Raw genomic sequence first — 56,908 nt, forward strand, 5'->3', positions numbered from 1 at the left:
AGGCCAATCAAACTCGGAGATAGCTGGTTCTCCCCGAAAGCTATTTAGGTAGCGCCTCGGACGAATACTACTGGGGGTAGAGCACTGTTTGGGCTAGGGGGTCATCCCGACTTACCAACCCCATGCAAACTCCGAATACCAGTAAGTACTATCCGGGAGACACACGGCGGGTGCTAACGTCCGTCGTGAAGAGGGAAACAACCCAGACCGCCGGCTAAGGTCCCAAAGTTCTGGTTAAGTGGGAAACGATGTGGGAAGGCTCAGACAGCTAGGATGTTGGCTTAGAAGCAGCCATCATTTAAAGAAAGCGTAATAGCTCACTAGTCGAGTCGGCCTGCGCGGAAGATGTAACGGGGCTCAAACCAGGCACCGAAGCCGCGGATTCACGCTAAGCGTGAGTGGTAGGGGAGCGTTCTGTAAGTCTGCGAAGGTGTGTCGAGAGGCATGCTGGAGATATCAGAAGTGCGAATGCTGACGTAAGTAACGATAAAGGGGGTGAAAAGCCTCCTCGCCGGAAGACCAAGGGTTCCTGTCCAACGTTAATCGGGGCAGGGTGAGTCGACCCCTAAGGCGAGGCCGAAAGGCGTAGTCGATGGGAAGCAGGTTAATATTCCTGCACGACTTGTAATTGCGATGGGGGGACGGAGAAGGCTAGGTGGGCCAGGCGACGGTTGTCCTGGTGAAAGTGCGTAGGTGGTGTTTCCAGGCAAATCCGGAGACACAACACTGAGACACGAGACGAACGCACTACGGTGCGGAAGCCATTGATGCCCTGCTTCCAGGAAAAGCCTCTAAGCTTCAGATTACAAGTCATCGTACCCCAAACCGACACAGGTGGTCGGGTAGAGAATACCAAGGCGCTTGAGAGAACTCGGGTGAAGGAACTAGGCAAAATAGAACCGTAACTTCGGGAGAAGGTTCGCTCTTGATGGTGAAGTCCCTTGCGGATGGAGCTGTCGGGAGTCGCAGTGACCAGATGGCTGGGACTGTTTATCAAAAACACAGCACTCTGCAAACACGAAAGTGGACGTATAGGGTGTGACACCTGCCCGGTGCCGGAAGGTTAATTGATGGGGTTAGCGCAAGCGAAGCTCTTGATCGAAGCCCCGGTAAACGGCGGCCGTAACTATAACGGTCCTAAGGTAGCGAAATTCCTTGTCGGGTAAGTTCCGACCTGCACGAATGGTGTAACCATGGCCATGCTGTCTCCACCCGAGACTCAGTGAAATCGAATTCGCCGTGAAGATGCGGTGTACCCGCGGCTAGACGGAAAGACCCCGTGAACCTTTACTACAGCTTGGCACTGAACATTGAACCTACATGTGTAGGATAGGTGGGAGGCTTTGAAGGCGTGACGCCAGTTGCGCTGGAGCCGTCCTTGAAATACCACCCTTGTATGTTTGATGTTCTAACGCAGGGCCCTGAATCGGGCTCGCGGACAGTGCCTGGTGGGTAGTTTGACTGGGGCGGTCTCCTCCCAAAGAGTAACGGAGGAGCACGAAGGTTGGCTAATCCTGGTCGGACATCAGGAGGTTAGTGCAATGGCATAAGCCAGCTTAACTGCGAGACGGACAGGTCGAGCAGGTACGAAAGTAGGTCATAGTGATCCGGTGGTTCTGAATGGAAGGGCCATCGCTCAACGGATAAAAGGTACTCCGGGGATAACAGGCTGATACCGCCCAAGAGTTCATATCGACGGCGGTGTTTGGCACCTCGATGTCGGCTCATCACATCCTGGGGCTGAAGTCGGTCCCAAGGGTATGGCTGTTCGCCATTTAAAGTGGTACGCGAGCTGGGTTCAGAACGTCGTGAGACAGTTCGGTCCCTATCTGCCGTGGGCGTTGGATGATTGAAGGGAGTTGCTCCTAGTACGAGAGGACCGGAGTGAACGAACCTCTGGTGTTCGGGTTGTCACGCCAGTGGCACTGCCCGGTAGCTAAGTTCGGAATCGATAACCGCTGAAAGCATCTAAGCGGGAAGCGAGCCCTGAGATGAGTCATCCCTGACCCCTTGAGGGTCCTAAAGGGCCGTTGGAGACCACAACGTTGATAGGTGGGGTGTGTAAGCGTAGCGATACGTTGAGCTAACCCATACTAATTACCCGTGAGGCTTAACCATACAACACCCAAGAAGTGTTTCTGGCCTTGTAGCAAGTGCGAGACTACTTACCTAATTCAGTGATAGTGACAAGCCAAGTGCAACATCACTACTCACGTCAGCTTTCTGGATTAAGATTTTGCCTGGCGGCAATAGCGCAGTGGAACCACCTGACCCCATGCCGAACTCAGAAGTGAAACGCTGTAGCGCCGATGGTAGTGTGGCATTCGCCATGCGAGAGTAGGACACTGCCAGGCACCCAATTAAATGGTGATGTGAAGAATCACATAACCGGCTGCGAGGATGACACCTCACAAACAAGCAGCAAAAGATTTAGCGAAAGCTAACCGAATGCGGAGCGGTAGTTCAGTCGGTTAGAATACCGGCCTGTCACGCCGGGGGTCGCGGGTTCGAGTCCCGTCCGCTCCGCCACTAAATTGAAAGGCCTTCCCTGACGGGAAGGCCTTTTTGCTTTCTGGCGTCGGGATAAGAGCTCAGAGCACAAGAAGCAGCCACTAGGGTTGTGACTTGCCACTGGCAACTTTGTCCCGGTCTGTTGTTCCTTGTGCTTGAGCCGGACTTTGTCCGTCTCTGCGTCTGCTCCGCCACTACTTAAGAAGCCCAGTCGAAAGACTGGGCTTTTTTTCGTCTCCACGGTCTCCTCTTCGATCTTAGCAGCAGAAGCATTGCCTTCTTGAGCCGTGAGCTTGCTAGTAATAGACGCAGAGCCAGACGGTTGTCTCGGTCGGATGGGTCCACTCCACCCTGTGCTGAAGGTGCGCCGGGATGTTGATGTAATCCCCCGGCCCCAGATGGACGCGTTCCTGTACCCCGGTATCCGGTGTGATGAAGACCAGGATGGCCTCTCCCTGCACCAGCAATACCCATTCGTGTTCATCCTGATCGAACCACTCTCCGGTAGGGGTCTGCTGCCCCTGGGAGAGAATGCGCTCGATACGAACATTGTTGGTACTGACCAGATCCGCGAACACTTCACTGGGCAGGGGGGAGGGGATCTGGCCAAGCAGGTTGCCTGTGTGCATGGGCTTCTCTCCGGTAGATGGGAACGTGGCTAGCTAAGAGTGTAGAAGCTTGGGATGGGCCTCTCTCATGGAAAATGAGGCCTCCAACGAGCCCTTTTATGAAAAACTTCGGGGAAATGGGGGCTTATCCGCTGCAATCTCGTCAAATTCTTGCTATTTTGCGCGCCAGCAAGCAAACGATTTCCTTCACACTTTCAGGATGAACTATGGCAACGCAACAAACGACGGTCCGCGCCGGCAATGGCGGGTTTCTGGATTCCTATTTCTCCATCAGCCAGCGTGGCAGCACGGTGCGACAGGAGCTGCTGGCCGGGTTGACCACCTTCCTGGCGATGGTCTACAGCATCATCGTCGTGCCGAACATGCTGGGCGCAGCCGGTTTTGAGCAGGGCCCGGTGTTTGTGGCGACCTGTCTGATCGCCGCCTTCGGCTCCCTGCTGATGGGGCTCTGGGCCAAGCTGCCGATGGCCATCGGTTGTGCCATCTCTCTCACCGCCTTTACCGCCTTCAGCCTGGTGCTGGGTCAGGGGCTGAGCATTCCGGTCGCGCTGGGCGCCATCTTCCTGATGGGGGTGCTGTTCACCCTGATCAGCGTCACCGGCGTGCGCCAGTGGATCCTGGACAACCTCCCCTCCGGCATCGCCCACGGTACCGGCATCGGTATCGGCCTGTTCCTGCTGCTGATCGCCACCAACGGGGTCGGCATGGTGATCAAGAATGAAGGGGCTGGCCTGCCGGTGCAGCTCGGCGAGATCACCGCCTTCCCGGTCATCATGACGGTGCTGGGTCTGGCTGCCATCTTCGGCCTGGAGCGCCGCAAGGTGCCGGGCGGCATCCTGATGGTGATCATCGCCATCTCCATCCTCGGCCTTATCTTCGATCCGAAAGTGACCTGGCAGGGCTTCTTCGCCATGCCGAGCCTGAGTGGCGAGAATGGCTCCCTGGTGGGCAGCATGGATCTGCTGGGCGCCCTCAATCCGGTGGTGATTCCGACCGTGTTGGCGCTGGTGATGACCGCCGTGTTTGACGCCACCGGCACCATCCGTGCCGTGGCCGGTCAGGCTGGCCTCATCAACGAGCGTGGTCACATCATCAGCGGTGGCAAGGCCCTGACTGCGGACTCCGTCAGCAGTATGGTGGCGGGCGTGGTAGGTGGTGCTCCGGCAGCCGTCTACATCGAATCTGCCGCAGGGACCGCTGCCGGCGGCAAGACAGGTCTGACCGCCACCCTGGTCGGCGTGCTCTTCCTGCTGATGATCTTCCTCTCCCCGCTGAGCTATCTGGTGCCGGCCTACGCCACCGCACCGGCCCTGATGTATGTGGGCCTGCTGATGCTGGGCAACGTCACCAAGCTGGACTTCAACGACTCGGTCGATGCCCTCTCCGGCATGCTGTGCGCCGTCTTCATCGTGCTCACCTGCAACATCGTCACCGGCATCATGTTAGGCTTCGTGGCCCTGGTGGTCGGCCGCCTGTTTGCCGCCGAGTGGAAGAAGCTCAACATCGGCACCGTCATCATCGCCGTGGCCCTGGTGATCTTCTACGCCGGTGGCTGGGCCATCTAATCCTCACGCTATCGAGAAGGGCCCTGCGGGGCCCTTTTTCATGGCTGTGAGGCGGCTAACACTTTCCCGGATCTTCCCCATCCGCTCGTTTCAGATTGAAACGTCAGGCTTTGTTTGTTGTTTCAGATCCGAACCGAAACCCCTGTCATTTTTATCCCCCTATGGCTCGCTAGACTGGCTGCATCAACCATCTGTCCACCCGTGTGGTGGCAAGCCAAGGAGTGAGCCATGAAGAAGCTGATCAACGCTGTCGATGCCGTGGTCCGTGAACAACTGATGGGGATGGCCGCTGCCCACCCCGAGCTCAAGGTGAGAATCGAACCCCACTACATCACCCGCGCCGACGCCCCCGTGACGGGCAAGGTGGCGCTGGTCTCCGGTGGCGGCAGCGGCCACGAGCCCATGCACGGTGGCCTGGTGGGCAAAGGAATGCTGGATGGTGCCTGCCCCGGCGAGATCTTCACGTCCCCGACCCCGGATCAGATGTACGAGTGCGGTCAGGCCGTCGACGGCGGCGCCGGCGTGCTGTTTCTGGTGAAGAACTACACCGGCGACGTGCTCAACTTCGAGACCGCGGTCGAGCTGCTGCACGGTGACGGGGTCAAGGTGGGCTTCGCCCTCATCGATGACGACGTGGCGGTGAAGGACAGCCTCTACACCGCTGGCCGCCGTGGTGTTGCCACGACAGTGCTGTGCGAGAAGCTGGTCGGTGCCGCCGCCGAGGCGGGCTACGATCTGGCGCGCTGCGAGGCGTTGGCCCGTCGCATCAACAACCAGAGCCGCACCATAGGCGTGGCCATGCACGCCTGCACCGTCCCTGCTGCCGGCAAACCCTCCTTCACCCTGGCTGACAACGAGGTGGAGTTCGGCGTGGGCATTCACGGCGAACCCGGTATCGAGCGCCGTCCCTTCACCGACCTCAACGCCCTGGTGGACGACATGTTCAGCGAGCTTGCTGACAATACCCCCTATGGCCGCACCCTGCGCCACTGGGATCGCACCAGCGGCAGCTGGCAGGAGGAGCACACCTTTATCGAACCGCTCAACAAAGGCGATCGAGTCATCGCGCTGGTCAACAGCTTGGGCGGCACCCCCATCTCCGAGCTCTATGGCGTCTATGGCCGTCTCGCTACCCTGTGCGAAGAGGCGGGCATCCATCTGGTGCGCAACCTCATTGGCCCCTACTGCACCTCCCTCGACATGACCGGCATCTCCATCACATTGCTCAAGGTGGATGATGAGTTGATGACCCTGTGGGATGCCCCCGTTCACACCCCCGCCCTGCGTCGCGGCTGCTAAGGAGTGCCGATAGCCATGCTAAGCAAACACCAAATCGTCAACTGGCTGCTCGACTGCGAACACATCTTTACCGAGCAGCGTGACTACCTCACCGCGCTGGATACCGATATCGGCGACGGCGACCACGGCCTCAACATGCAGCGCGGCTTCGCCAAGGTGGCCGAGAAGCTGCCGGCAGTGGCGGACAAAGACATCGGCCAGGTGCTGAAAACCACCGGCATGACATTGCTCTCCTCGGTCGGCGGCGCCAGCGGCCCGCTCTACGGCACCTTCTTTATCCGGGCCGCGGCCAGCAGCGATGCCTGCCAGAGCCTCAGCCTCAGCCAGCTGTGCAAAATGCTGAGCGACGGGGTCGAGGGGATCGTCTCCCGCGGCCGTGCCGAGCCGGGCGACAAGACCATGTGCGACGCCTGGTGGCCGGCACTGGCCGCCCTGCAACAGGCGCAGCAGCAAGAGTTGCCCCTCAACGAAGCGCTGGACAAGGCGGTGGCGGCTGCTGCGGCAGGTACCGAGGCGACCATCCAGATGCAGGCCCGCAAGGGGCGCGCCAGCTATCTTGGCGAGCGCAGCATCGGCCATCAGGATGCCGGGGCCACCTCGACCCTGTTGCTGTTGACCGCCCTGCGTGACAGAGCGAGGTTATGACATGATCGGAATCGTAGTTGTCTCTCACAGCGCCCTGCTGGCAGCCGGCTTGAAAGCGCTAGCCGACCAGCTCGGCAGCCCGGCCCGATTGCTGCTGGCGGCCGGGGTCGATGACCCCGATCACCCCATCGGCACCGACGCCATCGCCGTGATGAGTGCGATTGAAGAAGCGGACGACGGCAGCGGCGTGCTGGTGCTGATGGATCTCGGCAGCGCCCTGCTGAGCGCCGAGACCGCCCTCGAGTTGCTGCCCCCCGAGCTGAGTGCCCGGGTGCGGCTCTGCCCCGCCCCGCTGGTCGAGGGCACTCTGGCCGCCGTGGTGGCCGCTGGCGCAGGCCTGACGCTGGACGAGGTAGCCGCCGAGGCGCTTGGCGCCCTGGGCCCGAAACAGGGAATGCTGCCTGCCAGTGCGGCGCAGGCCACCACGGAGGCAGCCCCCGTTGCCGACGACGGCTGGTTGCGCTGCGAGGTGGTAGTCGATAACCCCCACGGCCTGCATGTGCGCCCCGCCGCCCGGCTGGTCGCGGCACTCAAGCCCTTTGCCGCTGAACTCAGGCTGCAAAAGGGGGAGAAAGAGGCGAATCCCCGCAGCCTGAGCCGGCTCGCCATGCTCGATGTGCGCCAGGGGGACAGGCTCATCCTGCTGGCGCGAGGTGAGGATGCCGGGGCGGCGCTGAGCTGCTTCCAGCAACTGGCGCAGGATCGCTTCGGCGACTGAAACATTTCCCCATCCGGGCCCCGTCAAGACGGGGCCCGCTTTTTTTGAGGGGCGTTCTGGTCAGTGGTGGTAGTCGGCGGGATCGATGTCGAGCAGTTTGAGTCGCCGCCAGAGGGTGGTGCGGCTGATCCCGAGCTGGCGCGCCATCTGGCTGACCTGGCCCTTGCTGGCACGGGCGGCCCGCAGGATCGCCTGATGCTCCAGCTCCGCCAGGGTGAGCAGCGGCTGTCCCACCACCTCGTCCGCCAGCAGACAATGACCCTGGCGGATGGTGGCCGGGAGCGCCCGGGGCGGGATCTGTGCCTCACTGCAATGCAGCAGGGCGTACTCGATGGCGCTGCGCAGCTCCCCCAGGTTGCCGGGCCAGGGGTAGGCTAGCAGGCAGTCGAGGGCGTCAGGGGTGAACTGGCGCCCCGGCTCGCCCCCCTGCACCGTCAGGTGCTGGCGGATGAGGCCAGGCAGATCGGCGCTGCGCTCCCGCAGGCTCGGCAGCCAGAGTTCGCACCCTTGCAGCGCATAGAGCAGCTGGCGCCCGAATTCCCCCTCCTGCACCCGCTGCTCCAGCGGGGCGCTGCTGGTCGCGATGATCCTCACCCTGAGGGGCAGGATGCGGGCGGAGTCGAAGCGCTGGATGCGCCCCGTCTTGAGCAGTTGCAGCAGGGCGGCCTGCATGGGGGCGGGCAGGCACTCCACCTGCTCCAGCACTAGCGTGCCACCGTGAGCCAGCTCGAACTTGCCGGCCCGCTCCTGCCCCGCCTCGTCGGACCCCATGAGTTCCAGCGCCATCCGCTCCCTCGGCCATGCCTGGCAGTTGAAGATGACCAGGGGGCCGGCGGCTCGCTCGCTGCCAAAGTGGATGGCCTCCGCCAGTTGGGCCTTGCCCACCTCCTCTTCCCCTCGCAGCAGGACGGGGCCATGTCCCCTGGCCGCCTGGCGGGCGTGGCGAAGCAGTTTGCGCATGGCGCTCGACTCCCCCACCAGGGCGGAGAGCTCGGGCACCGTCTGGCGCAGTTGATGAATGGCGCGCAGCCGATCGGTGGGATGGAGCAGGACGATGAAGCTGACCCCGTCCGGCCCCGGCAGGGGCTTGAGGCTCACCAGGGCGTCGATGAAGGCCTCGCTCCGGGTCTCTCGCCGCTCCAGCGTCACCTCCACATGGCTCAGGGGGGTCATCTCCGCGATGGCCAGACGCAGGCGCTGGGGCATCAGCAGATGGTGATCGAGGGGCTGACCCAGGCAGACAGCCGGGTCGAGTTGCAGCCGACTGGCCGCCAGGGCGTTGAGGTAGCGCAGCCGCCCCTGGGGATCCCAGGCCAGCACGCCGTCTTCCATGCCATCCAACAGGGTATAGAGCTCGCTCAAGTGGTGCTGGGACTCCTGCATCAGGCGCTCCATCTGCAGCAGATTGGCCAGCTCGCGGCCGGCGCTGACGGTGAGCGCGAGATCCCCCGGTGCGGCCTCTTCCACCCGGCAGATCAGGGCCACGATCGCCACCTGGCGACCGGTGCTGTTGTAGACGGGGCTGGCACAGCAGTGCCAGGGGTGGAGACGCTGGTTGAAGTGCTGGGGGCCGCTGACGCAGAGCGGCACCCCCTCCAGGGCCGCCAGGTTGACGGCATTGGTGCCGATGCGTCCCTCGCTGAAAAACGCGCCTGGGCCAAAACCGAGTGCCGCCAGCGCCTGCAGGGTATCGGGGTGGCCGGTCCGGGCCAGCAGGCAACCGCTCTCGTCGGTGAGCAGCAGGGCGCAGGGGCGCCCCTCCATGAACTCGTAGAGATCCTCCAGTGCCATCTCGCCGGTGGTGAGCAGGTCCCGCTTGCGCTGGCGCAGGCTCTCCAGGGTCTGCCCTCTGGCGCAGTGGGGAGGATGCCAGAGGGACGCGCTGGTCTGGTGGGCACAGCGCAGCCAGGAGGCCTGCAGGTGCTCGGGCCAGGACGAGGGGGGCTGGGGGACGGATGGCATGGTCACGGCGATATCCGGCAAAAGGGAAGGGGCCATTTAATCACCCTTGCCGCCCCGATTCAGTGACCGCTCTCAGAGTGTGGCAACCCCTCCCCCCTCCCGGTCGGGTTCGCCGTCAGCAAATTGCTGGCCGAGCCAGTGGAAGAAGGCGCGGCACTCCTTCGATTTTTTGATATATAGTCCCCGATCACACTACTGACTTGTTTATGAAAAGGAGGTTGGATGGCGCTGTACAGATCTAGTTATCACCTGACACCGGCCTCAAACCGGTGTCTTGTTTACGCTACTTTAGTGCGCACTTCCTTCGGTATCAATTTCAGACCCTTCTTGAACATGCTGTAGGGGGTCTGACCCTCCATCATCCTGCCCTGATGTGGCCGCTGGGTGTTGTAGTGTCCCAGGTAGCTATCCAGGTCTGTCTGCATCTGTTCTACCGACTCATACCAGGTCGTTCTCCCCTTGATACGGAAGTGTTCATCCAGCAGTGTGCGATGCAGTCGCTCGATAAAACCGTTGCTCTGCGGCCTGCGTACCGTGGTTGTCCGGTGTTCAATTCCCTCCAGTTGCAGAAACAAACCGCGGTCACCGGCAGCTTGCTGGTGTAGAGCCGTCCCCAGGCATGGCGACTGTAGCAGTCCAGCACGGTTTGCAGATACACCTTGCCAACCCCCTTGAGCGCGCCGACGAAGAAGGTGTCAACCGCCACCAGTTCTCCGGTGTAGTGGACCTCAATCTGGCGTTCGCGAAACTCGGGGCTGAAGCGTTCTAACAGGCGGATCTGCTCGTCATTGAGCTCAATGGTCTGCTCCCGGTGGGTTTTCTCGAGGCGCAACAAGCGGTCATGCTTGGAGAGCAAGTCGTGACGTTGCCACACGCCACGCACACCGCCTGCACTGACGTTGATGCCTTGCAGAGCCAGTTCTTGCGCGACCCGCAGCGGGCCATGGGTTGGTCTGGTGAGAGAGTAATCGAGGATGGCTTGCTCAATCTCGGGAGCGACTCGGTTGGGATGAGCGCCTTTACAGCCGGGGAGTTTGTCGAGCAAGCCCTCGGCGCCATAGGTCTGGTAGTTACGGCGAATTTCGTAGAACTGCTGACGGCTGTAGCCGATGAGCTTGCAGGCTTTGCTGACATTATTGAGCTCTTTGGCGAGCTCTAGCAGGCTGAGTTTACGACGTGCTACTTTCTCGTTGGTGGTCATACGGTGACTCCGGATAACACGGTAGGGGTACCGTTTTGTTATCCGGTTTGAAGCCGTATGACCACTCCCTTTTGTGGGCAACTGTCAGGTGAATACCATCTCCATACAGACAGCGGCATCTCGATCGTCCGATTACGCTTCGCTAATCGAACCTGCATGGGACGGTAATAAACAAAAGAGCCGCCCTGGGGCGGCTCTTTGCATCGGGGATGAATGAATCATCACGGCGCCTTGGGCGGCTCCACCAGAGCGCTCGCCGGTTGGTCATCTTCCTTGATCCAGGCATCCAGCAGGGTGTAACCCACCGCCAGCACCACGGGGCCGATGAAGAGACCGATGATCCCCATGGCCAGCAGGCCGCCAATGACCCCCACCAGAATGAGGATCAGCGGCAGGTCGGCCCCGCGCTTGATGAGGAAGGGGCGCAAGAAGTTGTCCATGGTGCCGTTCCATGGTACCTCGCTCAGATCCCCGTCATGCCGATCTCGTCGAGCTGGACGTGAAGGGGTTGGCGCAGGGTGTAGAGCACGGCCTCGGCCAGATCCTCCACCTGCAGCCAGCCGGGCTTGCGATCGCCCGGACAGGCCGGGGGCGGCACCTGCACCAGTCCGGGACAGAGGGTGTGGACCCGGACGCCCTGGTGTTGCACCTCTTCCCGCAGTGCCCGGGCGAACCCCAGCACCGCAAACTTGGCGGCGCAGTAGACGCTGGCCCTGGCATAGCCGTGCCTGGCGGCCTGGGAGGCGATGTTGATGACGGTGCCGTGGCGGCTCGCCAGCATGTCCGGCAGGCAGGCCCGGGTCAGCAGGAAGGTGCCCTTGGCACAGGTATCCATCACCCTGTCCCACTCCGATTCCGGCAGATCCTGCACCAGGTGGTCGCTGCCGACCCCGCTGTTGTTGATAAGCAGATCGACGGGGCCGAGCCGCTCCCGGATCCGGGCATGGCCGTCCCGCACCTGATCGCCGTCGCACACATCCAGCGCCAGAGCCATGACTCGCACTCCGTATCGCGCCTCCAGTCTGGCCGCTTCCTGCTCCAGCAGCCCCAGACGGCGGGAAGCCAGGATCAGCTCCACCCCCTGGCTGGCCAGGGCCTCAGCGATGGCCAGTCCGATGCCGCTGGCGCCGCCGCTGATGAGGGCCCGTGTTGCTCTCAGTTCGTTCATCTTGTGTTCTCCTCCAATGGTGCAGGCATTGTGGCGGGCACCTTCGGCAGGGAACAGGGGAGGGGAATGAGTGATTCGAACCCTGGTTCGTGTTTTGGCGTTCCGGTTCGAACTTTGGTTCTAAACGCCGCGACCAGCCGTCGGTTCGATTAGCCGTAAGGGGTAATCGGACGTTCGCGTAAATCAATTCTCCCGCTATAACAGCCATCAATATTTCCCTGCTGACAGATGCCGCTGATTCATGGACACACCGGACAGCGGCATCTCGATCGTCCGATTATGCTTCGCTAATCGAACCTGCATGGGACGGTAATAAACAGAAGAGCCGCCCTGGGGCGGCTCTTTGCATCGGGGATGAATGAATCGTCACGGCGCCTTGGGCGGTTCCACCAGAGCGCTCGCCGGCTGGTCATCTTCCTTGATCCAGGCATCCAGCAGGGTGTAGCCCACCGCCAGCACCACGGGGCCGATGAAGAGACCGATGATCCCCATGGCCAGCAAGCCGCCGATGACCCCCACCAGAATGAGGATCAGCGGCAGGTCGGCCCCGCGCTTGATGAGGAAGGGGCGAAGGAAGTTGTCCATGGTGCCCGCCAGCAGGGACCAGACCAGCAGGAAGGTGCCCCAGGTGGTGTCCCCGCTCCAGTAGAGGTAGCCGACGCTGGCCAGCAGCACCGGGAAGGGGCCTATCTGGGCGACGATCAGCAGGAACATCAGCACCACCAGCACCATGACATAGGGAATGCCGGCGATGAGCAGGCCCAGGCCCGCCACCGAGGATTGCACCAGGGCGGTCACCACCACCCCCATGGCGACGGCACGGATGGCCTGGGAGGCGAGCACCACCGCATTGTCACCGCGCTGGCCCGCCAGACGGTGGGCGAAGCGGCGAATGCCTTCTGCCGCCTTCTCCCCCGAGTGGTAGAGCAGGCCGCAGATGGCCACGGTCAGCAGGAAGTGGACGAACAGCAGGCCGAGGTTGCCCGCCTGGGCCGCCAGCCAGCGGGCGGTCTGGCCGAAGTAGGGGGCCAGCTTGGTGAACAGCACCTGGCCGCCGCTCGCGAGGATCTGCTGCCAGAACTCATAGAGTTTGTCGCCCACCAGGGGTACTTGCTGCAACCAGAGCAGCTCGGGGGGCGGGGATTGGCTGAGCTCGGTGCCCAGCTCGATGAGCATGGGGGCCTTCTCCGCCACGTTGGCCAGCGTCATGAAGAGGGGAATGACGAAGATGAGCAGCAAGATGCTGGTCATCAGCAACGCCGCCAAGGTGCGCTTGCCCCACAGCAGGCGCTGGGCCATCTGCATCAGGGGCCAGGTGGCGATGGTGATCATGGTCGACCACACCAGGGCGGGCAGGAAGGGGCGCAAGACCATGAAGCACGAGATGATGAGCAGGCTGAGGAACAGCAAGCCCAGGGTGATCTTGGCCAAATCCACTTTTTTCATATTCATGGCATTCCCTTAACGAGGGGTTGAGCGCCCGGTTCGGGCACCGTGACGGATAGCGGACAACGACCACCAGAGCCCGGCGCTGAGCCAGAACCCCAGGCAGCCAAAGAGCCACCCTTGTCCCGCGAGGATCAGCAGAGAGCTGCTGGTGAGCGCGGGCACCAGGAACAGGAGCCCTGCCACGACCAGTCCCCCTGCCAGGGTCAGCAGTGCGGCGGGCAGGGCGGGGGTGGGGCTCCGTTCGAGTGATAGCAGATTACCCGATACCAGCCCCAGGGTGAACATGGCAAGCCCGGCCAGGGCGGTGGACTGGGTGAGCCAGGCCGAGAGGGCGCTGGCGATGAGCACCCCGGCCCAGGGGAGCGGGCGTGCCGCCAGCTTCGCCAGCGGGGCGCGCAGTGCCAGCAGCAGGGCCCCCAGGGCAAGACCGGCCACCACATCCGAGAGGAAGTGGACCCCCAGCCAGACCCGGGCCAGCCCGGCCACGCCGGCCAGCAACAGGGCCAGCAGGGCCCCCTGCCAGGCCCGCAGCGCCGGCAGCCAGCCAAGCAGCAGGCCCCAGTAGAGCAGGGTCGAGGCGGCGTGGCCGCTCGGCATGCCGAAGCCCTGGGCACTCTGGCGGGCCAGCTCGGGCTGCAGGTGGAAGGGCCTGGGCCAGCCGATGCCCGCCTTGAGCAGGTTCACCACCAGGGTGAGCAGCACCATGGCAAACAGCAGGTGGCGCAGCCTGGACCAGCCGAGCAGGGGCAACAGCAAGGGCAGCAGCGCCAGCTGGAAGGGGGCCGAGCCCAGCAGATTGCCCGCCCTTGGCCAGAGCGCATCCGGCCCTAGCCACCGTTGCAGGCGCTGGATCAGCGGCAACTCGGCGCGGTGCAGCGCACTGGCCGCGTCGCTGAAATCCGTCACCCACAGCACCTGGCTCTCGGGCACCTCGGCCAGCCTCGGGGCTATCCAGTCGATCTGCGCCGGGAAGCGACGCTGGTCAGGGGGCAGGTCGGCGGCCGCGATCAGCCTGGCGTTCAGGATCTCGCCACCGAGATCCGGGGCCTGGAGCAGGGAGACAAACCCCGTCCCTCTCTGGACCCGCAGGGGCTCCAGGGTCTGGCAGGCGAACACCCTGGCCCGTTGCCAGCGTCCCAGCTCGCCGGTGACGCGACCCTGGAGGCCGGTCTCCTCGAACAGCTCGCGCAGGGCCGCCTGCTCCGGGGTCTCCCCCCTGTCGATGTAACCGCCGCTCAGGCTGTAGCGCGAGGAGAGCCTGTCCTGCACCAGCAGGATCCCTTGCTGGTGGCGGATCACGCAGGCGGCCGCAGAGGGAGGGGATTCGGCGCGGGAGGCGGGCAGGGCACCGCCCAGCAACAGCAGCAGGCAGAAGACGACTCGAAACATGATGACACCCAGGGGCAAGGAGTGGGGACAAGGGTCACAGAAATCAGACGGCCGGGCAATGGCTTGCAGGGGGCACCGACCCTGTCGGGGACGCAAGGATTGCCGTCTGCGCGGGCAGTCCCTAGTATTGGCGGCTATTGTTCTTCTCATTCACTACATTGTGGGGCTCTTCATGCGACAGTTCGGTTTCTTTCTGGGGATTGCCATCGGCGTCATCCTGATACTGTTTGGCAGCATCGTCATCTTCCAGGCCCTGCCTGCGGCGCTGGACGTGTTGGAGATGCCGAGCCGGATCCCCTTCGTGCGCGAGGTGTATACCTGGCTGATGAGCAGCGCCAACGGGCTCACTGCCCAGCTGGAGCAGAACTTCCTGGAGGCATTCCAGACGGTGCTCAAGCTGATCCTGCTCATCACCTTCATGTGGGTCTGCGTCAAGCTGGTCAACATGGGGGTGCTGATCATCCGGGCTGGCGTCGACCTTATCCGCACCGCCATCGAGCACAGCGAAGAGCAGGGTGCCAAGCCCACCGAGCAGGACCGCCATTTCTGATCTTCCCCTGCTACGGGTCAGATAAACAACAGGCCATCATGTGATGGCCTGTTTTTATGGTGGCATGACGCTTAAAAAAGTCAGTTCAGCAGTTTTTCCAGCTCCGCTTCGGCATCCGCCCTGGCCTGATCGCTCAGGGTGCCGGAGGTCGCTTCCCGCTTCTCGCCCTGTTGCTGCACCGCCTTGGCCGCTTGCTGCTGTGCACTGGTCGCGGCACTGCTGGTCGCTGCGCTGCTGGCGGCTTGCTGCTGCGCCGTGGTGGCGGCACTGATGGCGGCGGCACTGCTGGCAGCCTGCTTGGCGCTGTCGCTCACCGCCTTGGCGGCTTGTTGCTGCGCTGTGGTTGCGGCACTGATGGCGGCGGCGCTGCTGACGGCCTGCTTGGCGCTGTCGCTCACCGCCTTTTCGGCTTGCTGCTGCGCCGTGGTGGCGGCACTGCCGATCACCTGTCTGGTGGAGTCGGACAGGGCCTTGCTGGCGCTCTGTTGCAGGCCCCCCATCATGGTGCCCAGCAGAGAACTGCCCGCGCCCGTGAGCCCCTGACCGGCACCGGTCAGGGCCGTGGCGGCCGGGGTGGCCTGGGACTGCCAGCCCTGCATGGCGCTGGGCCAGGTCGGGGTGGCGGCCGTCAGGTTTTCCCCGAAGACCTGGGTCGCCCCGTCACCTTTTTGCACCATGACGGCGAGCTGGTTGGTGTCGGCGTTCCAGACCATGCCGGCCTGCTTGGCTACGTCCGGCACGGGGGCGTAGCGGGAGACCACGTAAAAGAGCGGTCCCTCCTGTTGCAGCTCGTCGGCGGTCTTGAGCAGTTGCATGGTGCTCTCGTAGTTGGGCCCCAGCATGGCGGTCATTCTGTCCTTGATCAGCGGCTGCTCGAACAGGTTGGCCTCGTTCGGATCGAAACCGACCAGCGGCTTGAGCAGGGCCCACATCAGCTGGCTGGTGGGGCTCATCATCAGCAGGGGGGCGACACAGGCGGACAACATCAGGCTCAGGCAGGCAGCCTTGAGCAACGGCATGATACGCATTGACAACATATCCAGTTAATTATCTGATTATTAAGGGTTATTCATTACCGCATCCCGGCGATGCCGGTGGGGGCCCACGGCAGCGCCCTGACAGGCCTTGGCGGGCGCAGGCAGGCTATCATATTGCTTCCGGAATGCCAGATGAGCCGACATTTATTGGTCAAGTCGAGGGCTCTGCTGGTCGCTTTACACTTTCACTCCCCCGTGACAGGAATTCCCATGATCCGTTGTGCAGGTTGTCTGCTGGCCCTTGGCTGGCTCTTCCCCGCGTTGGCCGCCCCGGCGTCCAACACCCTCAGCCACTCGGTGGGCACCGAGCTGGTGCTGCCCCTTGGTTCGCTGCCCGAGCGGGTGTGCTGGTATCAGGATCAGAAATACTCCCAGGGGGCCCGTATCCAGCAGGGGGGGCTCTGGCTGGAGTGCGCGCCGCAACAGGCGATGGAGACCAATGGTCCCCTGATCTGGCGAGAGGTGACGACGCCGTCACAGAGTGGTGAACTGGAGGGCAACCAGCGGACGATCCGGGTGGGCCAGTGAGCCTTTTCTTGATCCAGCTACAGACACGGGCGTGATCTCTATCGCATAATGCGGCTCTTTCTTCTCTTGACTGGGATCTAAGCAATGGCTCGTCGCTCTTCCAATGCACAACGTCGTCGCAGTAGCTGGTGGTACAAACGCTTGTTGGCAAGGGAGCGGGAAGAGCGCGAAGCGCGTTCCGTCCGGGATTGATACCGCATTGAACAACGGAGCCTCGGGCTCCGTTTTTATTGGTGACTAAACGTGCATTACCGCAGGCAGGTTTATTACCACAGGTGGATAATGGTGCCGCTCTGCCAATGCACAACGTCGTTGCCGCCGTGAGCTGGCGGTACCAACCCTTGTTGGCAAGGGAGCGGGAAGCACGCGAGGGCGCTGCGTCCGGGATGGATACGGCATTGAAAAACGGAGCCTCGGGCTCCGTTTTTATGGGTGACTAAAAGTGCATTACCGCAGACAGGTTTATTACCACAGGTGGATAATGATGCCGTTCTGCCAGTGCACAACGTCGTTGCCGTCGTGAGCTGGCGGTACCAACCCTTGTTGGCAAGGGAGGGAAGCGCGCGAGGGCGCTGCGTCCGGGATGGATACCGCATTGAAAAACGGAGCCTCGGGCTGCGTTTTTATTGGTGAATATAAGTGCATTACCGCAGGCAGATTTATTACCACAGGTGGATAATGGTGCCGTTCTGCCAGTGCACAACGTCGTTGCCGTCGTGAGCTGGCGGTACAACCCCTTCATTCAGCAAAGACCGTCATGCGAGAACGGGGGCCATCGGGCCCCCGTTTTGCATTTGCAGAGGTTGGCTGCCTGCGACTCAGCGTTGCAGGGCGGCCAGGGCCAGCTCGACCCGCTTGGCGTACTCGGGGTCGGCCTGCTCGAAGTGCCTGAGCTGGGCCGCGACGATGGCGTCATCCTCCACATTGATGATGGAGCGGGCCAGGTTGGCGGCGAGGCGGGCACGCTGCCCCTCGTCCATCAGGCGGAAGAGATCCCCCGGCTGGCTGTAGTAGTCGCTGTCGTAGTCACGAAAATCGTAGTGCAGGGCAGCCCCTTCCAGACTCAGGGCCGGTTCGTGCTGCTCGCTCGGCTGCTGGGTGCCGAAGCGGTTCGGTTGGTAGTTGGGGCTGGCGCCACCGTTGCTGTCCGCCCGCATGGCGCCGTCGCGGTGGGCACCGTGGTGGAACGGGCAGCGCGGGGCGTTGACCGGCAGCAGGCCGTGGTTGACGCCGAGGCGGTAGCGCTGGGTGTCACCGTAGGAGAACAGGCGACCCTGCAACATGCGATCCGGCGAGAAGCCGATGCCGGGCACCACGTTGGCCGGGGTGAAGGCGGCCTGCTCCACGTGGGCGAAGTAGTTGTCCGGGTTCTGGTTGAGCTCCAGCACGCCCACCGGGATGAGCGGGTAGTCCTTGTGGGGCCACACCTTGGTGAGATCGAACGGGTGGATCTTGTAGGTCTGGGCTTCGGCCTCCGGCATCACCTGCACATAGACCTTCCAGCGCGGGAAGTCGCCCCGCTCGATGGCGTTGAACAGATCGGCCTGACTGGTCTCTCTGTCCTGACCGACGGCGGTGGCGGCCTCTTCATCGGTGTAGAAGCGGTGGCCTTGCTCGGTCTTGAAGTGGAACTTGACCCAGAAGCGCTCGTTGGCCGAGTTGATGAAGCTGAAGGTGTGGCTGCCGTAGCCGTTCATCTCCCGCAGGCTCCTGGGAATGCCGCGATCGCTGAAGAGGATGGTGACCTGATGCAGGGATTCCGGGTGGCGTGACCAGAAGTCCCAGGCGGCGGTGGCGCTGCGCAGGTTGGTGCGGGGATCCCGCTTCTGGGTGTGGATGAAGTCGGGGAATTTCAGGGGATCGCGAATGAAGAACACCGGGGTGTTGTTGCCCACCAGATCCCAGTTGCCCTGCTCGGTGTAGAACTTGAGGGCGAAGCCGCGCACGTCGCGCTCGGCGTCGGCGGCCCCCTTCTCGCCGGCCACGGTGGAGAAGCGCAGGAACACCGGGGTCTGCTTGCCGACGGCGTTGAACAGGTCGGCCTTGCTGAAGGCGCTGATATCGTGGGTCACGGTGAAGGTGCCGTAGGCGCCCGAGCCTTTGGCGTGCACCACCCGCTCGGGAATGCGCTCGCGGTCGAAGTGGGCGAGTTTCTCCATCAACCAGATGTCTTGCATCAGGACGGGGCCGCGGGGGCCGGCGGTGAGGCTGTTGTTGTTGTCGACGACGGGGGCGCCGTTGGCGCTGCGCAGGGTCTTGTCGGTCATGGCGGGTCTCCTTGTGATGAGTCGCCAGACTAGGGGAAGTGGGGGAGCGGCTCCAATGGAGTGTGCCTAACCCTTTGATTGGTTTCGCTGATGGGGGTGGAAACAGACGCCAGCCTTGCGGCAAGATGGGATTCAGCCAATCAGGAGGTCTCATGTCCATCACCATTCGCCGCGCCGGGCCGGAAGATGCCGCCGCCCTGCGGGATCTTCACGCCATGCCCCATGCTCAGGCGGGCACCCTGCAACTTCCCTTCCCCTCCCTGCAGCAGTGGGAGCAGAAGCTGACCCCGCGGGATGGCATCTACAGCCTGCTGGCGGAGTGGGAGGGGGAGGTGGCGGGTGCGCTGGTTCTGATGGTGGAGCCGGCCCCCCGTCGCCGCCACGTGGCGAGCATCGGCATGGCGGTACACGATGACTGGGCCGGTCGCGGGGTGGGCACTGCCCTGATGCAGGCTGCGCTGGATCTGGCGGACAACTGGCTCGGCTTGACGCGGGTGGAGCTGACGGTCTGGGCCGACAATCAGGCGGCCCTGGCCCTCTATCGCAAGGCGGGCTTCGTGGAGGAGGGCGTAGCCCGGGATTACGGCCTGCGTCATGGGGTGCTGGTGGATGCCCTCTACATGGCCAGGGTGCGCCGATGATCGACTATCGCGAGCGCCTGACGCCGGTGCTGCGGGCACTGGAGCAGGATCCGGATCTCTCCATCGAGGCGCTGGCGAGTCGCGCCTGCCTCTCCCTCTACCACTTCCACCGAGTGTTCACCGCAGTGGCGGGCGAAGCCCCCGGCGAGATGTGCCGCCGCCTGCGGATGCAGCGGGCGGCCTGGCAGCTCTGCTACACCGATGCCAGCGTCACCGCCATCGCTCTGGGGGCGGGGCTTGGCAGCTCCCAGGCTTTCGCCAAGGCGTTTCGCCGTCACTATGGTTGCACCCCGGGGGCGTTTCGCCGCGACAAGGGCAAGAACGGACACCTGGATCGCAAGGAAGGACACGCATGGCAAGGGGCACTCCCTTATGCTGAAGGCCACTCATCAGCAAGGAGCAACACCATGAACACCGTCGAGATGGACGCCCGCACCCTGGCCTATATCCGCGTGACCGGCCCCTATGGCGAAGGGTATGACGCCGTCTGCCATCGCCTTCACCAGTGGGCCGCGCCCCGTGGCCTGGAAGGGGGAGAGTGGATCTTCATCTACCACGACAACCCCGAGGTGACGCCGCCGGCCCAGTGCCGCACCGACATCGGCATCAGCGTACCGGTGGGCACCCTGGGGGCGGGGGAGGTGGAAATTCAGCTCATCCCCGCCGGGCGCTACGCCCAGTCCCGCTATCTCATCACGGATCGCAGCCAGTACGGGGAGCGCTGGCAGGAGCACATCGGCGATATCGTCGCGGCTGGGCTCGCCTTTGGGGACGGCCCCTGCTTCGAGCTCTATCACAGCGTGAGCAATGACCCGCTGCGGGATGACGTGAGCTTCTGCTCCAGCGTGCGCTAGGCAGGCGGCAATAAAACGAGGCGCCCAAGGGCGCCTCGTTTTATTTGGGGTCAATGACCACCGCAGATATCAGGGCTGGCTGGGCACCTTGTTGCGGCGGGACTTCCACCACCAGCGCAGGCGGATCTGGGAGATGAGCATCCCCGCCAGCATCAGGGCGCAGCCGACCACGGCCCGTTCGTCCAGATGTTCCCCCAGCAGCAGGACACCGCCGATGGCGGCGAACACCGTCTCCAGGCTGAGGATGATGGCGGCGTGGGCCGGATGGGCACCGCGCTGCCCCACCACCTGCAGGGTATAGCCGATGCCGACCGAGACCAGACCGGCGTAGAGCAGCGCCTGCCAGCCCGCCACGGCACCACTCGCCGTCGGGGTCTCGATGACGAAGGCCGTGGCCAGGCTGAGCAGGCCGCACACCACGAACTGCACCCCGGCAAGGCGAATGGGGGCGACCCGGTTCGAGTAGTGATCCAGCACCAGCAGATGCACGGCCCAGAACAGGGCCCCGATCACTTGCAGCAGATCGCCGTAGCCAATGGTGAACTCCTCGGTGATGCTGAGGTAGTAGAGCCCGGCCATGGCGATGAGGGCGCCAATCCAGGTGTTGGCCCCGGTCTTGTGGCGCAGGGCCAGACCGATGACGGGGACCAGGATGATGTAGAGACCGGTGATGAAGCCCGCCTTGGCGGCCGTGGTGTAGAGCAGTCCCACCTGTTGCAGGGAGGCGGCGGAGAAGAGCACGGTGCCGGCGATGAGACCCCCGGTCAGCAGCAGGCGGTGATCACCGGCAGGCTGGGGCGGCTGGCGTGACTTGAGCCACCACAAGAGCGGCAGCAGGGAGAGGGCGCCCAGCAGGAAGCGCAGGCCGTTGAAGGTGAAGGGCCCCATGTGATCCATCCCCAGACGCTGGGCGACGAAGCCCAGCCCCCAGATGGCGGCGGCCATCAATAACATCATGTTTGAACGCATACGGAATCATCCCTGAGAAAGAGTCTCGGCGGCACTCGGGCCCCGCCATTACGATACCTGCGAGAAGGGGCGTTTGTCGTCAGCCATTTGTTGCCGGGCGAGGGCAGGATCAGCGGCTGGCCAGCTTGGCGAGCAGGGGCAGCAGGGCGAGCAGCAGCAGGTTGCCCCTAAGGATCCAGATCACCCAGAACTGCTGCTGGGTGGAGACAAGGGGAGCCCGTCCCTGGCGCAAGGATCGGCGCCAGTGGTGGAACAGCCGGCTGGGATAGCCAAAGCTGATGGCCATGGCGAAGAACATCAGCAGCTTGGTGCGGTAACCCGGATTGGCAAGCAGGATGGCCGGTGGCTGGGGATGGGCGACCACCAGCAGCACGCCCGTGATGAAGATGAGCAGCAGGGCCAGGGCGGCCAGGCTGTCAGCCAGCAGCAGCTTGCGCACCTGCTCGATGGACATGCCGCGCCGGAACAGGAAATACTCCGAGGTGATGGCACCGGTCAGGGTGATCACGGCGCAGTAATGGAGGGCAGTCAGCAGTTCCGGTTTCAACATCCAGGCCAGTTCCTTCTCGTTGGCCACCCGATGCGCTTCCCTTTGGACGCCATCAGGTGGGGCTGATATTCTGACACTACACGATGTCAGGGGATAGCATGGAGTCAGGGTTGGATAAGCGAGCAGTCTCCAAAAAGACCTGGTCCCTGGTGGCACGGATGCGCCTGGGCCTGCTTCTGCTCTTCATTCCCGTCCTGATGCTGGGCGCCATCTACTACCTGCACATGGAGCGCAGCCTGCAGCGAGAGCTGCAACAGCGCCTGCTCGCCACCAATCACCAGTTGCGCCACGTCTTCATCGAGCCCTACCTGAACGAGATGGAGCGTCAGTTCTCCCTCATCTACGACCAGATCAAGGTGGAGGACATCAGCGGCCCCCGTCTGCGCAACACCGACTCCTATCTCAGGGAGTGGCGTCTCTACAAGGGGGTGATGGCGGATCTCATCTACATCTATGTGGGCACCGCCGAGCGCCAGATGCTGATCTACCCCGAATGGCAGGCGGATGCGGACTTCGATCCCAGGGTGCGCCCCTGGTATCAGCTGGCCAGCCAGCATGTGGGCAAGATGGTCTGGACCGAACCCTACTACGACTACACCAACGGCACGCTGGTGATCGCCCTGGCGCGGGCCATCACTGACAAGGAGGGCAAGGTGCGGGGGGTCTTCGCGGTGGATGCCATCCTGGCCCCCTTCTCCGCCCAGCTGAACCGGCAGTGGAACAGCGGTTACCAGATGATCGTCAACCAGTCGGGCAAGGTGCTGGCCCACCCCGATCCCTCACAACTGCTCAAGCCCATGATGCACCCGACCTGGCTCTCCCGCTTCAGCGGAGAGGACGGCATCTTCCTGGATCAGGCGTCTCGCCAGTTCGTGGCCTACAGCCGCCTGCCGGACCACAACTGGGTGCTGATCAGCGTGTTGCCCGCCTCCAGCATCCAGGCGGTGGTGGCGAGTGCCTCCCTCAACGTGCTCGGGATCATCGTGCTGGCCAGCGTGCTCTACATGGTGCTGGCACTGATCTGGTCCCGTTATTTCAGGCGGATGCTGGACGAGATCGCCACCGTGATCCGGGCCAGCCGGACCCAGCCTGACGAGGTGCACCAGGGGGGGATGCGCGAGCTCAGGCACGTCTATGCCGAGCTGGCGGAGGTGAGCAAGGATTATCACGAGGTGCGCCAGCAGGCGAACCTCGACAAGCTGACCGGCCTTTACAACCGGCGCTTCTTCGACGAGCGGTTGAATCGGCTGCTGCTCGATCAGGAGAGCTTCTGCCTGGCCATGATCGATCTGGACGGTTTCAAGCGGATCAATGACACCTATGGCCACCAGACCGGGGACGTGGTGCTAAAGCGGGTGGCCAGCTTTGGCGCCAAGCTGCTGGGGGATCATGGCTGGGTATGCCGCTATGGCGGGGAAGAGCTGGTGGTGCTGTTTGCCAATCCCGATATCCACTTCTGCCAGATGCTGCTGGAGCAGTACAGGATTGGGGTGGCCTCCCTGCACTGGCGTGAACCCGGTCTTGGGATCACCTTCAGCGGCGGCCTGGTGGCGAGTGCCTCCGGGCTTGGGGCCAGGAGCCTGCTGACCATGGTCGATGCCGAGGTCTATCGCGCCAAGGGTGACGGCAAGAATCGCATCTACATGGTGGATCCCCTGGCTCCCCGGGACGACTCGCCATCAGGGGATGGCATGTTGAGCAAAGAAGAGGCCTGAGGGCCTCTTCTTCATTGCGCGGATCAAGGGTGCAACTGCCAGGTCCAGAGGGGCCAGCCCAGCTCCTCGGCGCACTGGCGCAGGGCGGGGGCCGGATTGACCGCATGGGGATGGCTCACCGCCTGCAGCATGGGCAGATCGTTGTGGGAATCGCTGTAGCCGAAGCTCCCCTGCCAGAGGTGTTCCTTTCCGGCAAAGAGCTGGTTGATGCGGGCCACCTTGCCTTCGCGAAAACTCAGGGTGCCGCGGGTCTGGCCGGTCAGCATGCCGGCTTCCTCGTCGAGCAGGATGGCCACGCAGTGATCCATCCCCAGCATCTGCGCCATGGGGGCCACCAGATGCTCGCCGGAGGCGGAGATGAGCACCAGCTCGTCGCCACGCTGGCGGTGCCACTCGATGCGGGCCAGCCCCTCGGGGTAGAGGCGCTCCCGCAGCACCTGTTCGGCAAAGCGGGTGCAGAGGGAGTCGAGCCACTGGCGCGTCCTGCCTGCCAGCGGTTGCAGGGTGAAGGCCATGTACTGGTGCATGTCCATCTTGCCCTGGTGGTAGAGGGACATCATGGCCTGCTCCTCGGCCACCATGCCCGCCGGGGCCAGCTCCTGGGCCACCATGTACTCCAGCCAGAGGCTGGCGGAATCCCCCGCTATCAGGGTCTCGTCCAGATCAAACAGTGCCAGGGCCATGGCTGCTCCTCGGGTTGGCTGCCAGCATCGGGGAACTGGCTGAAAAATGAATGGGATTCATGGCGTTATGCTACCTCACAGAGTTGATCCCGGGCCACCACCAGGGTCACGGCGCTGCCTACCGGCAGCAGATCACCGGCACGGCGGTTGAGGCAATCCACCGTCAACAGCCCTGCCTCGCACTCCACCTGATAGCGGATGACGTTGCCGAGCAGCTGCTGCTGGCGAACGATGCCGGGCAGGCTGGGCTCGTGGCTGGTCGCCCCGGCGGGCAGCAGGGTGATGGACTCCGGTCGCAGCGCCAGCTTGCCGCGAAAGCGCGGGCCGAACAGGGATTTGGCCTGCTCGCCATCCAGCAGGTTGTAGTTGCCGATAAAGCCCGCCACGAACTCGCTGGCGGGGCGGGTGTAGATCTGCTCCGGTGTGCCGCTCTGGACGATGGAGCCCTTGTTCATCAGGAAGATCCGATCCGACAGGGTCAGCGCCTCCTCCTGATCGTGGGTCACGAAGATGGTGGTGAGCTCGAGGCGCTGCTGGATCGCGCGGATCTGCTGGCGCAGGCTGCGGCGGATGCGGGCATCCAGCGCCGAGAGCGGCTCGTCCAGCAGCAGGATCCGCGGTTGCACCACCAGCGCCCGGGCCAGCGCCACTCGCTGGCGCTGGCCGCCGGAGAGTTCGCTCGGATAGCGGCGCTCGAAGCCGGTCAGCTCCACCAGCTCAAGCGCCTCTTGCACGCTGGCGGCGAGATCCCGCCCCGGCTGGGGCTTCATCTTGAGGCCGAAGGCGACGTTGTCCCACACCGTCATGTTGGGGAAGAGCGCATAGCTCTGGAACACCATGCCGATGCCCCGCTTCTGGGGTTCCTGCCAGGTGATGTCCTCACCGGCCACCCGCACCTGACCACCATCCACCGGGGTGAGCCCGGCCAGCGCCCGCAGCAGGGTGGATTTGCCGCAGCCGGAGGGGCCGAGCAGGGTCACCAGCTCCCCCTTGCGGATGCCGAATTCGATCCCCTCGAACACCTTGGTGTCGCCGTAGGATTTGTGCAGTTGATTCACTTCTAGATGGAACATGTTGATTCACCGATGAAATCTGTTGGCCGCCCAGGTGAGCAGCAGGGTCAGCAGGAAGTAGCTCATCACCAGGGCGCTGGTGAAGTGGCCCGAGGTGGCGCGCATGTTGTAGAGGTAGACCTGCAGGGTCTCGTAACGGGTGCCCACCAGCATGTTGGCAAACACGAACTCCCCGAGCAGGAAGGAGAGGGAGAGAAACAGCGCCGCCAGCAGCCCCTTGCGCAGGCAGGGGATCACCACCAGCAGGAAGGCGCGGGCGCTGCTGGCCCCCAGCAGATGGGCGGCATCCATCAGATCCTTGAGCGGCACCCCTTGCAGGCTGTTGGCCAGCGCCCGGTACATGAAGGGGAGCACCACGGTGAACCAGGTGCCGATCAGGATCCACGGCGTGCCGATAATGGGCAGGACGCCGTCGGCGTAGATCTGCAGCAGCCCCACCGAAGAGACCACGGGCGGCACCGCGAAGGGGAGCAGGATCAAGAGGTTCATCCAGGGATCCAGCCTGGGGAAGTAGTAGGCCACCACCAGTACGGTGGGCACCAGCACCAGGGTGCCCAGCAACAGGGTGGCGAAGCAGACCAGGAGGCTGCGGCCAAAGGCCGCCAGAAAGCGCGGGTCGCCCCAGAGCTTGAGATACCAGTCGAGGGTGAAGCCATCCGGCAGCAGGGTCGCCCCCCAGCGAGTGGAGATGGAGTAGAGAAAGGTGGCCAGCAGCGGCAGCAACAGGGTGGCGACCAGCGCCCCCAGCACCCATCTGGGCCAGCGCGGCGTCAAATCATGCATGGGATTGCCCCTTGTTCACATAGCTCTTTTTCAGCAACCACTGGTTGGCGGCTGTCACCACCCCCAGCAGCACCATCAGGATCACCGCCAGCGCCGCCGCGAGATTCGGCTCGAGGAAGATGTCGCCGGAGACCAGACTGGCCACCCGGATGGTCACCAGGTTGAAGTTGCCGGTGGTGAGGGCGTAGGCGGAGGCATAAGCCCCCACTGCGTTGGCAAACAGGATGATCAGGGTGCCGAGCAAGGCGGGCGTCAGCACCGGCAGCGCCACGTGCCACACATACTGGCCCTTGCTGGCGCCAAGCAGGGCGGCGGCCTGGGGCCACTCATCCTGCAGGGCGTCGAACGCCGGGTAGAGCAGCAGCAGGGCAAGCGGGATCTGGAAGTAGGTGTAAATCAGGATAAGACCGCTGCCCGAATAGAGGTTGAAGCCGTCGATGAGGCCCCAGGATTTGAGCAGCAGGGTCACCGCGCCATTGATGCCGAGCACGATGATGAAGGCGAACGCCAGCGGCACGCCGCTGAAGTTGCCGGTCATGGTGACGAAGGCCAGCAGCACCCGCTTGACCCGCTCGCCGCTGTGGCGCAGCGCCGCCGCCCCGAGGGTGCCGATGGCGAGCCCCGCCAGGCTGGCGATGCCGGCAATGCGCAACGAGTTGCCGAAGGATTGCAGGTAGAAGGGGGAGCTCAAAATCTCCCGGTAGTGGTCGAGACCCCAGCCATCAGGGGTCTGGACGCTGCCCACCAGCACCCACACCATGGGGGCGAGCTGGAACAGGATCATCAAGAGGACAAAGGGCAGCAGCACCAGCACGGGCAGCCAGTGGCGGCGCACCCGGCGTGGCTTCACCTGTTGATCCGCGAGGATCTCGGTGGTGGCAGGCATCATCAGTGCACCTCGCGCATAAAGGCCGCCTTGAGCAGCGGGGGGGCTGCCGGCTTGTCGTGGGGAACCCCCAGCAGATCTGCCATCAGGGCGCAGAGCTGGGTCTGGGCGATCACTACCCCATCCGGCCAGCGCTCGACGAACGCATCGCCAAAGAGCCAGAGCGGCACGGTGCGCTCCTCGGCCAGGGTGCCGCCATGGCTGAGATCGTTGTTCATGCCGTGATCCGAGGTGATCATCACCTGATACCCCTCTGCCAGCCACTGGGGCAGCAGCTCGGCCAGCAGGCTGTCCATGCGGCGCGCCTGATTGCGGTACTGGCGGGAATCGAGACCGAACTGGTGGCCCGCATCGTCCACCCCCATGGGGTGGATCAGCAGAAAATCGGGGTCGTACTGGCTGCGCAGCCACTCGCCGTCCATCAGCAGGTGGCTGTCGGGGTAGGCGTCATCCCAGTAGAAGCAGCCGTGCTGGATGGGCAGTTGCTCGTCATGGGTGAAGCGATCGCGGGCCGCCAGCCAGGGGCTCTGGTTGTAGAGCTCGCTCACCCAGTGGTAGGCCGCCGCTGCGGTGCGTTTACCCGCGGCGCGGGCCAGATGGAAGATGGAGTCATGCAGACTGAGACGACTCACCCCGTTGTGGGTGATCCCGCTCGCCACCGGCGGCACGCCGGTCAGGATGCACTCGTAGAGAGGGCGGGAGAGGGAGGGCAGGGCGGCACTCAGGGTCGTATGCAGGCCGCGTTCTGCCTCCACCATGCCACAGAGGTAGCCCATGCAATGGGCTACCTCTGCTGCCAGGCCATCCACAAGTACCACTATCACCTTGTGTTGCACTGGCCACTCCTTACTGCATGTTGATCATGACGGTTTCCTGCCACTGGCGCGGCAGGGCCTTGGAGCTCTGCTCCCAGGCGGCGTGATCCTGCACCGGCTTGGCATTGGCATACTGCTCGGCCGGCAGCAGCTTGGCTTTCACGTCATCCGGCAGGGTCACGTTGCTGCGGATGGGGCGGGCGTAGCCACGGGCCAGGTTGATTTGACCGGCATCGGAGAGGATGTATTCCCGGGCCAGCTTGGCGGCGTTGGGGTTCTTGGCCCACTTGTTGATGATGGTGGTGTAGCCGGCGATGACGGAGCCGTCGCTCGGGATCACCACATCAAACTTCTTGGGGTCGATCTGGTCGCGGTAGTTGAGGGCGTTGAAGTCCCACAGCACCCCCACTTCCACTTCGCCTTTCTCGATGTTGGCGATGGTCGGGTCGTTCAGCGACAGACGGCCCTGCTTGGCCAGCTTGCCGAACAGATCCAGGGCGGGTTTCAGATTCTTCTCGCTGCCGCCGGTGGCATAGGCCGCCGCCAGCACGCCGTTGTTGGCCTGGGAGGCGACGCCCACGTCACCCAGGGTCACCTTGTAGTCGCCACCCAGCAGGGATTGCCAGCTGGTGGGGGCGGCCTTGACCAGATCCTTGTTGATCAGGAAGGCGATGGTGCCGGTATAGGCCAGCATCCAGTGGCCGTCCGCATCCTTGGCCCAGTTCGGAATGTCGGCCCAGGTGGAGGGCTTGTAGGGCTGGGTGACCCCCTGCTTGACCGCGACCGGGCCGAAGGCACCGCCCACGTCGCCGATGTCGGCGGTGGCATTGGCCTTCTCGGCGGCGAACTTGGCGATCTCCTGGGCGGAGCTCATGTCGGTATCCTGATGCTTGATGCCGTAGATGCTGCCGAGCTGCTGCCAGGTATCCTTCCAGTTGGCCCAGCTGTCCGGCATGCCGACGCTCTGGAGCTGGCCCTCACCGCGGGCGGCTTTTTCGAGATCCGCGATGTTCTCGGCGGCAAACAGCGGTTGACTGATGGCCACCAGGGCCAGTGCACTTGCGATCACGCTTTTCATCATCCCATCCCTCTGGACTAGGTCAGTTAAGGTTCGAGAGGGATGCTAGAGGGGAATTATGACGGTGGCGGGGCGCTTTGATGGCAGTTTCGTGACAATCGCCCTGTCATGGCGCTGTCATCAGGGGCGGTTACAACTCGGGGTCGACAACCTCTGGTCTACTCCAGTGGTGTGCAAACCCGAATGACCGACAGGGATGTGACAGTGACAGAGCGATTGAGTGAACAGGGGATGACTGATGGCCGCATACCCTCCAAGTGCGAACAGATTTGCCGGACCCTGCGCCGCTATATCGGCAGCGGACACCTGGCGGCGGGGCAGCAGCTGCCCGCCGAACGGGCCCTGAGCGAGCGATTCGCCACCACCCGCATCACCATCAAGGAGGCACTCTCCAGCCTCGAGGCGGACGGCCTCATCTACCGGGCCGAGCGGCGTGGCTGGTTCGTGGCGCCGCCTCGCCTCACCTACGATCCCGCCATCCACACCCACTTTCACCAGTGGATTGGCGAGCAGCAGCGCACCGCCGAGACCCGGGTGCTGGCCCATGGCAACCAGCTTGCCAGCAGCGAGTTGTGCCGCTGGATGGGTCTGGAACCCTTTACGCCGCTCTACGAGATCCGCCGCCAGCGGCTGATCGACGGTCGCCCCGTGCTCCACGTCAGCCATCACCTGCTGGCGAGCCGCTTCCCCGGCATCGCCAGCGCTCCCCTGGCCAGCTCCCTCACCGAGCTCTACCGGCAGCGCTATGACATAGGCCAGGGCTGGGCGAGCCTCGAGATCACCCCGTCGGCGGCCCGGGGAGAGATAGCCCGCGCCCTCAACCTGGCCCAGGGGAGTGCCGTGCTGCGGTTGGTGCGGGTCAATCATGACGAGGAAGGGAAGCTGGTGGATTGCGACATCGAGCACTGGCGACCGGACGCCATCCGCATCTGCCTGGATACCCGGGCACTGCAACCGCTCGCCACCGGTGCGCGGCAGGTGCAACTGGCAGAGTAGCGGCGTTCTGGCGCGCTGACATGGCGGATCCCGCAGGATCCACCGGGATCAGTTGTCGATGTTGGGGATCAGATCGTCGAAGCTCTGGTAGCCGCAGTCGGCCAGTTGCAGCGACATGGTGTAGGTCTTGCTGCCCTCCCGCTGGCCGATGGCGGGGCGGTTGAGCTTGAGCTCCTGATGCCAGTACTCCTTCATGCGATCGATCAGCGCCATGGCCTCGCTCTCCCCCAGATGGAGCTGGCACAGCGCCATGTAGTTGTTGGGCCTGTGCATGTTCTCCACCAGATAGTCCCCCAGCACCGACATGGCCTGGCGCGCCTGCTGGCGGGCGAAACGGCTGTGCTGCTCGAAGCTGATGCGCTCGCTGATGAGGAAGTGGTAGCTGTTGTCGATGCCAAGCTGCAGGATGCCGAGTTTCTCCAGCTTGCGCAGATAGAGGTAGCAGGAGGCATCGGTCAGGCCGTACTCCCGCTTGAGATCGATGAGGGTCTTGTCGCGCCAGAAGATGTTGGCGAGAAAGGCATAGAGCCCCGGCTCCTTGTGAAACGCCTCATCCTGCTCCTGGGTAAAGACGGCCCGGCGGCTCTGGGCATCCTGGGTCCGGTCCAGCAGCTCTTCGAAGGAGAGTCCCACCAGATGGCAGATCTCCAGCAGGGTGTCGAACGGCAGGGAGGGCTTGTTCATCATGCGCTTCACGGTGGCGATGGAAACTCCCATGGCTTCTGCCAGGGTCTGATAGCGGATCCCCTTGTCGGTCAGGGTTTTCTTCAGGGTGTCGAGGATGTGATTGGCCAGTGTCTGGCTGTAGGTCATGCAACTATTCCTTTATCTGCATTTTTAGTCGTGTCAGAAATTGAGTGGTTTGTCTGTATCGGGCTCAAATTTTGACACCTAGAAAAACCAGAGGAGGGTAACCCGGTGATAATGGCGGAAATGGCCTGACCAGTTGTGGTGCAAGGTGGCAGAAAGTGACACTCGGTGGTGCATATCCTTCAACCTTTCAACATTTTGCTGGTGATGCATATTACATCGCACATAATTCAACACGAATCGGATTCAATACCTTCCTGGTTGAGAAAACGATTGTTTGCTTCCAATTTAAGGGTTTTTTTAACCGCAAGGTTTTATTCTTTCCTGGCATTGAGCGGAACTCGCAAGAGGTCCGCTTTTTTTCTTTTCTCCGAATCTGAGCCCGTCGTCAAGAATGGGGCGCAGTTTTGGTACTTCCTGCGCCACCGACCCCGGAAGGCAGTCCTTTATTCCCCCTGATCGGCAAACAGCTTGGGGATCTCCCGCACCAGCCAGCTCTTGGCCTTGCCCATGGTGTCTCGCCGCCAGGCCAGCACGACCTGGATCTGGTGGCGATATTCGGGACTGATCACCTTGAGTCTGCCTGCCTTGATGTCCTCTTCAATCCAGCGCTGCGGCATGGTGCCGATGCCGAGCCCCGCCAGCAGGGCGTCCCGCTTCTCCCCCATGGTGCTGACGGTCAGGCGCGGCTGCTTGTCGAGCAGGCGGTAGGTGAGCACCGGCTTGCGCAGTGCCGTGTCGGCCACCGCGATGGCGCGATAGCGGCGCAGGGTCTCGTCCGCCAGGGGCTCGGGTTCCTGATGCAGGGGGTGATCGGGGTGGGCGACGTAGAGCATCACCTCCTCCCTGAGCACCTGGTGCTTGATGCCGGTCATGGCGATATCGGCATTGAGGGAGGAGATGAGCAGGTCGGCGCGGCCATCTTCCAGGCACTCCCAACTGCCCGCCAGCACCTCGGCGCGAAACCTCAGCCGGGTATCGGTCTGTTCGGCCAGCCGATCCACCAGGGGGTAGAGAGCCTGTACCGGCATCAAGGCATCGACGGCGATGGTGATGTCGGTCTCCCAGCCACGGGAGAGGGCCCGGGTCTCCCCCACCAGGTGCTCGGCCGCCTCCAGCAGCACCCGGCCCCGCTCCAGCAGCATGCGGCCCGCCGGGGTGAACTTGGTCCTGTGGCCGCTGCGGTCGAACAGCATGGCGTCCAGCTCGTCTTCCAGCTTTTGTACCGTGTAGCTCAGCGCCGAAGGCACCTTGCCCAGCTCGTCGGCCGCCGCCGCGAAGCTGCCACGACGGTCGATGGCGTCCAGCACCCGGATCGCCTCCAGGGTCAGCGCCCGCTCCTTGTTCGATTCCTTGGCCATATCCAACCTTCAATTTTTTTGAATGTGTTTACCAGATTATCTCGCTAACAACTTAGGGGAAGTCACTTTAATATTCAATCAACGCTTAGGCAGGAACGCCTGGCAGCCAAATAAAAGGTAGTTCCGGGCTGAGACATCCCCAAACACGATGTCTGATGTCAGCAAAAGAACAACATAGTATTTGAATGATCTCTTGCATGGATGCATTGATTCGGGCCCAAGGGGCCTTGGCAATGACATAAAACCCAAGAGAGTGAATGAACATGAAAAACGCAATCAAGATGCTGGCCGTTGCAGGCCTGATGACCGCAGGTGCCGCCCAGGCTTCCGTTCCCGCTGACTTCAATGCCGCCCCGGGCGTGCTGTTCGTCAACTGGAGCGCCACCGCCGCGATGGACGGCAAGGCCAACCCCATGCTGGAGGTGCGCGACGAGTCCGGTGATCTGCTGGCTTCCGTCCACGCCAACCTGATGGGCACCCAGCAGGTCGCCATCCCGAGCCGTACCCAGGGCAAGCTGACGGTGAGCCTGGGCAACGAAAGCAGCAGCTACCGCATCCCCTTCGGTCTGGGTGACGGTCGCCAGCGTTAATGAACCAACTTGGTCAGTGAGGAGCACACCATGATGAAATTGAGAGCCGCAGAAGCACGGGGCAAGGCCAACTTTGGCTGGCTGGATGCCCGTCACAGCTTCTCCTTCGGTCACTACTATGACCCGGAATGGATGGGACACTCTGCCCTGCGGGTCATCAATCAGGATCGGGTGGCGCCGGGTGGCGGTTTCGCGACCCACCCTCACGCCAACATGGAGATCCTCACCTGCGTGCTGCAAGGCACCATAGAGCACAAGGACAGCCTCGGCCACGCCGAGCAGATCCCGGCGGGGGATTTCCAGCTGATGAGCGCAGGGTCCGGCATCCGGCACAGCGAGTACAACCCCTCGCAGACCGAGCCGCTCTCCCTGCTGCAAATCTGGATCGAGCCGAATGAACACGGCACGACCCCGGGTTATCAGCAGAAGAAGATTGAAAACAAGCCCGGGATGACGCTGGTGGCGTCACCGGACGGCGAGGCGGGATCCTTCAGGATCCGCCAGCAGGCCAGAGTGTGGCGTCTGCAGCTCGCAGAAGGGGAGACCCTGGAGTGGGCACTGCAAGGGCGTCATGGTTACCTGCACATGATTTCAGGGGAGCTGACCGGCAACGGTCTGGCTGCCCGACCCGGCGACGGGCTGCTCAGCCGCGACGAGTCGAGCTGGGTGCTCACCGCCTCCAAGGGGAGTGAAGCCCTGCTGTTTGACCTGCCTTGATAGAAAAATCTTGGCGAAATGAATGAGTTAACAATTAGCTTTTACACTGTAAATACCATGATGGTAAGCAAAGGAATATGACGATGGACAAGATGAAAGATGTGGCACTGCTGGTGGGTCGTGTACTGCTGGCGCTGATGTTCGTGATGGCTGGCTGGGGCAAGATCGGCGGTTACGCCGGTACCCAGGGTTACATGGAAGCCATGGGCGTGCCCGGGTTCATGCTGCCCCTGGTGATCCTGCTGGAGCTGGGTGGCGGTCTTGCCATCATGCTGGGCCTGTTTACCCGCAGCCTCTCCGTGCTGCTGGCCGGTTTCACCCTGATGGCCGCCTTCATCTTCCACTATCAGCCTGCCGAGCAGATGCAGATGCTGATGTTCATGAAGAACGTCTCCGTGGCCGGTGGTTTCCTGGCCCTGGCGGCGGCCGGTGCAGGGGCTTTCAGCCTGGATGCCCGCCTCGGCAAGCACTGGTAATACCCTGACGTTTCAAGTTTTCCAACGCCTTTTGGCCGGTGCCCTGCACCGGCTTTTTTGTGCCCGCTTCCCGGGGATGCCATCTGTGTGACGGCGCGCAGTCCGGACGCCACAAGTGCCTTTTGCATCTTATCCCCCGATCCCCGACAATCCCGATTCGCGTGCCGTGACGGGAATGCCAGAGAGTGTCCCCCCGCGCACCCCCTCTTCATGAAATTGGCGGGAGTCGTCCATGTTTACCCTCTACCACTCCAATCAGCTGGATCTGCTCAAGGAGCTGCTGGTGAGCCGCATCCGGCAGGCTCCGCTCTCCCACCCCTTCGATCGGGAGCAGATCCTGGTGCAGAGTCCCGGCATGGCCCAGTGGCTCAAGCTGGAGCTGGCCAAGGCGTTCGGCATCGCCGCCAACATCGACTTTCCCCTGCCCGCGAGTTTCATCTGGGAGATGTTCACCCGGGTGCTGGCAGACGTGCCCCGCCAGAGCCCCTACAACAAGGGGGCCATGAGCTGGCACCTGATGACCATTCTGCCCACCCTGCTCGGCAGACCCGCCTTTGCGCCCCTCGCGGCCTATCTGGGGGGCAGTGACGGGGCGGCGCCGGAGCAGGTGCGGCTCTGGCAGCTCTGCCAGAAGGTGGCGGATCTGTTCGACCAGTATCTGGTCTACCGGCCGGACTGGATCGCCCGCTGGGAAGAGGGGGAAGGATTGAGCCAGGAGCTGGCCGGAGTGAGCGGTCAGGATTGGCAGCCCGAGCTCTGGCGCGAGCTGGTGGCCCGCACCCTGGCCCTCAGCCCCAGCGGCTACCACCGCGCCAACCTCTACGAGGCCTTCATCCACGAGCTGGAGCGCACCCGGGAGCTGCCGGGCAGGCTGCCGCAACGGGTCTTCGTGTTCGGCATCTCGGCCCTGCCGCCCCGCTACGTGGAGGCCCTGCTGGCCCTCGGCAGCCGCCCCGAGGTGGAGGTGCACCTGTTTGTGACCAACCCCTGCCGCTACTACTGGGGGGACTTGCTCGATCGCAAGACCCTGGCGCGCCTCGAAAACAAGCTCAAGCCCGGCACGGATCTCGAGACCCTGCAGGGCCCCGCCAATCCCTTGCTCGCCTCCATGGGCAAGCTGGGGCGCGACTACCTGCACCAGCTGATGGAGCTGGAGGTGCCGCAGATCGAGGCCTTCGTCGACATCGAGGATCGCGACGATGAGGGCAAGGTCACCTTGCTGCGGGCCATCCAGAAAGACGTGCTGGAGCTGGCGGAACGGGGGGCCGGCGAGTTCAGTCTTGATGCCAGCCACCACAAGAGCCCTGTCAGCCTGGATGACGGCACTTTGCAGATCCACGCCTGCCACGGCCCCATGCGGGAGCTCGAGGTGCTGCATGACCGGCTGCTGGCCCTGTTCGAGCAGGATCCCACCCTCACCCCCAAAGACGTGGTGGTGATGATGCCGGACGTCAACAGCTACGGCCCCTACATCCAGGCCGTCTTTGGCAAGGAGGGTGGCAAGGGGCGGGGCGGGGCCCGCGGCCAGATCCCCTTTGCGATCTCCGATCGGGCGGCGAGCCAAGAGAGCCCGCTGCTGCAAAGTTTCCTCGCCCTGCTCAGGCTGCCGAACGCCCGCTTCGGGGCGGGGGAGCTGCTCGCCATCCTGGAGGTGCCCGCCGTGCTGCGCCGCTTCGAGCTGGACGACGACGAGTTCAACGTGCTGCGACGCTGGGTGCAGGAGACCGGCATCCGCTGGGGGCTGGATGACGACTATCCCGAGCGCTTCGCGCTGCCGCGTCTGTCCGGCAACAGTTGGCTGTTCGGCCTGAGGCGCATGCTGCTGGGCTTTGCCATGGGGGACGGGGAGCCGGTGGCGGGGATCCTGCCTTATGCGGACATCGAGGGGCAGCAGGGGCTGATCCTCGGCAAGCTCGCCTGGTTCGTCGACTCCCTGGCGGAGTTTCTGCCCCGGCTGCAACAGGCGCAGCCGCTGGCCGAGTGGCACGCCTGCCTGCTGGCGCTGCTGGAGCGCTTCTACCTCGCCGACGAGGATGAAGAGCGCCAGCTCCAGCTCATCCGCAGCCAGCTCACCGACTGGCAGGCCCAGCTCGGCGAGGCCCGCTTCGAGCAGGCCATCAGTGCCGACCTGTTGCAGGACTACCTCGGCAGCGTGCTGGGGGAGTCCCGCTCCAGCCAGCGCTTCCTCGCCGGTCAGGTCAACTTCTGCACCCTGATGCCGATGCGCTCCATTCCCTTCCGCCAGGTCTGCCTGCTCGGCATGAACGACGGCGTCTACCCGCGCACCCTGCCCCCCATGGGCTTCGATCTGATGGCGGTGGCCTCGCGGCGCGGGGACCGATCCCGCCGGGATGACGACCGCTACCTCTTCCTCGAGGCGCTCCTCAGTGCCCAGCAGGGGCTCTACATCAGCTATCAGGGGTTCAGCGCCCAGGACAACAGCGAGAAGGTGCCCTCCGTGCTGCTGGCGGAGCTCATCGACTACGTGCGCCAGGGCTTCGTGCTGGCGGGGGATGAAGATCTCGACGACGACACCTCGGGCCGGCGGCTGCTCGAACACCTGATCGTGGCGCACCCCCTCACCCCCTACAGCCCGGCCTACTTTTACCCCGAACCCGGCTCCGGTCTCTTCACCTATGCTGCCGACTGGCTGCCGGCCCTGAGCCCGGAGCGGGGTGCCGCCAACTTCCAGAGCGGCGATCTGCCCCTGCCCGCGGAGTGGGGCAGGGAGCAGGGGCTGGAGCTGGCGGAGCTGCTGCGCTTCTATCGCCAGCCAGCCAGGTACTTCCTCAACCGCCGCCTCAAGGTGTGGTTCGAGCTGGAGGAGGCGACCATCGAAGACAGCGAGCCCTTCGAGCTGGACGGCCTGCAGCACTATCAGCTCAAGGCGCTGCTGCTGGAAGCTCATCTGACCGAAGGGGAGAGCGAGGCCCGTCGCCACCGGCTGCAACTCTCCGGCCTGCTGCCGCAAGGGTGGTTCGGCAGCCTGCTGCTGGAGGAGATCGACGACGAGATGGGCAAGCTGGCGGCGCGGCTGCGCCCCTGGACGGGGGACAAACAGGCGGTGGAGATCGACATCGCTCTGGCCCAGGGGCAGCTTCAGGGCTGGATAGACACCCAGAAGGGACGAGCGCTGGTGGTCAAACCCGGCAGCTTCAACGGCAAGGATCTGCTGCTGGCCTGGATCCAGCACCTTTGCCTCTCATTGAGCAGCGCCCCCGGCGACACCCTGTTGTTCGATGCCAAACAGAGTCTGCGGCTGCCAAGGCTTGCGGCGGACGAGGCGCGGCCCAGGTTGGCGGCCCTGGTGGCCCTCTGGACCCAGGGGATGAAGCGGCCGCTGCCCTTCTTCCCGAGCACCGCCTGGGAGTGGCTCAAGGCGATCGAGAAGGATCCGGCAAAGCCGGAGGAGGCCGACAAGGCGGCGCTTGCCCGCTTCAACGGCGGCTACATGGTGACGGGAGAGGGGCAGGACGTCTATGTCGCCCGCTGCTTCCCGGAACTCGATGACGAGGTGCTGGCCCAGTTGCAGGGGCTGGCCCGTGAACACCTGACCCCGCTCCATCAGGCGCTGGAGGAGTTGCAATAATGGCTAACCCGCTCAATCCCCTGCGTTTTCCCCTCTATGGCGAGCGGCTGATCGAAGCCTCCGCCGGGACCGGCAAGACCTATACCATCGCGGGCCTCTATCTGCGCCTCTTGCTGGGCCACGGCCCGGTTATCGAACAAGCAGGCGAGGAGGGGGGAGACGCCGGTCAGCCCTGTGCCCACGAGCGGCCCCTGTCGGTGACCGAGATCCTGGTGGTGACCTTTACCGAGGCGGCCACCGCCGAACTGAGGGGGCGGATCCGCGCCCGCATCCACGAGGCGCGTCTCGCCTTTATGCGCAGCCAAAGCACGGACACCCTGCTGGCCCAACTGCTGGCGGAGGTGGAGGATCACGATCTGGCGGCCCGTCGCCTGCTGGCCGCCGAGCGGCAGATGGACGAGGCGGCGGTCTTCACCATCCACGGCTTCTGCCAGCGGATGCTCAGGCAGAACGCCTTCGAGTCGGGCGCCCTCTTTGAAACCGAATTTTTGACCGACGACAGCCGGCTCCGGCTGCAGGCGGTGAGTGACTACTGGCGCGCCGAGTTCTATCCGGTGGATCAGCCCCTGGCCCGGGCGGTGCGAAGGCTCTGGCCGAGCCCCGCCGCCCTGCTGCGGGAGATGGGGAGCTGGCTCGACAACGACGAGCTGGAGATCCGCCCGGTGGCGGGGGACGAGACCCTGGCGGTGCGGCACAGCGTCGCCATGGCCCGCATCGGGGCGGTGAAAGCCGGGTGGCTGGCGCAGACGGACGAGATCCGCCGCCAGACCGAGGGGCAGATCAGCCGTTACACCGGCAAGAACTACGAGGGCTGGCTTGCCAAGATTGGCGACTGGGCGCAGGACGAGGCCAGCGGCTACGTCCTCCCCAAGGAGCTGGAGCGCTTCGGCCAGCAGGCGCTGGAGGAGAACCTCAAGAAGGGGGGAACGGTGCCCACCCTGCCGCTCTTTGGCGAGATAGACGCCCTGCTGGCGAGCCGACCCGGCATCCGGGATCTCGTCTTGCAGCGGGCGGCCAGGGTGGTGCGCAGCCGGATGCAGGAGAGCAAGCGCCAGGCCCATCAGCTCTCCTTCGACGATCTGCTGCGGGATCTCGACGGGGCGCTCGGCTCGGGCCTGGGGGAGCGGCTGTGCGAGCGCATCCGCGCCACCTACCGGGTCGCCATGATCGATGAATTCCAGGATACCGACCCCCAGCAGTACCGCATCTTCCATCGCCTTTACGGCGGTCACCAGGACACGGCGCTCCTGATGATCGGCGACCCCAAGCAGGCCATCTACGGCTTTCGTGGCGCCGACATCTTCACCTACATCCAGGCGCGGCGAAATGTGAGCGCCCACTACACCCTCGGGCGCAACTGGCGCTCAAGCCGCGCCCTGGTGGCGGCGGTCAACGGCCTGTTCGAGCGGGCGAAGGATCCCTTCATCTACGAGGCGGACATCCCCTTCCTGCCGGTGGAGGCGCAGGGCAAGAGCCGGGCACTGCTGATCGAGGGGCAGACCGCCCCCGTGCTGCACTGCTGGCAGCTCACCGGTCAGCCCACCTTCAACAAGGGGGAGTACCAGAGCAGGATGGCCCGCGCCACGGCGGCGGAGATCCATCGCCTGCTCACGCTGGCCCGGGAGGGCAAGGCGATGCTCGGCAGCGAGCCGGTCAGGGCCGGGGATATCGCCGTGCTGGTGCGCACCGGCGCCGAGGGCAAGCTGGTGCAGCAGGAGCTGGCGCGCCTTGCCATCGCCTCCGTCTATCTGTCGAACCGCGAGAGCGTGCTGGCCCAGGTGGAGGCGCGGGAGATCCTGCTGATCCTGCATGCCTGCCAGAACCCGAGCGATGAGCGAAGCCTTAGGGCGGCGCTCGCCACCGGCCTGTTCGATCTCGATGCCAGGGCCCTGGACGCGCTGGCCTCGGACGAGCGGGCCTGGGAGAGCGCGGTGCAGGAGTTCATGGGATACCGCGCGGTCTGGCATCGCCACGGGGTGCTGGCCATGCTGCGGGCCCTGATGCACGGGCGCAACCTCGCCGCCTCCTTGCTGGCGAGCCCCTACGGGGAGCGGCGGCTGACCAACTTCCTCCATCTCGGCGAACTGCTGCAACAGGCGAGCGGCGAGCTGGACGGGGAGTACGCCCTGCTGCGCTGGCTCGGGGAGGCGGTGAGCCAGCCCAACGGCCAGGACGGGGAGCAGATACTTCGTCTGGAGTCCGAGCGCAAGCTGGTGCAGATCGTCACCATCCACAAATCCAAGGGGCTGGAGTACCCGCTGGTCTTCCTGCCGTTCATTTGCAGCCACCGCGCCGCCGACACCCCCCTGTTCCACGAAACGGGGGAGGCGGGCAATCGCACCGTGCTCGATCTCACCGGCGCCGAGGAGTCCCTGGCCGAGGCCGACAAGGAGCGCCTCGCCGAAGACTTGCGCCTGCTCTACGTGGCCCTGACCCGGGGGGTCTATGCCACCTGGCTCGGGCTGGCGCCGGTGCGCTCCGGGGCGGGCAAGTCGGAGAAGACCGACCTGCACCGCACCGCCATCGGCTACCTGCTGCAAAAGGGGGAGGAGGGGGACGCCGGGACACTGGCGACCGCCCTCACCAACCTGGCCCAGGCCCTGCCGGGGGTGGCCGTCGGTGAGCCCTCGCTCACCCGCCCGGCCCCGCTGCCCGCCGAGGCGGAGAAGCCGGGGGAGCCCACCGTGCGCACGTTCCAGGGGCAGCTTGAGCGGGACTGGTGGATCAGCTCCTACTCCGGGCTCGCGGCCCAGGGCAACGGCCACGGCAAGGGGGTGCTGGCCAACCCCGGCTTCGACGACGAGGTGGCCACCGAGGCTGCGGTCACCGTGCAGGAAGAGGAGGCGCCCGCCCCTTCCATCTTCACCTTCCCCAAGGGGGCGCGTCCCGGCACCCTGCTCCACAGCCTGTTCGAGACCATCGACTTCGAGCACGCGAAGGGCGAGTCGCTGGCACAGCACATCGCCGCCCTGCTGACCCAGGAGGGGTTCGACGAAGGCTGGGCCCCCGTGCTGCAACAGCAGGTGGAGGCGGTGCTGGATACCCCCCTTGAGACCGGCCTTGGGGATCCGGTGCGGCTGCGGGATCTGGCCCCCGAGCGCAAACAGGTGGAGCTGGAGTTCTTCCTGCCCATGGGGCGGGTGACGGCACCGGCGCTGACCGCACTCTGCCAGCAGCACGACCCCCTGTCGCGGGGCGGCAAGCCGCTCGGTTTTGCCACCGTGCAGGGGATGCTCAAGGGCTTCATCGACCTGGTGTTCGAGTGGCAGGGGCGCTGGTATCTGCTCGACTACAAATCGAACCACCTTGGCATGAGCCCCGCCGATTACGGCCGCCCGGCCCTGGAGCGGGCCATGGTGGAGCATCGCTACGATCTGCAATACCAGCTCTATTCGCTGGCCCTGCATCGGCTGCTCGCCTTGCGGCTGCCGGGCTACGATTTCGACCGGCATTTTGGCGGGGTCTTCTATCTCTTCCTGCGCGGCATGCCCCAGGGGGGCATTTTCCATGCCCGGCCCAGCCGGGAACTGGTGCTGGGGCTGGACGAGTTGTTTAGTAAAGGTGTGACGTCTGACGATCATCGTTTAGAAAAATCGAACAAGGCTGAGGCATGAGGGGCGAGATGAAGGGCGAAACCATGATAGAGCGGCTGAAAGCCTTGGCGCTGGCGGGGCGCATCCGCCAGCTTGACCTGCAATTTGCCAGGCTGGTGGCCGACCTTGGCGGCTGCCCCGAGCTGGTGCTGGGGGCCGCGCTCGCCTGCCATGAGCTGGGGCGCGGCCACGTCTGCCTGCCGCTGGCGATGCTCGCTCAGGGCGGTGACGGGCAGGGATCCTCGCGTCCCTTCGGGCTGGATCCGGATCAGAGCCGGGATCTGCTGGCGGATCTCGCGGATCCTGCAAGCTGGCCCGCCCTCTTTGCGGCCAGCCCCCTGGTGGGGAGCGAACAGGAGGAGGGGGAGACCCCCCGCTGGCCCCTGCGGCTCTGGGGGGATCGCCTCTACCTCACCCGCTACCACGACTTTGAGCTGGGGGTGGCCCGCCACCTTAGCGCCTTGAGTGAACGGGCCGAATGGCCGGAGATTGCCCCGGCCCTGTCACGCCTCTTTGCCCGCGACTACGGCCTGGTGTTCGGGGCCCTGCTCAAGGCCCGCCTCGCGCCGGATTTCTCCGTCCGCCACTTTGTGGAGAAGTACCTGGATCTGGTCTTCCCCCATGAGGTGGAGTGGCCCGCCGTGGAGACCCTGCTAAAAAGCGCCCAGGCGGCCAGCGAGCTGGAGCGGCTGGATACCCTGGTACCCGAGGCGCTCTGCTGCAACGGCCAGAAGCTGGCGGCGGCCACGGCGGCGGCGCGCCCCTTCGCGGTCATCTCCGGCGGCCCCGGCACCGGCAAGACCACCACGGTGGCCAAGCTCCTCGCCATCCTGGTGGAGACCGGCCTGCAAGGGGGCAAGGCCCCGGCGATCCGGCTGGTGGCCCCCACCGGCAAGGCGGCGGCGCGTCTGACCGAGAGTATCGGCTCTGCCCTGCAGGCCCTGGATCTGCCCCCCGAGTGGGTGGAGGCCATCCCCACCGAGGCGGGCACCCTGCACCGGCTGCTCGGGGTGATCCCCGGGCGCAGCCAGTTCCGCCATCACAGAGGCAACCCGCTGCACCTGGACTTGCTGGTGGTGGACGAGGCCTCCATGGTGGACCTGCCGATGATGGCGCGCCTGCTGGATGCACTGCCGAGCCATGCCCGCCTCATCCTGCTCGGCGACAAGGATCAGCTCGCCTCGGTGGAGGCGGGGGCCGTGCTCGGGGATATCTGCAGCTTTATCGAACAGGGCATCAGCCCCGCGCAGGCACACTGGCTCTCCCGCCAGACCGGCTATCGCCTGCAAGGCACGCCATCAGGGGCCAGCGTGCGCGACAGCCTCTGTTTGCTCTCCAAGAGCTGGCGCTTCGATCAGCATTCGGGCATCGGCCAGTTGGCGCGGGCCTGCAACAGCGGCGACGGGGCGGCGGTGGAGGCGGTCTGGGGCGCAGGATTTGGCGACATCCGCCTGCACCCCTGGGCGGGGGAGGCCTACAACGCCCTGATTGCCGAGGGGGTGGCCGGTTATGGCAGCTACCTCAAGGCGGCCCGGGCCGGCGAGGACCCGGCGGCGGTGTTCAAGGCGTTCAACGGCTTCCAGATCCTCTGCGCCCTGCGGGACGGCCCCTTCGGGGTGACGGGGCTCAACGAGCGGCTCGAACTGGCCCTCGCCAAGGCGGGGCTGATCCAGCGTGACGGCGACTGGTATGCGGGCCGCCCGGTGATGGTGGTGCGCAACGACCACGGGGTCGGCCTCTACAACGGCGACATGGGGCTCTGCCTGCCCGATGACACCGGCCGTCTCAAGGTGTGGTTCGAGCAGCCGGACGGCACCCTGCGGGCCCTGCTGCCCAGCCGTCTGCCGCCCCACGAGACGGTCTACGCCATGACCATCCACAAATCCCAGGGCTCGGAGTTTGCCCATACCGTGCTGGTGCTGCCCGACAGCCCCAGCCCGCTCCTGACCCGTGAGCTGGTCTACACCGGCATCACCCGCGCCAAGGCCCGCCTCGATCTCTACGGCGATCGCGCCCTGCTGGCCCAGGCCGTGCGGAAAAAGACCGAGCGTTATTCGGGGTTGGCACAGAGGTTGGGGGAGATTGATGGGGGGCTGTAGAAGTTATTTTTCTATTTTAATTGTGCTCTAATGGGGGGGATATGATTTTCAGTGATCGTGAGATAAAAATATCTGAATCTTTAACTGAGGAAAAATGGGCAGAGGTAATAGCAGCAGTCTCAGGGAGAGACGATTTAACATTGAAGATAGAAGGTGTTGATGTTTTTTTGAAAGAGATGTCGATTCCTGTGGAAATAAGTGGGATTTCCATCGCCAATGCAGTTTTTAAAAATAAAATTAAAATAAGTGGATTGAGTAACGGACGATTCTTATCGGTTAAAAACTCTAGGTCATCATTTCTTTCAGGGGTGAGGATAGAAAATGTATCATGTAACTCGTTTGAATTTTCTGATTCAGAAAACATGATTGAATCTGATGATGAAATGAATCTCATTGTGACTTTTACATCATGTGGGTTTGATAACTTCATATACTCTTCTTTTTTCCTCCCATCTTTTAACAAAGTGCTTTTTTCTGACAAAGTAAAAATAGAGTCAATGTCAGATCACAATGACAACTCATTACATTTTATTGAGTGCATATTTTCTGATGGACTTTCTTGTGAGCTCGTGAATTTCAAGAACAAGAATTTATTTATAGAGAATTCAAAAACTATTAAAAGTAATGAAAAAGAAAAAATATCAGTCACTTTTTCATGTCGAGGCGGTGATCTGAATAATTTTGAGATTAAACACTCCGTTCTTACTGGGGCGTACTTTAAACTATTTAAAACAAACTTCTGTGATATCGCAATAGATCATTGTGTCATTGAGGAACTAGGGAAGGTGCGAACAAGTCCCTGATATGAGATCATGTTTGTCATCTGGAGCCATGAAAAAGGGTTCATCATGAGTCATCAGCTCACCTTCGCCGACAGTGAATTCAGCAGTAAGCGCCGTCAGACCAGAAAAGAGATTTTCTTGTCCCGCATGGAGCAGATTCTGCCATGGCAAAACATGGTGGAAGTCATCGAGCCGTTTTATCCCAAGGCTGGTAATGGCCGGCGACCTTATCCGCTGGAAACCATGCTACGCATTCACTGCATGCAGCATTGGTACAACCTGAGCGATGGCGCGATGGAAGATGCTCTGTACGAAATCGCCTCCATGCGTCTGTTTGCCCGGTTATCCCTGGATAGCGCCTTGCCGGACCGCACCACCATCATGAATTTCCGCCACCTGCTGGAGCAGCATCAACTGGCCCGCCAATTGTTCAAGACCATCAATCGCTGGCTGGCCGAAGCAGGCGTCATGATGACTCAAGGCACCTTGGTCGATGCCACCATCATTGAGGCACCCAGCTCGACCAAGAACAAAGAGCAGCAACGCGATCCGCAGATGCATCAGACCAAGAAAGGCAATCAGTGGCACTTTGGCATGAAGGCCCACATTGGTGTCGATGCCAAGAGTGGCCTGACCCACAGCCTAGTCACCACCGCGGCCAACGAGCATGACCTCAATCAGCTGGGTAATCTGCTGCATGGAGAGGAGCAATTTGTCTCAGCCGATGCCGGCTACCAAGGGGCGCCACAGCGCGAGGAGCTGGCCGAGGTGGATGTGGACTGGCTGATCGCCGAGCGCCCCGGCAAGGTAAGAACCTTGAAACAGCATCCACGCAAGAACAAAACGGCCATCAACATCGAATACATGAAAGCCAGCATCCGGGCCAAGGTGGAGCACCCGTTTCGCATCATCAAGCGACAGTTCGGCTTCGTGAAAGCCAGATACAAGGGGTTGCTGAAAAACGATAACCAACTGGCGATGTTATTCACGCTGGCCAACCTGTTTCGGGCGGACCAAATGATACGTCAGTGGGAGAGATCTCACTAAAAACTGGGAATAACGCCTTAAATGGCGAAGAAACGGTCTAAATAGGCTGATTCAAGGCATTTACGGGAGAAAAGATCGGCTCAAACTGAAAAAATGAAATGACTGAGTCAGCCGAGAAGAATTTCCCCGCTTATTCGCACCTTCCCTAGACCTACATACAGTAAATGATGGTAAGGATAGAACGGAAATTTATAATCTGTATATAACAAATTCCAATGTGGGAATGTTATTGTTGAATAATAGAGATATTATTCATCCTTTATCTTTTGTTGGTAGCACATTTAAAAGTCCGCCACATTTTTTTGGCGCTAAAATAACAAGTGGTAGTCGCTTTCCAAATCGGGAGAGTTTTATAAGCAGAAATGGAAAGCGTGATGCTGCATGCTATAGGGTATTACGATCTCATATGGAGGCGCAGAGAGACAGAACTCTTGAGGGCATGTTTTTTTCTTTGGAACAGGAAAGTTTATGTAATGAAGAGAATGGAATAGAACATTACATAAGTAAAATGTATCATGTTTTCTCAAACTATGGCACAGACTATATAAAACCATTGTTATTATTGTTAGTTTTTGCTTTTATATTTACTTTTATTTATGGGTTATATATGTCTGAATCTATAGGGCTATCTAATCCAATAGACTGGGACCTTCTTAAATCATCATTCATATATTCATTGAAGCAAATACTTCAGCCATTTTCATCTTTAAAAGATATGACTCCATTAGGTGATGGGAAGGGGGAACTGTCGCTAGTAATTATTCTGGTTTCAATTTTACAGAGTTTTATCAGTCTAGTGTGCATTGCTCTATCAGGCTTAGCTATTCGATGGCGGTTTAAAAGAGATTAATGTTAAATCTCGTATGTTGGGTTGTGTAGGCTAAGCACCAACCTACCAATTGTGTAGGTTGTGGCTTAGCGTAGCGAAGCCCAACGTTTACCGCGAACTCTCTTTATTCCTGCCCCTTATCCCCAGCCCTTCTCCTCTTTTTTAATAAACGGGAGACGGGGGAAATCACGTCGTCCGATTACGCTTCGCTAATCGAACCTACGTGGCTGCCACCTCGATGATTTGATCCGTCCAGACAGGGGCTGCTTGGTTGCTCCTCCCCCTGCCAAGGGGGAGGCGGGGAGGGGGTCATGGCTCCATCCATCAATCGGCACGGCACATCCCGACCCTCCCCTTGCAAAGGGGAGGGGGCAAAGCAGAGGGTTCACCGGTTGCGTGGCAGAGTGGTATCACTCGAACTGCTCTCCTGCCTTCAGGGGCGCCGAGCCGCCAAAAAAACGGGGCCCGGGGTGTCCCCCGGGCCCCACATCCGATGGCCGTGTCAGATGCTGGATTTGACGCTGACGAACTCGGGGTAGGCATCGATGCCGCACTCGTGGACATCCACACCCATCATCTCTTCCTCTTCGCTGACCCGCAGGCCCATGGTGGCCTTGAGCAGGCTCCAGACCACGAGGGAGACGACAAAGACCCAGCCGAAGATGGTGGCAGCACCCAGCAACTGGGCACCGAAGGTGGCGCTCGTGTTGGAGAAGGGCACCACCATCAGGCCGAACAGGCCGCAGACGCCGTGTACCGAGATGGCACCGACCGGATCATCGATCTTCAGGCGATCGAAGGCGACGATGGCGTAGACCACCAGGGCACCGGCCAGGGCGCCGATCAGGCTGGTGAACAGCGGGCTGGGGGAGGCCGGGTCGGCGGTGATGGCGACCAGACCGCCGAGGGCGCCGTTGAGGATCATGGTGAGATCCGCCTTGCCCCAGGTGAGCTTGCTGACCAGCAGGGCGCCGACCACACCGGCGGCCGCGGCGGCGTTGGTGTTGACGAACACGGTGCCGATGGCGGTGGCGTCAGCGGCGCTGGAGAGCGCCAGTTGGGAGCCACCGTTGAAGCCGAACCAGCCCATCCAGAGGATCAGGGTGCCCAGGGTCGCGAGCGGCAGGTTGGAGCCGGGGATGGGGTAGATCTCCCCTTGCTTGCCATATTTGCCGCGACGGGGGCCGAGCAGCAGCACGGCGGCCAGGGCAGCGGCGGCGCCCGCCATGTGGACGATGCCGGAGCCTGCGAAGTCGGAGAAGCCCGCCTCTTTCAGGAAGCCGCCACCCCAGCTCCAGTAGCCTTCCACGGGGTAGATGAAGCCGGTCATCACCACGCAGAACAGCAGGAAGGACCAGAGCTTCATCCGCTCTGCCACCGCACCTGAAATGATGGAGGTGGCGGTGGCGACGAACACCACCTGGAAGAAGAAGTCGGAGTGCAGGGAGTGGCCCGCGTCGTCCGCCTGGCTGCCCATCAGGCTGCCAAAGCTCGGCAGCCAGCCGCCGGCGCTGTTGTCCACGTACATGATGTTGTAGCCGACCAGCAGGAACATGATGCAGGCGATGGCATAGAGCAGGATGTTCTTGGTCAGGATCTCGGTGGTGTTCTTGGCGCGGACCAGGCCGGCTTCGAGCATGGCGAACCCGGCGGCCATCCACATGACCAGCACGCCGGAGATCAGCAGGTAGAAGGTGTCGAGTGCATAGCGCAGCTCGCTGACGGATGTGATCAACTCTTCCATGTCGTATTCCTCAGTTCCAGTCGTATCAAAGGGCGTCTGCGTCGGTCTCGCCGGTGCGGATGCGCACGGCGGCCTGCAGGTCATAAACGAAGATCTTGCCGTCACCTATCTTGCCGGTGTGGGCGGCCTTGCTGATGGCTTCGATGATCTGCTCGACGTTGTCGGCCAGGGTGGCGATCTCCAGCTTTACCTTGGGCAGGAAATCCACCTGGTATTCGGCACCCCGGTACAGCTCGGTGTGCCCCTTCTGGCGGCCAAACCCCTTGACCTCGGAAACCGTCAGCCCCTCGACGCCGAGGTTGGCGATGGCTTCGCGCACGTCGTCGAGTTTGAACGGCTTGATGATGGCGGTGATTAATTTCATGCAATATCCCCAATCCTTGTGGTTCACCCAGATAAAGGCAAATATTGCGCCAGAAAAGTATTTTTCTTTTTATTCATGCACTTACTTATTAATCGCAGCCCTGGTCAGCGAGGCTTGCCCAATATGGGCAGGGCTGCGCCAAAGGTGTGCACCGCCGTGGTGCAATCTGGCCGGCAGAAGAACGGAAGGGAGCGTGACGGCGCGCAAAACTCGAAAGTGTGCGGGCTGCTACTGTTGTTCAACAAGAGGGCTACTTGGCCGATAACCCGTCATGACGGGGTGTCGAGGCCAGTCGCCCCCTTGAAGGCTCGACCGGCAGGCCCGGTTTTCCCGCCAGGTCAACAAGCGGATCCGTGGCGCCGAGTAGCAGAACAAGGAAGGTTTTCATGCTGCATGACAATGAGATGACAAGGCTACCGGCCCTCGACGAGGCCGTGATGAGCGGCATGCTGGAGGTCGTGAGCGACGGTCTCTGGGACTGGAATGCCAACACCGGCTATGTCCATCGCTATCCCGGCTGGTATCAGATGCTGGGGTATGAGCCCCACTCCCTCGACAACACCGTCTTCACCTGGGAGAACCTGATCCACCCGGACGATCTGGCGCAGGTCATGGAGAGCTTCGATGCCTGCCTGAGCGGGCGGGCGGCGGACTACCGGGCCGAATACCGCTGCCGTTGCCGTAACGGTGACTACCTCTGGGTGGCGGATTGCGGCCGCATCGTCGCACGCAACCCGGACGGCAGTGTCGCCAGGATGGTGGGGGCACACCGCAACATCCACGCCCAGCGGGAACTCTACGCCCGGCTGGAGCTGCAAAACCGCACCCTGGAGCAGCAGGTGGCGCAGCGTACCGCCGAACTGGAGCGGCTCAACCAGGCATTGCAGTTCCAGGTAGAGGAGAACCGCCGCCTGGCGGAGACGGATTCCCTGACCGGCGCGGCCAGCCGCTATCGGCTGGAGCAGGCGGTGCGGCTGGAGCATGAGCGCGCCAAGCGCTTCAAGGAGCCCTTTGCCGTGATCGCCATGGACGTGGACGACTTCAAGCAGATCAATGATCGCCATGGCCACGGGGTGGGGGACCAGACCCTGATCGATATCGTGCAGCTGACCCGGGGCTGCATACGCGAGATCGATCTGCTGGCCCGCTGGGGGGGTGACGAGTTCATGCTGGTGCTTCCCAATACCCGGTTGCCCGACGCCCGGGTGGTGGCCGAGAAGCTGAGGCAGCGCCTGAGCCATGCCAGGGTCAAGGGGATCGAGCCCGTGACCTTGAGTTTCGGGTTGGTGGAGTCCGACCCCGACGAGCAGGTGTCCCACCTGATGGCACGGGTCGACAGGGCGCTCTACCGGGCCAAGCTGGCGGGCAAGGACCAGCTCAGCGGCTGACAAGGGCACTGGTCGGAGCCGCTACGGGGCTTTTCCCCCCCGAATACGGCTTGACCAAGGGATTTTCTTGACTCCAATTCATCCCGCTGGTTTCATGCGCGCTCTTTTCATTCTTGCGAGATGTATCTTCATGAAAAAGTCCTTGCTGATTGCCCTGACCGCCCTGCCTCTGGTTGCCCACGCCGGCCTGATGGATTCCCTGACCGACACCGTGACCAGCAGCGTCACCAGCACCGCCAAAGAGATGGCGGGCAACGCCATGGACACCGCTTCCAACGAAGCGATCAAGAAGGCCCTGGACATCAAGGAAGGCGGCTCCAACAAGCAGGCCATCAAGGACAAGCTGGGCGCCCCGGCCAGCACCAAGACCGACGCCGGTCTGGAAGTGTGGACCTATGACCTGGACGCACTGAACAAGGCCTCCCCGCTGCTGGCCGAGACCACCAAGTCCCTGCTGAAAGACTCCGAAGTGGCCCAGAAGAACGTGGTCATCAAGTTCGAAGGCGAGACCGTGAAGACCCTGAACCTGGCCAACAAGGCCTGAGTCCTGGCAAAGTGAATGAAAAAGGGGCCCGCGGGCCCCTTTTTGCTGCCTGGTGTTCAGGCTCACACCTTGAAGCGGTGCACCAGGGCCAGCAACTGGCGGTTGGACCCCAGCAGGGTGGCGGCGCTCTGCTCCGTGTTGCCGCCGTTCTCCACCAGGAGGTTCAGCATGTCGCGAATGCTCACCATGTTGCGGTTGATCTCCTCGGTTACCCGGCTCTGCTCCTCGGCAGCGGTGGCGATCTGGCTGCTGAGATCGTGGATCTGCACCACGGCGTCGGCCATGGTGTCGAGGCCGCCGGTGACCTGCCCCGTGGTGTCGGCCGCCGCCTGGCAACTGCGCTTGGTCTGCTCCATGGCGACCACGGCCTCGGCGACCCCCTGGGTGAGCCGTGACAACATGCTGCCCACTTCGGCGGTGCTGTTCTGGGTGCGTGCCGCGAGGGCACGCACCTCGTCGGCCACCACCGCGAAGCCCCGGCCCTGTTCACCGGCCCGGGCCGCCTCGATGGCGGCGTTGAGCGCCAGCAGGTTGGTCTGGGCGGCGATGCCGCCGATCACCCCGAGCACGCTGTCGATCTGCTGGGCATCTTCCTGCATCTCCAGCACCTTGGCGGCGGCGAGATCCACCTCGTCGATGAGGGCCACCACGCTGGCGGAGGCTGACCCCACCACCTTGCGGGAGCTGGCCGCCTGACCGTTGGCGGCCTCGGTGAAGCTGGCGGAGTCGTTGGCGTGGCGGGCAACGCTGTCGGCGGTGGAGCTGAGTTCGTTGAGGGCGGTGACGACCTGATCGGTTTCGCTGGCATGTTCCCCCAGGATCCGCCTGGCCTGCCCGGTCTGCTGATCGAGCTGGGCCAGCTCGCGGGTGATGAGGTCGGTGGCGGCGGTCACCTGCACCATCATCTGTTGCAGGAAGGCGATGAAGCGGTTGACCGACAGGGCGATGTTGTCCAGCTCGTCATGCCCTTTGACCTGGATGCGGGCGGTCAGATCGGCGTCGCCGGCGCTGAGGGCGTCGATGTTGAGCTTGAGGGTCTGCAGGCGGCTGCCAAGCTGGCTGATGGCCAGCACCATGAGCACGAACAGCAGCCCCGCCAGGGGGAGCTGGATGCTCGCCAGGGTGGCGAGCACATCCCGGCTGTCCTGGGTCAGGGTGCGGGTCGGCAGGGCGGCGGCCAGCAACCAGGGGGTCCCTTCGATGGCCTCCATCAGCAGGGTCTGTTCCTCACCCTGATCCTGGAAGGTGGTGCGAAGCTGCCCCTTGCTCGCATCCTGGCCCAGCAAGCCGCTGATGGCGAGGGCGAAGGGATAGTCGGCGTGGGCGGAGAGGTTGCCGAGCACCACATCCCCGGTCAGACGGGCGTTGCGGCTGAGGATCTTGCCGTCAGCCTCGATGATCATCACCTGACCGCCGATCTCCTGCTCTTTCTTGGCCACCAGGTCGTTGAAGAAGCCCAGGGTGACGTCTATGGTCGACACCCCGTAGAGGGCGCCATCCTGGTAGATCCCCATGGCGCAGTTGGTTCTCGGCTGCTGGCTCGCGCCATCCTTGTAGGCGGCGGCCCAGGCACAGACGCCACGGGGCGCCTGCTGACCGGCCTTGTGCCAGGGCTGATCGAAATAGTTGGGCGCCTCTGCCGAGTTCCAGTAGGTGTTGGGAATGAGGGCGTTGGACGCATCCCTGTGGAAGAAGGTGCTGAACTTGGCGCGTCCCGCCTCCCGTTTGTCCGGCAGGGGCCAGATGCCGCCACCGAAGACCATGCCGTTGCCGTACTGGTCGATGAGGGCCGGGAGCTGGGCATCTATCTGCTCGCTCGGCAGTTGTGCCACCAGCTGGGTGATGCTGCGCGACTGGGTCTGCACCCCGTTGAGCTGGTCACGGATGTCGGTCGCTATCTCGCCGACTCGCAGCGCCACGTTCTCCTCCCCCGCTTTTTGCAGGGCGGGGGTGATCCAGATCTGGATGCCGATCACCGTCAGGGCGCACACCAGCGCCATGAAGCCCAGAAAAACGGCGGTATAGCGCCCCTTGATTGTGCCCAGATTCCATCCCATAACGACTCCTGTCCACTGTGTCCGGGATCGTGCCCGCATCTGTTGTGTGAGGGACCATTATGATTTATTTCGAAAGTGAAACGTTTGTTATCGCTCACATAACATGATGCGGCCAGGCAGGAAAAGGTGAAAAACTGGGGGGGGGGAGACAAAAAAAGGGTGGCTTGCGCCACCCTGTCGTTTTCGTCGGTGTCGGGGCTGGGCCCCGCCGGCGGGTCTGCTTCGGCAAACCGCTTCATTACGTCGCCTTACTGGTTTGCTTCTGCGAACAGCTTGATCATCTCGACTTACTGGTCTGCTTCGGCAAACGGCTTCATCACTTCGACTTACTGGTTTGCTTCTGCGAACTGCTTGATCATCTCGACTTACTGGTCTGCTTCGGCAAACCGCTTCATTACTTCGCTTTACTGGTTTGCTTCTGCGAACTGCTTCATCACTTCGGCATGCTTGATCATGCCGTCGGCACGCAGACCAAGGTTCTTCACGAACTCCGCCTTCTTGGCCGGATCTTCAATCTTGTCGTAGCGCTGTTGCAGATGGGCCTGGATCTGTTCCGGAGTCATGTTCTTCATGCGGGCCATCTTGTCGTGGCGGCCGCCATGATGCTTGCCGCCCATCATGCCGGTACCGTCCATGGGGCAACCGGTCGCCGTGGCCTGGGTCGGTTGCGCGGTGGAGACCGCCTCGCTGGCGGCATAGGCGCCCAGCGGCAGGCCGAGGATCAGGGTGGCGGTCAGCAGGGTCTTGGTCAGCTTTTTCATGGGTAACTCCTGTCGGATGTGTACGGGTATAGGCTCTTTCGCCTTGGTATCCAGTAAACACCGTGGAAGTGTCTGAAATTTGCCAGTAGAGGCCTATTTTGTAGCAGAGTGTGGCACAGGGGCATGCTGGCACACTTTGACACAACCCGCCCGGTTGATTTTCGTATAATCGCCCCAGCCCGATAACGGAGAGATGATGATGAACCAAGGCAGCCCTCATATTCTGGTGGTCGATGACCACAGCGAGATCCGCGATCTGCTCAAGCGCTTTCTGGAGCAGCATGGCATGCGCGTCAGTTGCGCCCGCGATGGCAAGGAGATGAAGCGGCTGCTGGATGAGCGGGAGTTCGATCTACTGGTGCTGGATCTGATGATGCCGGGGGAGGATGGCCTCACCCTGTGCCGCGAGCTCAGGGTCAAATCCCGCCTGCCGATCATCATGCTGACCGCCATGGGGGAGGAGACGGACCGCATCATCGGCCTGGAGATGGGGGCGGACGACTACCTCTCCAAGCCGTTCAACCCTCGGGAGCTGCTGGCCCGCATCAAGGCGGTGATGCGCCGCACTCAGGCGGAGAGCCTGCCCGTGCCGGAGACCCTGACCCGGGATCTGCGCTTCGATCGCTGGCTGCTCGACGTCAATCGCCGCGAGCTGGTGGACGAGGAGGGGGTGGGGATGAGCCTCTCCACCGCCGAGTTCGATCTGCTCAAGGTGTTTCTGGAGCGGCCCCAGCGGGTGCTGAGCCGGGATCAGTTGCTGGATCTGGCCCGTGGCCGGGAGGCGGTGGCCTTCGATCGCGCCATCGATACCCTGGTGAGCCGACTGCGGCGCAAGCTGGAGCGGGATCCCAAGAATCCCGAGCTCATCAAGACCATCTGGGGTGGCGGTTACCTGTTCGCCGCCGACGTGACCCAGGAGTGAGGCCGACATGATCAAGCGCGTCTTCGCCAGGCTGCTGCCCAAGGGGTTGACCGGCCAGATAGTGCTGGTGGCCCTGGCGGGGCTGGTACTGATCCAGTTGCTCAGTATCCAGATCTACCGCTCGGACAGGGAGGAGGCCCTCGGTTACGTCAACAGCCGCAACGCCATGCAGCGGATCATCTCCGTGGTGCGCCTGCTCTCCCTCTCTCCTCCTTCCCTCTATCACGAGATCCTCAAGGCGAGCCGCAGCGAGACCCTGCTGCTGCGTCTGGCCGACGAGCCGTTGCAGCCGGACAACCGCAGCCCCCGCTTCGAGAAGCTGGTGCGGGCCAAGCTCGGCTATCCATCCTCCCTGGCGGTGGAGATCAGCGCCGAGCTGAAGCAGGACATCCAGCGCAGCCGGGCCTGGCAGCACCACAACCGCATGATGAAGGATCGCAACGGCATGCCGCCGCCCCAGGACATGCGGCTCTACGGCTCCATCGAACTGCCCAACGGCGGCTGGCTCCAGTTCAGCTCCCTGGTGGACAAGGAGACGGCGAGCTGGTCCTGGCAGACTACCCTCAACCTGCTGCTGGTGGCGAGCCTGGTGATCGGCCTGATGATCTGGCTGTTCCGCCGGGCGACCCGTCCCCTCAAGCAACTGGCCGCCAACGCCGACAGGCTGGGGCGTGGTGAGGACATCGAGCCCCTGCGCGAGGAGGGGCCCACCGAGATCCGCGAGTCCATCCAGGCCTTCAACCGGATGCACACCCGGCTCGATCGCTTCGTGCAGGACAGAACCCGGATGCTGGCCGCCATCTCCCACGACCTGCGCACCCCCATCACCAGCCTGCGGCTGCGCAGCGAGTTTCTGGCGGACGGGGAAGACAAGGACCGCTTCCAGCAGACCCTGCAGCAGATGGAGCAGATGCTGGCGGCGACCCTGAGCTTTGCCCGGGAGGAGGGGCAGCAGGAGGCGACCCGGGAGCTGGATCTGGTCAGCCTGCTGGAGAGCCTGTGTGACGACTATGCCGACATGGGCCAGCCCGTCACCTGCCTGGCCGAGGGCAAGCAGGTTTACGCCTGCCGGGCCAACACCCTGCGCCGGGTACTGCAAAACCTCATCGGCAACGCCATCAAGTACGCAGGGGGGGCCGAGGTTTCGCTGGTGCGCGGTGACGGCGAGTTGCTGATCCTGGTTCGCGATCAGGGACCGGGGATTGCGGAGAGCCAGCTGGAGGAGGTGTTCAAGCCCTTCGTGCGCCTGGATGAAGCCCGCAACACCGAGTCTGGCAGCGTGGGACTGGGGCTCGCCATCGCCCGCACCCTGGTGCACCAGCACGGCGGTGAGCTCAACCTTCACAATCGCGAGGAGGGGGGGCTGGAGGCACGGATCAGCCTGCCACTGTAAGGAACCTGACCAGGAAATGGGGCACCACCAGGGTGCCCTTTTTGCTGCCCGTGGCGCTAGGGAAGCAGGGCAACAGGTCGGCCACCCGGAAACGGGCAACAAAAAACCCGCCGAAGCGGGTTTTTTCAATTCTTGCTGAGGCGCTGCCGATAAACGGAAGGCGGCTCGGGCGTGAATTACAGGCCAGTAACGTTGGCAGCAGCCGGGCCTTTCTGGCCTTGCTCGATGGTGAACTCAACGCGCTGACCTTCTTCCAGGGTTTTGAAACCGTTGGACTGGATGGCGGAGAAGTGAACGAACACGTCTTTGCTGCCGTCAGCCGGGGAGATGAAACCGAAGCCTTTCTCGGCGTTGAAGAACTTTACGGTACCAGTCATTTTGTTGGACATGATAATTTCCTTGAATAGTGATTAGTGAAACGCCATTAGGGTGGCAATCCATGATTTTTCGTCAGAAATACGTATGGGGAGCACTAAAGAAGGAGAATTATCTGGCAAGAATTATCGGGGATAACTGCCTGCACAAATCACTGCTTTAAGATGACTGCCTAACATAATCAGGTCTGAACTACCGAACCATCGAAAACGATTAGAACACGCACATCCCGTCATGGCAATCTTTATCTTGGTATTCATTTCTGACGGTGATGGCTGGATCGGCGTTTTATCCGGATGTGCGTCTGCTGCCAGGTTGTACAGATCTAGTTATCACCTGACACCGGCCTCAAACCGGTGTCTTGTTTACGCTACTTTAGTGCGCACTTCCTTCGGTATCAATTTCAGACCCTTCTTGAACATGCTGTAGGGGGTCTGACCCTCCATCATCCTGCCCTGATGTGGCCGCTGGGTGTTGTAGTGTCCCAGGTAGCTATCCAGGTCTGTCTGCATCTGCTCCACTGATTCATACCAGGTCGTCCTCCCCTTGATACGGAAGTGTTCATCCAGCAGGGTGCGATGTAGCCGCTCGATAAAGCCGTTGCTCTGCGGCCTGCGTACCTTGGTGGTCCGGTGCTCAATCCCCTCCAGTTGCAGGAACAGCTCGTAGGGGTGATGGTCAGGGCGCCCGCAGAACTCGCGCCCGTTGTCCGACAGGATGGTATAGACCCGCGCCTCGTGAGCCTCGAAGAACGGCAGGACCGTTTCGTTGAGCACATGGACCGAGGTCACCGGCAGCTTGCTGGTGTAGAGCCGTCCCCAGGCGTGGCGGCTGTAGCAGTCCAGTACGGTTTGCAGATACACCTTGCCCACCCCCTTGAGTGCGCCGACGAAGAAGGTGTCGACCGCCACCAGTTCCCCGGTGTAGTGAACCTCAATTTGGCGTTCGCGAAACTCGGGGCTGAAGCGCTCGAGCAGGCGGATCTGCTCGTCATTGAGCTCAATCGTCTGTTCCCTGTGGGTTTTCTCGAGGCGCAACAAGCGGTCATGCTTGGAGAGCAAGTCGTGACGTTGCCACACGCCACGCACACCGCCCGCACTGACGTTGATGCCTTGCAGAGCCAGTTCTTGCGCGACCCGCAGCGGGCCATGGGTTGGTCTGGTGAGAGAGTAATCGAGGATGGCCTGTTCAATCTCGGGAGCGACCCGGTTGGGATGAGCGCCTTTACAGCCGGGGAGTTTGTCGAGCAAGCCCTCGGCGCCATAGGTCTGATAGTTACGGCGAATTTCGTAGAACTGCTGACGGCTGTAGCCGATGAGCTTGCAGGCTTTGCTGACGTTATTGAGCTCTTTGGCGAGCTCTAGCAGGCTGAGTTTACGACGTGCTACTTTCTCGTTGGTGGTCATACGGTGACTCCGGATAACACGGTAGGGGTACCGTTTTGTTATCCGGTTTGAAGCCGTATGACCACTCCCTTTTGTGGGCAACTGTCAGGTGAATACCATC

The 56,908-nt window shown here is 62.7% G+C and carries 46 protein-coding genes, 1 tRNA gene, 2 rRNA genes and 2 pseudogenes (1 of these 51 only partly in view); 26 read left to right on the plus strand and 25 right to left on the minus strand.

Annotated features, from left to right (window positions below; genetic code table 11):
- The 3 genes from C2U37_RS09095 to C2U37_RS09105 form a co-directional block, all read left to right on the plus strand.
- Window positions 1-2,118: ribosomal RNA gene (locus C2U37_RS09095) — 23S ribosomal RNA — on the plus strand (it extends 771 nt beyond the left edge of the window).
- A 121-nt stretch (window positions 2,119-2,239) separates the two neighbouring features.
- Window positions 2,240-2,354, plus strand: a 5S ribosomal RNA gene (gene rrf, locus C2U37_RS09100).
- Window positions 2,355-2,452: 98 nt separating this feature from the next.
- A tRNA-Asp gene (locus C2U37_RS09105) sits at window positions 2,453-2,529 on the plus strand.
- A gap of 278 nt (window positions 2,530-2,807) precedes the next feature.
- Here the strand turns inward: C2U37_RS09105 and C2U37_RS09110 are convergent.
- Window positions 2,808-3,140, minus strand: coding sequence for a cupin domain-containing protein (locus tag C2U37_RS09110; protein ID WP_010675945.1), 333 nt, complete (start codon window positions 3,138-3,140; stop codon window positions 2,808-2,810).
- Between the two features lie 206 nt (window positions 3,141-3,346).
- On the opposite strand from C2U37_RS09110, the gene C2U37_RS09115 reads away from it, so the two are divergent.
- From C2U37_RS09115 to dhaM, 4 genes are all read left to right on the plus strand, one after another.
- The gene (locus tag C2U37_RS09115) at window positions 3,347-4,705 is read left to right on the plus strand and encodes an NCS2 family permease (protein ID WP_104452145.1); all 1,359 of its coding nucleotides are present in this window, start codon (window positions 3,347-3,349) and stop codon (window positions 4,703-4,705) included.
- 228 nt (window positions 4,706-4,933) lie between these two features.
- Complete coding sequence (dhaK, locus tag C2U37_RS09120; RefSeq protein WP_104452146.1) at window positions 4,934-6,004, plus strand: dihydroxyacetone kinase subunit DhaK; 1,071 nt, start codon at window positions 4,934-4,936, stop codon at window positions 6,002-6,004.
- Window positions 6,005-6,019: 15 nt separating this feature from the next.
- Entirely contained in the window at window positions 6,020-6,649 is a 630-nt protein-coding gene (gene dhaL, locus C2U37_RS09125; RefSeq protein WP_005341571.1) for a dihydroxyacetone kinase subunit DhaL, read from the plus strand.
- A gap of 1 nt (window position 6,650) precedes the next feature.
- A complete protein-coding gene (dhaM, locus tag C2U37_RS09130; RefSeq protein WP_104452147.1) occupies window positions 6,651-7,367 on the plus strand; it encodes a dihydroxyacetone kinase phosphoryl donor subunit DhaM in 717 nt (238 codons plus the stop codon).
- Between the two features lie 60 nt (window positions 7,368-7,427).
- Here dhaM and dhaR read toward each other — a convergent pair whose 3' ends face one another.
- The 6 genes and pseudogenes from dhaR to C2U37_RS09160 all read right to left on the minus strand — a co-directional run bounded on the left by dhaR (window position 7,428) and on the right by C2U37_RS09160 (window position 14,536).
- The gene (gene dhaR / locus C2U37_RS09135; protein ID WP_104453207.1) at window positions 7,428-9,329 is read right to left on the minus strand and encodes a dihydroxyacetone kinase operon transcriptional regulator DhaR; all 1,902 of its coding nucleotides are present in this window, start codon (window positions 9,327-9,329) and stop codon (window positions 7,428-7,430) included.
- Between the two features lie 278 nt (window positions 9,330-9,607).
- Window positions 9,608-10,530, minus strand: a pseudogene (locus tag C2U37_RS09140) (integrase core domain-containing protein).
- Window positions 10,531-10,751: 221 nt separating this feature from the next.
- Window positions 10,752-10,976, minus strand: a pseudogene (locus C2U37_RS09145) (AI-2E family transporter); the annotation flags it as partial.
- A 17-nt stretch (window positions 10,977-10,993) separates the two neighbouring features.
- On the minus strand, window positions 10,994-11,698 hold the full coding sequence (locus tag C2U37_RS09150; RefSeq protein ID WP_104452148.1) for an SDR family oxidoreductase: 705 nt from the start codon (window positions 11,696-11,698) through the stop codon (window positions 10,994-10,996).
- Window positions 11,699-12,064: 366 nt separating this feature from the next.
- Window positions 12,065-13,150, minus strand: a complete 1,086-nt coding sequence (gene ydiK / locus C2U37_RS09155) for an AI-2E family transporter YdiK (protein WP_029314855.1) — start codon at window positions 13,148-13,150, stop codon at window positions 12,065-12,067.
- A 9-nt stretch (window positions 13,151-13,159) separates the two neighbouring features.
- Entirely contained in the window at window positions 13,160-14,536 is a 1,377-nt protein-coding gene (locus tag C2U37_RS09160) for a bifunctional NUDIX hydrolase/phosphatase PAP2 family protein (RefSeq protein ID WP_104452149.1), read from the minus strand.
- 172 nt (window positions 14,537-14,708) lie between these two features.
- Between C2U37_RS09160 and C2U37_RS09165 the strand changes: the two genes are divergently transcribed.
- Window positions 14,709-15,086, plus strand: coding sequence for a hypothetical protein (locus C2U37_RS09165; protein WP_104453208.1), 378 nt, complete (start codon window positions 14,709-14,711; stop codon window positions 15,084-15,086).
- An 80-nt stretch (window positions 15,087-15,166) separates the two neighbouring features.
- Here the strand turns inward: C2U37_RS09165 and C2U37_RS09170 are convergent, their stop codons facing one another.
- On the minus strand, window positions 15,167-16,114 hold the full coding sequence (locus tag C2U37_RS09170) for a hypothetical protein (RefSeq protein ID WP_104452150.1): 948 nt from the start codon (window positions 16,112-16,114) through the stop codon (window positions 15,167-15,169).
- Between the two features lie 219 nt (window positions 16,115-16,333).
- Between C2U37_RS09170 and C2U37_RS09175 the strand changes: the two genes are divergently transcribed.
- Window positions 16,334-16,651 (plus strand): YnjH family protein, encoded by a 318-nt coding sequence (locus tag C2U37_RS09175; protein ID WP_104452151.1) that lies wholly within the window; start codon window positions 16,334-16,336, stop codon window positions 16,649-16,651.
- Between the two features lie 818 nt (window positions 16,652-17,469).
- Here C2U37_RS09175 and C2U37_RS09180 read toward each other — a convergent pair.
- Complete coding sequence (locus tag C2U37_RS09180) at window positions 17,470-18,918, minus strand: catalase (RefSeq protein ID WP_104452152.1); 1,449 nt, start codon at window positions 18,916-18,918, stop codon at window positions 17,470-17,472.
- A 152-nt stretch (window positions 18,919-19,070) separates the two neighbouring features.
- On the opposite strand from C2U37_RS09180, the gene C2U37_RS09185 reads away from it, so the two are divergent.
- Both C2U37_RS09185 and C2U37_RS09190 read left to right on the plus strand, forming a co-directional pair.
- Window positions 19,071-19,559 (plus strand): GNAT family N-acetyltransferase, encoded by a 489-nt coding sequence (locus C2U37_RS09185; protein WP_010675925.1) that lies wholly within the window; start codon window positions 19,071-19,073, stop codon window positions 19,557-19,559.
- The gene (locus C2U37_RS09190) at window positions 19,556-20,413 is read left to right on the plus strand and encodes an AraC family transcriptional regulator (RefSeq protein WP_104452153.1); all 858 of its coding nucleotides are present in this window, start codon (window positions 19,556-19,558) and stop codon (window positions 20,411-20,413) included. Before C2U37_RS09185 ends, C2U37_RS09190 begins: the two co-directional genes overlap by 4 nt.
- 69 nt (window positions 20,414-20,482) lie before the next feature.
- Here C2U37_RS09190 and C2U37_RS09195 read toward each other — a convergent pair whose 3' ends face one another.
- On the minus strand, window positions 20,483-21,382 hold the full coding sequence (locus C2U37_RS09195; protein WP_104452154.1) for a DMT family transporter: 900 nt from the start codon (window positions 21,380-21,382) through the stop codon (window positions 20,483-20,485).
- A 109-nt stretch (window positions 21,383-21,491) separates the two neighbouring features.
- Window positions 21,492-21,932 carry a DUF2214 family protein gene (locus tag C2U37_RS09200; protein WP_039040139.1) on the minus strand — a complete coding sequence of 147 codons (441 nt, stop codon included), beginning with the start codon at window positions 21,930-21,932 and terminating at the stop codon, window positions 21,492-21,494.
- Window positions 21,933-22,042: 110 nt separating this feature from the next.
- Between C2U37_RS09200 and C2U37_RS09205 the strand changes: the two genes are divergently transcribed.
- Window positions 22,043-23,647, plus strand: a complete 1,605-nt coding sequence (locus tag C2U37_RS09205; protein ID WP_104452155.1) for a sensor domain-containing diguanylate cyclase — start codon at window positions 22,043-22,045, stop codon at window positions 23,645-23,647.
- 23 nt (window positions 23,648-23,670) lie between these two features.
- On the opposite strand, the gene C2U37_RS09210 is transcribed toward C2U37_RS09205, so the two are convergent.
- The 6 genes from C2U37_RS09210 to C2U37_RS09235 all read right to left on the minus strand — a co-directional run bounded on the left by C2U37_RS09210 (window position 23,671) and on the right by C2U37_RS09235 (window position 28,965).
- Window positions 23,671-24,330, minus strand: coding sequence for an HAD family hydrolase (locus C2U37_RS09210; protein WP_104452156.1), 660 nt, complete (start codon window positions 24,328-24,330; stop codon window positions 23,671-23,673).
- Between the two features lie 65 nt (window positions 24,331-24,395).
- Window positions 24,396-25,403, minus strand: a complete 1,008-nt coding sequence (locus C2U37_RS09215; RefSeq protein ID WP_104452157.1) for an ABC transporter ATP-binding protein — start codon at window positions 25,401-25,403, stop codon at window positions 24,396-24,398.
- 6 nt (window positions 25,404-25,409) lie between these two features.
- Window positions 25,410-26,186 carry an ABC transporter permease gene (locus C2U37_RS09220; protein WP_039040132.1) on the minus strand — a complete coding sequence of 259 codons (777 nt, stop codon included), beginning with the start codon at window positions 26,184-26,186 and terminating at the stop codon, window positions 25,410-25,412.
- Window positions 26,179-27,075: an ABC transporter permease gene (locus C2U37_RS09225; protein WP_104452158.1), complete on the minus strand. Its 897-nt coding sequence runs from the start codon at window positions 27,073-27,075 to the stop codon at window positions 26,179-26,181. Before C2U37_RS09225 ends, C2U37_RS09220 begins: the two co-directional genes overlap by 8 nt.
- A complete protein-coding gene (locus C2U37_RS09230; RefSeq protein ID WP_104452159.1) occupies window positions 27,075-27,908 on the minus strand; it encodes an alkaline phosphatase family protein in 834 nt (277 codons plus the stop codon). Before C2U37_RS09230 ends, C2U37_RS09225 begins: the two co-directional genes overlap by 1 nt.
- Before the next feature lie 10 nt (window positions 27,909-27,918).
- The gene (locus tag C2U37_RS09235; protein ID WP_010675915.1) at window positions 27,919-28,965 is read right to left on the minus strand and encodes an ABC transporter substrate-binding protein; all 1,047 of its coding nucleotides are present in this window, start codon (window positions 28,963-28,965) and stop codon (window positions 27,919-27,921) included.
- 183 nt (window positions 28,966-29,148) lie between these two features.
- Between C2U37_RS09235 and C2U37_RS09240 the strand changes: the two genes are divergently transcribed.
- Window positions 29,149-29,961, plus strand: coding sequence for a UTRA domain-containing protein (locus C2U37_RS09240; RefSeq protein ID WP_182956431.1), 813 nt, complete (start codon window positions 29,149-29,151; stop codon window positions 29,959-29,961).
- A 48-nt stretch (window positions 29,962-30,009) separates the two neighbouring features.
- Here the strand turns inward: C2U37_RS09240 and C2U37_RS09245 are convergent, their stop codons facing one another.
- Entirely contained in the window at window positions 30,010-30,774 is a 765-nt protein-coding gene (locus C2U37_RS09245) for a helix-turn-helix domain-containing protein (RefSeq protein WP_010675913.1), read from the minus strand.
- A 443-nt stretch (window positions 30,775-31,217) separates the two neighbouring features.
- Window positions 31,218-32,132 (minus strand): LysR family transcriptional regulator, encoded by a 915-nt coding sequence (locus tag C2U37_RS09250; RefSeq protein ID WP_104452160.1) that lies wholly within the window; start codon window positions 32,130-32,132, stop codon window positions 31,218-31,220.
- Window positions 32,133-32,389: 257 nt separating this feature from the next.
- On the opposite strand from C2U37_RS09250, the gene C2U37_RS09255 reads away from it, so the two are divergent.
- The 9 genes from C2U37_RS09255 (at window position 32,390) to C2U37_RS24610 (ending at window position 45,875) form a co-directional block, all read left to right on the plus strand.
- A complete protein-coding gene (locus C2U37_RS09255; protein ID WP_010675911.1) occupies window positions 32,390-32,722 on the plus strand; it encodes a hypothetical protein in 333 nt (110 codons plus the stop codon).
- Window positions 32,723-32,752: 30 nt separating this feature from the next.
- Entirely contained in the window at window positions 32,753-33,439 is a 687-nt protein-coding gene (locus tag C2U37_RS09260) for a pirin family protein (protein ID WP_104453210.1), read from the plus strand.
- Between the two features lie 83 nt (window positions 33,440-33,522).
- Window positions 33,523-33,915, plus strand: coding sequence for a DoxX family protein (locus C2U37_RS09265; RefSeq protein WP_010675909.1), 393 nt, complete (start codon window positions 33,523-33,525; stop codon window positions 33,913-33,915).
- Between the two features lie 232 nt (window positions 33,916-34,147).
- Entirely contained in the window at window positions 34,148-37,504 is a 3,357-nt protein-coding gene (recC, locus tag C2U37_RS09270; protein WP_104452161.1) for an exodeoxyribonuclease V subunit gamma, read from the plus strand.
- The gene (gene recB, locus C2U37_RS09275; protein WP_104452162.1) at window positions 37,504-41,118 is read left to right on the plus strand and encodes an exodeoxyribonuclease V subunit beta; all 3,615 of its coding nucleotides are present in this window, start codon (window positions 37,504-37,506) and stop codon (window positions 41,116-41,118) included. The genes recC and recB overlap by 1 nt, the downstream gene beginning before the upstream one ends.
- Before the next feature lie 8 nt (window positions 41,119-41,126).
- Window positions 41,127-43,196 carry an exodeoxyribonuclease V subunit alpha gene (gene recD / locus C2U37_RS09280; RefSeq protein WP_104452163.1) on the plus strand — a complete coding sequence of 690 codons (2,070 nt, stop codon included), beginning with the start codon at window positions 41,127-41,129 and terminating at the stop codon, window positions 43,194-43,196.
- 41 nt (window positions 43,197-43,237) lie between these two features.
- On the plus strand, window positions 43,238-43,999 hold the full coding sequence (locus C2U37_RS24605; RefSeq protein ID WP_158656240.1) for a hypothetical protein: 762 nt from the start codon (window positions 43,238-43,240) through the stop codon (window positions 43,997-43,999).
- Between the two features lie 45 nt (window positions 44,000-44,044).
- Window positions 44,045-45,025, plus strand: a complete 981-nt coding sequence (locus C2U37_RS09290; RefSeq protein ID WP_026141915.1) for an IS5-like element IS5 family transposase — start codon at window positions 44,045-44,047, stop codon at window positions 45,023-45,025.
- 223 nt (window positions 45,026-45,248) lie between these two features.
- Window positions 45,249-45,875 carry a hypothetical protein gene (locus tag C2U37_RS24610; protein WP_158656241.1) on the plus strand — a complete coding sequence of 209 codons (627 nt, stop codon included), beginning with the start codon at window positions 45,249-45,251 and terminating at the stop codon, window positions 45,873-45,875.
- Between the two features lie 481 nt (window positions 45,876-46,356).
- Here C2U37_RS24610 and C2U37_RS09295 read toward each other — a convergent pair whose 3' ends face one another.
- Both C2U37_RS09295 and glnK read right to left on the minus strand, forming a co-directional pair.
- Window positions 46,357-47,598 carry an ammonium transporter gene (locus C2U37_RS09295; RefSeq protein ID WP_104452164.1) on the minus strand — a complete coding sequence of 414 codons (1,242 nt, stop codon included), beginning with the start codon at window positions 47,596-47,598 and terminating at the stop codon, window positions 46,357-46,359.
- A 25-nt stretch (window positions 47,599-47,623) separates the two neighbouring features.
- Window positions 47,624-47,962, minus strand: a complete 339-nt coding sequence (gene glnK, locus C2U37_RS09300) for a P-II family nitrogen regulator (protein WP_010675904.1) — start codon at window positions 47,960-47,962, stop codon at window positions 47,624-47,626.
- A gap of 386 nt (window positions 47,963-48,348) precedes the next feature.
- Here glnK and C2U37_RS09305 point away from each other — a divergent pair, with 386 nt between their 5' ends.
- Both C2U37_RS09305 and C2U37_RS09310 read left to right on the plus strand, forming a co-directional pair.
- Entirely contained in the window at window positions 48,349-49,350 is a 1,002-nt protein-coding gene (locus tag C2U37_RS09305; RefSeq protein WP_039040121.1) for a sensor domain-containing diguanylate cyclase, read from the plus strand.
- 130 nt (window positions 49,351-49,480) lie between these two features.
- Window positions 49,481-49,894 (plus strand): hypothetical protein, encoded by a 414-nt coding sequence (locus C2U37_RS09310; protein WP_010675902.1) that lies wholly within the window; start codon window positions 49,481-49,483, stop codon window positions 49,892-49,894.
- Between the two features lie 62 nt (window positions 49,895-49,956).
- Here the strand turns inward: C2U37_RS09310 and C2U37_RS09315 are convergent, their stop codons facing one another.
- Together C2U37_RS09315 and C2U37_RS09320 are read right to left on the minus strand one after the other, a co-directional pair.
- Window positions 49,957-51,951, minus strand: coding sequence for a methyl-accepting chemotaxis protein (locus C2U37_RS09315; RefSeq protein WP_104452165.1), 1,995 nt, complete (start codon window positions 51,949-51,951; stop codon window positions 49,957-49,959).
- A 404-nt stretch (window positions 51,952-52,355) separates the two neighbouring features.
- Window positions 52,356-52,712 carry a hypothetical protein gene (locus C2U37_RS09320; protein ID WP_010675900.1) on the minus strand — a complete coding sequence of 119 codons (357 nt, stop codon included), beginning with the start codon at window positions 52,710-52,712 and terminating at the stop codon, window positions 52,356-52,358.
- Between the two features lie 199 nt (window positions 52,713-52,911).
- Here C2U37_RS09320 and C2U37_RS09325 point away from each other — a divergent pair, with 199 nt between their 5' ends.
- Together C2U37_RS09325 and C2U37_RS09330 are read left to right on the plus strand one after the other, a co-directional pair.
- Window positions 52,912-53,634 (plus strand): response regulator, encoded by a 723-nt coding sequence (locus C2U37_RS09325; RefSeq protein ID WP_010675899.1) that lies wholly within the window; start codon window positions 52,912-52,914, stop codon window positions 53,632-53,634.
- A 7-nt stretch (window positions 53,635-53,641) separates the two neighbouring features.
- Window positions 53,642-55,027, plus strand: a complete 1,386-nt coding sequence (locus C2U37_RS09330) for an ATP-binding protein (RefSeq protein WP_104452166.1) — start codon at window positions 53,642-53,644, stop codon at window positions 55,025-55,027.
- A gap of 176 nt (window positions 55,028-55,203) precedes the next feature.
- On the opposite strand, the gene cspE is transcribed toward C2U37_RS09330, so the two are convergent.
- Both cspE and C2U37_RS09340 read right to left on the minus strand, forming a co-directional pair.
- The gene (gene cspE / locus C2U37_RS09335; RefSeq protein ID WP_042078672.1) at window positions 55,204-55,416 is read right to left on the minus strand and encodes a transcription antiterminator/RNA stability regulator CspE; all 213 of its coding nucleotides are present in this window, start codon (window positions 55,414-55,416) and stop codon (window positions 55,204-55,206) included.
- 351 nt (window positions 55,417-55,767) lie between these two features.
- Window positions 55,768-56,808: an IS481-like element ISAs19 family transposase gene (locus C2U37_RS09340; protein ID WP_104452167.1), complete on the minus strand. Its 1,041-nt coding sequence runs from the start codon at window positions 56,806-56,808 to the stop codon at window positions 55,768-55,770.
- Window positions 56,809-56,908: the final 100 nt, after the last annotated feature.

The organism is Aeromonas sp. ASNIH1 (assembly GCF_002934285.1).
GTDB lineage: Bacteria > Pseudomonadota > Gammaproteobacteria > Enterobacterales > Aeromonadaceae > Aeromonas > Aeromonas caviae.

Excerpts from the sequence above, each read along its gene's own strand:
- C2U37_RS09110 (WP_010675945.1), bottom strand. The coding sequence starts at position 3,140 with ATGCACACAGGCAACCTGCTTGGCCAGATCCCCTCCCCCCTGCCCAGT.
- C2U37_RS09115 (WP_104452145.1), top strand. The coding sequence starts at position 3,347 with ATGGCAACGCAACAAACGACGGTCCGCGCCGGCAATGGCGGGTTTCTG.
- dhaK (WP_104452146.1), top strand. The coding sequence starts at position 4,934 with ATGAAGAAGCTGATCAACGCTGTCGATGCCGTGGTCCGTGAACAACTG.
- dhaL (WP_005341571.1), top strand. The coding sequence starts at position 6,020 with ATGCTAAGCAAACACCAAATCGTCAACTGGCTGCTCGACTGCGAACAC.
- dhaM (WP_104452147.1), top strand. The coding sequence starts at position 6,651 with ATGATCGGAATCGTAGTTGTCTCTCACAGCGCCCTGCTGGCAGCCGGC.
- dhaR (WP_104453207.1), bottom strand. The coding sequence starts at position 9,329 with ATGCCATCCGTCCCCCAGCCCCCCTCGTCCTGGCCCGAGCACCTGCAG.
- C2U37_RS09150 (WP_104452148.1), bottom strand. The coding sequence starts at position 11,698 with ATGAACGAACTGAGAGCAACACGGGCCCTCATCAGCGGCGGCGCCAGC.
- ydiK (WP_029314855.1), bottom strand. The coding sequence starts at position 13,150 with ATGAATATGAAAAAAGTGGATTTGGCCAAGATCACCCTGGGCTTGCTG.
- C2U37_RS09160 (WP_104452149.1), bottom strand. The coding sequence starts at position 14,536 with ATGTTTCGAGTCGTCTTCTGCCTGCTGCTGTTGCTGGGCGGTGCCCTG.
- C2U37_RS09165 (WP_104453208.1), top strand. The coding sequence starts at position 14,709 with ATGCGACAGTTCGGTTTCTTTCTGGGGATTGCCATCGGCGTCATCCTG.
- C2U37_RS09170 (WP_104452150.1), bottom strand. The coding sequence starts at position 16,114 with ATGCGTATCATGCCGTTGCTCAAGGCTGCCTGCCTGAGCCTGATGTTG.
- C2U37_RS09175 (WP_104452151.1), top strand. The coding sequence starts at position 16,334 with ATGATCCGTTGTGCAGGTTGTCTGCTGGCCCTTGGCTGGCTCTTCCCC.
- C2U37_RS09180 (WP_104452152.1), bottom strand. The coding sequence starts at position 18,918 with ATGACCGACAAGACCCTGCGCAGCGCCAACGGCGCCCCCGTCGTCGAC.
- C2U37_RS09185 (WP_010675925.1), top strand. The coding sequence starts at position 19,071 with ATGTCCATCACCATTCGCCGCGCCGGGCCGGAAGATGCCGCCGCCCTG.
- C2U37_RS09190 (WP_104452153.1), top strand. The coding sequence starts at position 19,556 with ATGATCGACTATCGCGAGCGCCTGACGCCGGTGCTGCGGGCACTGGAG.
- C2U37_RS09195 (WP_104452154.1), bottom strand. The coding sequence starts at position 21,382 with ATGCGTTCAAACATGATGTTATTGATGGCCGCCGCCATCTGGGGGCTG.
- C2U37_RS09200 (WP_039040139.1), bottom strand. The coding sequence starts at position 21,932 with ATGTTGAAACCGGAACTGCTGACTGCCCTCCATTACTGCGCCGTGATC.
- C2U37_RS09210 (WP_104452156.1), bottom strand. The coding sequence starts at position 24,330 with ATGGCCCTGGCACTGTTTGATCTGGACGAGACCCTGATAGCGGGGGAT.
- C2U37_RS09215 (WP_104452157.1), bottom strand. The coding sequence starts at position 25,403 with ATGTTCCATCTAGAAGTGAATCAACTGCACAAATCCTACGGCGACACC.
- C2U37_RS09220 (WP_039040132.1), bottom strand. The coding sequence starts at position 26,186 with ATGCATGATTTGACGCCGCGCTGGCCCAGATGGGTGCTGGGGGCGCTG.
- C2U37_RS09225 (WP_104452158.1), bottom strand. The coding sequence starts at position 27,075 with ATGATGCCTGCCACCACCGAGATCCTCGCGGATCAACAGGTGAAGCCA.
- C2U37_RS09235 (WP_010675915.1), bottom strand. The coding sequence starts at position 28,965 with ATGAAAAGCGTGATCGCAAGTGCACTGGCCCTGGTGGCCATCAGTCAA.
- C2U37_RS09240 (WP_182956431.1), top strand. The coding sequence starts at position 29,149 with ATGACCGACAGGGATGTGACAGTGACAGAGCGATTGAGTGAACAGGGG.
- C2U37_RS09245 (WP_010675913.1), bottom strand. The coding sequence starts at position 30,774 with ATGACCTACAGCCAGACACTGGCCAATCACATCCTCGACACCCTGAAG.
- C2U37_RS09250 (WP_104452160.1), bottom strand. The coding sequence starts at position 32,132 with ATGGCCAAGGAATCGAACAAGGAGCGGGCGCTGACCCTGGAGGCGATC.
- C2U37_RS09255 (WP_010675911.1), top strand. The coding sequence starts at position 32,390 with ATGAACATGAAAAACGCAATCAAGATGCTGGCCGTTGCAGGCCTGATG.
- C2U37_RS09260 (WP_104453210.1), top strand. The coding sequence starts at position 32,753 with ATGATGAAATTGAGAGCCGCAGAAGCACGGGGCAAGGCCAACTTTGGC.
- C2U37_RS09265 (WP_010675909.1), top strand. The coding sequence starts at position 33,523 with ATGGACAAGATGAAAGATGTGGCACTGCTGGTGGGTCGTGTACTGCTG.
- recC (WP_104452161.1), top strand. The coding sequence starts at position 34,148 with ATGTTTACCCTCTACCACTCCAATCAGCTGGATCTGCTCAAGGAGCTG.
- recB (WP_104452162.1), top strand. The coding sequence starts at position 37,504 with ATGGCTAACCCGCTCAATCCCCTGCGTTTTCCCCTCTATGGCGAGCGG.
- recD (WP_104452163.1), top strand. The coding sequence starts at position 41,127 with ATGAAGGGCGAAACCATGATAGAGCGGCTGAAAGCCTTGGCGCTGGCG.
- C2U37_RS24605 (WP_158656240.1), top strand. The coding sequence starts at position 43,238 with ATGATTTTCAGTGATCGTGAGATAAAAATATCTGAATCTTTAACTGAG.
- C2U37_RS09290 (WP_026141915.1), top strand. The coding sequence starts at position 44,045 with ATGAGTCATCAGCTCACCTTCGCCGACAGTGAATTCAGCAGTAAGCGC.
- C2U37_RS24610 (WP_158656241.1), top strand. The coding sequence starts at position 45,249 with ATGTTATTGTTGAATAATAGAGATATTATTCATCCTTTATCTTTTGTT.
- C2U37_RS09295 (WP_104452164.1), bottom strand. The coding sequence starts at position 47,598 with ATGGAAGAGTTGATCACATCCGTCAGCGAGCTGCGCTATGCACTCGAC.
- glnK (WP_010675904.1), bottom strand. The coding sequence starts at position 47,962 with ATGAAATTAATCACCGCCATCATCAAGCCGTTCAAACTCGACGACGTG.
- C2U37_RS09305 (WP_039040121.1), top strand. The coding sequence starts at position 48,349 with ATGCTGCATGACAATGAGATGACAAGGCTACCGGCCCTCGACGAGGCC.
- C2U37_RS09310 (WP_010675902.1), top strand. The coding sequence starts at position 49,481 with ATGAAAAAGTCCTTGCTGATTGCCCTGACCGCCCTGCCTCTGGTTGCC.
- C2U37_RS09315 (WP_104452165.1), bottom strand. The coding sequence starts at position 51,951 with ATGGGATGGAATCTGGGCACAATCAAGGGGCGCTATACCGCCGTTTTT.
- C2U37_RS09320 (WP_010675900.1), bottom strand. The coding sequence starts at position 52,712 with ATGAAAAAGCTGACCAAGACCCTGCTGACCGCCACCCTGATCCTCGGC.
- C2U37_RS09325 (WP_010675899.1), top strand. The coding sequence starts at position 52,912 with ATGAACCAAGGCAGCCCTCATATTCTGGTGGTCGATGACCACAGCGAG.
- C2U37_RS09330 (WP_104452166.1), top strand. The coding sequence starts at position 53,642 with ATGATCAAGCGCGTCTTCGCCAGGCTGCTGCCCAAGGGGTTGACCGGC.
- cspE (WP_042078672.1), bottom strand. The coding sequence starts at position 55,416 with ATGTCCAACAAAATGACTGGTACCGTAAAGTTCTTCAACGCCGAGAAA.
- C2U37_RS09340 (WP_104452167.1), bottom strand. The coding sequence starts at position 56,808 with ATGACCACCAACGAGAAAGTAGCACGTCGTAAACTCAGCCTGCTAGAG.